General features: G+C 65.3%; 48 protein-coding genes. 32 read left to right on the top strand and 16 right to left on the bottom strand.

Going from position 1 to position 50,502, the window contains the following annotated elements; genetic code table 11:
- Positions 1-52 precede the first annotated feature (52 nt).
- Positions 53-1,117, bottom strand: coding sequence for a tRNA epoxyqueuosine(34) reductase QueG (queG, locus tag POF53_RS20210; protein ID WP_232857398.1), 1,065 nt, complete (start codon positions 1,115-1,117; stop codon positions 53-55).
- Positions 1,118-1,181: 64 nt separating this feature from the next.
- Between queG and POF53_RS20205 the strand changes: the two genes are divergently transcribed.
- The 12 genes from POF53_RS20205 (at position 1,182) to POF53_RS20150 (ending at position 15,702) form a co-directional block, all read left to right on the top strand.
- Positions 1,182-2,033: an NAD(P)H-hydrate dehydratase gene (locus POF53_RS20205; protein ID WP_232857396.1), complete on the top strand. Its 852-nt coding sequence runs from the start codon at positions 1,182-1,184 to the stop codon at positions 2,031-2,033.
- Positions 2,021-2,494 (top strand): tRNA (adenosine(37)-N6)-threonylcarbamoyltransferase complex ATPase subunit type 1 TsaE, encoded by a 474-nt coding sequence (gene tsaE, locus POF53_RS20200; protein ID WP_498969148.1) that lies wholly within the window; start codon positions 2,021-2,023, stop codon positions 2,492-2,494. Before POF53_RS20205 ends, tsaE begins: the two co-directional genes overlap by 13 nt.
- Positions 2,495-3,937: an N-acetylmuramoyl-L-alanine amidase gene (locus POF53_RS20195; protein WP_420713625.1), complete on the top strand. Its 1,443-nt coding sequence runs from the start codon at positions 2,495-2,497 to the stop codon at positions 3,935-3,937.
- The gene (gene mutL, locus POF53_RS20190; protein WP_203648185.1) at positions 3,934-5,835 is read left to right on the top strand and encodes a DNA mismatch repair endonuclease MutL; all 1,902 of its coding nucleotides are present in this window, start codon (positions 3,934-3,936) and stop codon (positions 5,833-5,835) included. Before POF53_RS20195 ends, mutL begins: the two co-directional genes overlap by 4 nt.
- 1 nt (position 5,836) lies before the next feature.
- Positions 5,837-6,808: a tRNA (adenosine(37)-N6)-dimethylallyltransferase MiaA gene (gene miaA / locus POF53_RS20185; protein ID WP_203648184.1), complete on the top strand. Its 972-nt coding sequence runs from the start codon at positions 5,837-5,839 to the stop codon at positions 6,806-6,808.
- 93 nt (positions 6,809-6,901) lie between these two features.
- Positions 6,902-7,162, top strand: a complete 261-nt coding sequence (gene hfq / locus POF53_RS20180; RefSeq protein ID WP_203648183.1) for an RNA chaperone Hfq — start codon at positions 6,902-6,904, stop codon at positions 7,160-7,162.
- Between the two features lie 18 nt (positions 7,163-7,180).
- Positions 7,181-8,482 carry a ribosome rescue GTPase HflX gene (gene hflX / locus POF53_RS20175; RefSeq protein WP_023629895.1) on the top strand — a complete coding sequence of 434 codons (1,302 nt, stop codon included), beginning with the start codon at positions 7,181-7,183 and terminating at the stop codon, positions 8,480-8,482.
- Between the two features lie 96 nt (positions 8,483-8,578).
- Complete coding sequence (gene hflK, locus POF53_RS20170) at positions 8,579-9,763, top strand: FtsH protease activity modulator HflK (protein ID WP_110734900.1); 1,185 nt, start codon at positions 8,579-8,581, stop codon at positions 9,761-9,763.
- The gene (hflC, locus tag POF53_RS20165) at positions 9,763-10,632 is read left to right on the top strand and encodes a protease modulator HflC (protein WP_203648182.1); all 870 of its coding nucleotides are present in this window, start codon (positions 9,763-9,765) and stop codon (positions 10,630-10,632) included. The genes hflK and hflC overlap by 1 nt, the downstream gene beginning before the upstream one ends.
- Before the next feature lie 292 nt (positions 10,633-10,924).
- Complete coding sequence (locus POF53_RS20160) at positions 10,925-12,112, top strand: ATP phosphoribosyltransferase regulatory subunit (protein ID WP_110734905.1); 1,188 nt, start codon at positions 10,925-10,927, stop codon at positions 12,110-12,112.
- A gap of 55 nt (positions 12,113-12,167) precedes the next feature.
- Positions 12,168-13,460 (top strand): adenylosuccinate synthase, encoded by a 1,293-nt coding sequence (locus tag POF53_RS20155; protein ID WP_028688256.1) that lies wholly within the window; start codon positions 12,168-12,170, stop codon positions 13,458-13,460.
- Positions 13,461-13,848: 388 nt separating this feature from the next.
- Positions 13,849-15,702 carry a methyl-accepting chemotaxis protein gene (locus POF53_RS20150; RefSeq protein ID WP_498969143.1) on the top strand — a complete coding sequence of 618 codons (1,854 nt, stop codon included), beginning with the start codon at positions 13,849-13,851 and terminating at the stop codon, positions 15,700-15,702.
- Positions 15,703-15,795: 93 nt separating this feature from the next.
- On the opposite strand, the gene ppa is transcribed toward POF53_RS20150, so the two are convergent.
- From ppa to exaC, 8 genes are all read right to left on the bottom strand, one after another.
- The gene (gene ppa, locus POF53_RS20145; protein ID WP_203648181.1) at positions 15,796-16,323 is read right to left on the bottom strand and encodes an inorganic diphosphatase; all 528 of its coding nucleotides are present in this window, start codon (positions 16,321-16,323) and stop codon (positions 15,796-15,798) included.
- A gap of 92 nt (positions 16,324-16,415) precedes the next feature.
- A complete protein-coding gene (locus tag POF53_RS20140; RefSeq protein WP_203648180.1) occupies positions 16,416-17,231 on the bottom strand; it encodes a M90 family metallopeptidase in 816 nt (271 codons plus the stop codon).
- 7 nt (positions 17,232-17,238) lie between these two features.
- Positions 17,239-17,886: a DedA family protein gene (locus POF53_RS20135; RefSeq protein WP_232857393.1), complete on the bottom strand. Its 648-nt coding sequence runs from the start codon at positions 17,884-17,886 to the stop codon at positions 17,239-17,241.
- Positions 17,887-18,254: 368 nt separating this feature from the next.
- Positions 18,255-18,713, bottom strand: a complete 459-nt coding sequence (locus tag POF53_RS20130) for a GNAT family N-acetyltransferase (RefSeq protein ID WP_110737966.1) — start codon at positions 18,711-18,713, stop codon at positions 18,255-18,257.
- A 107-nt stretch (positions 18,714-18,820) separates the two neighbouring features.
- The gene (eutC, locus tag POF53_RS20125) at positions 18,821-19,645 is read right to left on the bottom strand and encodes an ethanolamine ammonia-lyase subunit EutC (RefSeq protein ID WP_498969140.1); all 825 of its coding nucleotides are present in this window, start codon (positions 19,643-19,645) and stop codon (positions 18,821-18,823) included.
- 2 nt (positions 19,646-19,647) lie between these two features.
- Positions 19,648-21,042 (bottom strand): ethanolamine ammonia-lyase subunit EutB, encoded by a 1,395-nt coding sequence (locus POF53_RS20120; RefSeq protein WP_203648176.1) that lies wholly within the window; start codon positions 21,040-21,042, stop codon positions 19,648-19,650.
- 49 nt (positions 21,043-21,091) lie between these two features.
- Entirely contained in the window at positions 21,092-22,540 is a 1,449-nt protein-coding gene (gene eat, locus POF53_RS20115; protein ID WP_028690369.1) for an ethanolamine permease, read from the bottom strand.
- Positions 22,541-22,769: 229 nt separating this feature from the next.
- The gene (exaC, locus tag POF53_RS20110) at positions 22,770-24,290 is read right to left on the bottom strand and encodes an acetaldehyde dehydrogenase ExaC (protein ID WP_203648175.1); all 1,521 of its coding nucleotides are present in this window, start codon (positions 24,288-24,290) and stop codon (positions 22,770-22,772) included.
- A gap of 267 nt (positions 24,291-24,557) precedes the next feature.
- Here exaC and POF53_RS20105 point away from each other — a divergent pair, with 267 nt between their 5' ends.
- The 4 genes from POF53_RS20105 (at position 24,558) to POF53_RS20090 (ending at position 28,860) form a co-directional block, all read left to right on the top strand.
- Entirely contained in the window at positions 24,558-26,534 is a 1,977-nt protein-coding gene (locus POF53_RS20105) for a sigma-54-dependent Fis family transcriptional regulator (RefSeq protein WP_498969136.1), read from the top strand.
- Positions 26,535-26,600: 66 nt separating this feature from the next.
- The gene (gene mpl, locus POF53_RS20100; protein ID WP_232857390.1) at positions 26,601-27,950 is read left to right on the top strand and encodes a UDP-N-acetylmuramate:L-alanyl-gamma-D-glutamyl-meso-diaminopimelate ligase; all 1,350 of its coding nucleotides are present in this window, start codon (positions 26,601-26,603) and stop codon (positions 27,948-27,950) included.
- Positions 27,947-28,576 (top strand): flavin prenyltransferase UbiX, encoded by a 630-nt coding sequence (gene ubiX / locus POF53_RS20095; protein WP_198744903.1) that lies wholly within the window; start codon positions 27,947-27,949, stop codon positions 28,574-28,576. The genes mpl and ubiX overlap by 4 nt, the downstream gene beginning before the upstream one ends.
- 5 nt (positions 28,577-28,581) lie before the next feature.
- The gene (locus POF53_RS20090; protein ID WP_498969151.1) at positions 28,582-28,860 is read left to right on the top strand and encodes a YceK/YidQ family lipoprotein; all 279 of its coding nucleotides are present in this window, start codon (positions 28,582-28,584) and stop codon (positions 28,858-28,860) included.
- Positions 28,861-28,950: 90 nt separating this feature from the next.
- On the opposite strand, the gene POF53_RS20085 is transcribed toward POF53_RS20090, so the two are convergent.
- From POF53_RS20085 to POF53_RS20075, 3 genes are all read right to left on the bottom strand, one after another.
- Positions 28,951-29,595 carry an oxidoreductase gene (locus tag POF53_RS20085; RefSeq protein ID WP_498969134.1) on the bottom strand — a complete coding sequence of 215 codons (645 nt, stop codon included), beginning with the start codon at positions 29,593-29,595 and terminating at the stop codon, positions 28,951-28,953.
- Positions 29,596-29,622: 27 nt separating this feature from the next.
- Entirely contained in the window at positions 29,623-31,356 is a 1,734-nt protein-coding gene (locus POF53_RS20080) for a C13 family peptidase (protein WP_498969132.1), read from the bottom strand.
- Between the two features lie 88 nt (positions 31,357-31,444).
- Positions 31,445-31,900 carry a MaoC family dehydratase gene (locus tag POF53_RS20075; RefSeq protein WP_110737952.1) on the bottom strand — a complete coding sequence of 152 codons (456 nt, stop codon included), beginning with the start codon at positions 31,898-31,900 and terminating at the stop codon, positions 31,445-31,447.
- A 151-nt stretch (positions 31,901-32,051) separates the two neighbouring features.
- Between POF53_RS20075 and POF53_RS20070 the strand changes: the two genes are divergently transcribed.
- From POF53_RS20070 to POF53_RS20060, 3 genes are read left to right on the top strand one after another with little or no spacing between them, the layout of a single operon-like run.
- The gene (locus tag POF53_RS20070) at positions 32,052-32,414 is read left to right on the top strand and encodes a CidA/LrgA family protein (protein WP_203648172.1); all 363 of its coding nucleotides are present in this window, start codon (positions 32,052-32,054) and stop codon (positions 32,412-32,414) included.
- Positions 32,411-33,127 carry an LrgB family protein gene (locus POF53_RS20065; protein ID WP_203648171.1) on the top strand — a complete coding sequence of 239 codons (717 nt, stop codon included), beginning with the start codon at positions 32,411-32,413 and terminating at the stop codon, positions 33,125-33,127. Before POF53_RS20070 ends, POF53_RS20065 begins: the two co-directional genes overlap by 4 nt.
- Before the next feature lie 9 nt (positions 33,128-33,136).
- Positions 33,137-33,727, top strand: a complete 591-nt coding sequence (locus POF53_RS20060) for an LON peptidase substrate-binding domain-containing protein (RefSeq protein ID WP_203648170.1) — start codon at positions 33,137-33,139, stop codon at positions 33,725-33,727.
- 167 nt (positions 33,728-33,894) lie between these two features.
- On the opposite strand, the gene POF53_RS20055 is transcribed toward POF53_RS20060, so the two are convergent.
- Positions 33,895-35,211: a bifunctional DedA family/phosphatase PAP2 family protein gene (locus tag POF53_RS20055; protein WP_203648169.1), complete on the bottom strand. Its 1,317-nt coding sequence runs from the start codon at positions 35,209-35,211 to the stop codon at positions 33,895-33,897.
- 3 nt (positions 35,212-35,214) lie between these two features.
- Positions 35,215-35,907, bottom strand: a complete 693-nt coding sequence (locus POF53_RS20050; protein ID WP_254464909.1) for a DNA-3-methyladenine glycosylase — start codon at positions 35,905-35,907, stop codon at positions 35,215-35,217.
- Between the two features lie 305 nt (positions 35,908-36,212).
- Here POF53_RS20050 and POF53_RS20045 point away from each other — a divergent pair, with 305 nt between their 5' ends.
- The 13 genes from POF53_RS20045 to POF53_RS19985 all read left to right on the top strand — a co-directional run bounded on the left by POF53_RS20045 (position 36,213) and on the right by POF53_RS19985 (position 48,673).
- Positions 36,213-37,484, top strand: a complete 1,272-nt coding sequence (locus POF53_RS20045; protein WP_203648167.1) for a glutamate-5-semialdehyde dehydrogenase — start codon at positions 36,213-36,215, stop codon at positions 37,482-37,484.
- Between the two features lies 1 nt (position 37,485).
- Positions 37,486-38,145 carry a nicotinate-nucleotide adenylyltransferase gene (gene nadD / locus POF53_RS20040; RefSeq protein WP_203648166.1) on the top strand — a complete coding sequence of 220 codons (660 nt, stop codon included), beginning with the start codon at positions 37,486-37,488 and terminating at the stop codon, positions 38,143-38,145.
- Between the two features lie 44 nt (positions 38,146-38,189).
- Positions 38,190-38,621: a ribosome silencing factor gene (gene rsfS, locus POF53_RS20035; protein ID WP_203648165.1), complete on the top strand. Its 432-nt coding sequence runs from the start codon at positions 38,190-38,192 to the stop codon at positions 38,619-38,621.
- A 9-nt stretch (positions 38,622-38,630) separates the two neighbouring features.
- Complete coding sequence (gene rlmH / locus POF53_RS20030; protein WP_023631106.1) at positions 38,631-39,098, top strand: 23S rRNA (pseudouridine(1915)-N(3))-methyltransferase RlmH; 468 nt, start codon at positions 38,631-38,633, stop codon at positions 39,096-39,098.
- Between the two features lie 17 nt (positions 39,099-39,115).
- A complete protein-coding gene (gene mrdA, locus POF53_RS20025) occupies positions 39,116-41,014 on the top strand; it encodes a penicillin-binding protein 2 (protein WP_203648164.1) in 1,899 nt (632 codons plus the stop codon).
- Positions 41,011-42,156 carry an FtsW/RodA/SpoVE family cell cycle protein gene (gene rodA, locus POF53_RS20020; RefSeq protein WP_498969126.1) on the top strand — a complete coding sequence of 382 codons (1,146 nt, stop codon included), beginning with the start codon at positions 41,011-41,013 and terminating at the stop codon, positions 42,154-42,156. The genes mrdA and rodA overlap by 4 nt, the downstream gene beginning before the upstream one ends.
- Positions 42,157-42,173: 17 nt before the next feature.
- A complete protein-coding gene (mltB, locus tag POF53_RS20015; RefSeq protein ID WP_203648163.1) occupies positions 42,174-43,184 on the top strand; it encodes a lytic murein transglycosylase B in 1,011 nt (336 codons plus the stop codon).
- A complete protein-coding gene (locus POF53_RS20010; RefSeq protein ID WP_203648162.1) occupies positions 43,185-44,183 on the top strand; it encodes a septal ring lytic transglycosylase RlpA family protein in 999 nt (332 codons plus the stop codon).
- A 273-nt stretch (positions 44,184-44,456) separates the two neighbouring features.
- Positions 44,457-45,617 carry a D-alanyl-D-alanine carboxypeptidase family protein gene (locus POF53_RS20005; protein ID WP_203648161.1) on the top strand — a complete coding sequence of 387 codons (1,161 nt, stop codon included), beginning with the start codon at positions 44,457-44,459 and terminating at the stop codon, positions 45,615-45,617.
- Positions 45,618-45,690: 73 nt separating this feature from the next.
- Positions 45,691-45,966: a DUF493 domain-containing protein gene (locus POF53_RS20000; RefSeq protein ID WP_011535839.1), complete on the top strand. Its 276-nt coding sequence runs from the start codon at positions 45,691-45,693 to the stop codon at positions 45,964-45,966.
- On the top strand, positions 45,966-46,613 hold the full coding sequence (lipB, locus tag POF53_RS19995; protein WP_203648160.1) for a lipoyl(octanoyl) transferase LipB: 648 nt from the start codon (positions 45,966-45,968) through the stop codon (positions 46,611-46,613). Before POF53_RS20000 ends, lipB begins: the two co-directional genes overlap by 1 nt.
- Positions 46,614-46,615: 2 nt before the next feature.
- Positions 46,616-47,632, top strand: a complete 1,017-nt coding sequence (lipA, locus tag POF53_RS19990; RefSeq protein WP_028690392.1) for a lipoyl synthase — start codon at positions 46,616-46,618, stop codon at positions 47,630-47,632.
- A 102-nt stretch (positions 47,633-47,734) separates the two neighbouring features.
- Positions 47,735-48,673: a S66 peptidase family protein gene (locus tag POF53_RS19985; RefSeq protein ID WP_234562429.1), complete on the top strand. Its 939-nt coding sequence runs from the start codon at positions 47,735-47,737 to the stop codon at positions 48,671-48,673.
- Positions 48,674-48,788: 115 nt separating this feature from the next.
- Here POF53_RS19985 and POF53_RS19980 read toward each other — a convergent pair whose 3' ends face one another.
- Entirely contained in the window at positions 48,789-50,102 is a 1,314-nt protein-coding gene (locus POF53_RS19980; protein WP_203648159.1) for a lytic murein transglycosylase, read from the bottom strand.
- 61 nt (positions 50,103-50,163) lie between these two features.
- Positions 50,164-50,328 (bottom strand): alternative ribosome rescue factor ArfA, encoded by a 165-nt coding sequence (arfA, locus tag POF53_RS19975; RefSeq protein WP_028690395.1) that lies wholly within the window; start codon positions 50,326-50,328, stop codon positions 50,164-50,166.
- Between the last annotated feature and the right edge of the window lie 174 nt (positions 50,329-50,502).

Genomic DNA, 50,502 nt, shown 5'->3' with positions numbered 1-50,502 from the left:
CAAAAGCAAAAGCAAAAGCAAAAGCAAAAGCAAAAGCAAAAGGCAGCAAGCGTCAAAGGGCGTCGTGGCGAGCCAGGGCCCACTCCACGTGCTCGCGTACCAGCTCCGAAGGATCATCCCGCCGCGCGTTGAGCGCTTCCAAGACGGGAATGGTCGAAGGCGCATTCCCCAGGCCCACCGCCAGGTTACGCAAAAACCGCTCATACCCCGCCCGCCGCAGGGGCGAACCCTCGGTGCAGCCGAGAAAACGCTTTTCATCCCACAGGAACAGCTCGGCCAGCTCGATATTGTCCAGCCCCCGGCGGGGCATGAAGTCGTCTTCGGTAGTGGTCTTGGCGAAACGGTTCCAAGGACAGACGATCTGGCAATCGTCGCAACCGAACACCCGGTTACCAATCAATGGCCGCAGTTCCAGCGGAATGGCACCGCGCAATTCGATAGTCAGGTACGAAATGCAACGCCGCGCATCGAGCTGGTAAGGCCCAACAAAAGCCTGGGTCGGACAGATGTCCAGGCACGCCTGGCAGCGCCCGCAATGGTCGCTACCTTGCACGCCATCAATCGGCAGCGGCAGGTCGACGAACAGCTCGGCCAGGAAGAAATAGCTGCCGGCCTTGCGGTTGAGCAACAGGGTGTTCTTGCCGATCCAGCCCAGGCCGGCCTCCTGGGCCAGGGCCTTCTCCAGCACCGGGGCGCTGTCGACGAAGGCACGGTAGCCAAAGGGGCCGATGGCCTCCTGGATGCGATCGGCGAAGTGCTGCACGCGTTTGCGCACCAGCTTGTGGTAATCGCGGCCCAGGGCGTAGCGCGAGATGTAGGCCTTTTCCGGTTCCGCCAGGCGCTTGGCCATCTGCGTGTCGCCGGGCAGGTAGTCCATGCGCAGCGAAAGCACCCGCAGCGTGCCGGGGATCAGCTCGGCCGGGCGCGAGCGCTTGTGGCCATGGTCGCCCATGTACTCCATCTCGCCGTTGTAGCCGGCAGCCAGCCAGCGCTGCAGGTGCTGTTCGTGCTCGCCAAGGTCGACGCCGGCGATGCCGACATGGGCAAAACCGAGTTCGCGGCCCCAATCCTTGATCGATTGGGCCAGTGTGGCGATGTCTGGGAGATTGGCGGACATGGATGAACAAGCATTACGAGCGGAGGTGCGTATAATTCTGCCAGACATCGGAGCCTTTGACCCCATGCCTCAGACCAAACACCCCCCATTACTGCTGAGCAGCCTGACCTTGGCCGGGCTGCCGCCCCGCGCCGCCGATGCCCACAAGGGCGATTTCGGCCATGTGCTGGTGATTGGCGGCGACCTGGGCACCGGCGGCGCAGTGATGCTCAGCAGTGAGGCAGCGCTGCGTTGCGGCGCCGGCCTGGTCAGCGTGGCGACCCGTGCCGAGCACGTCGGCGCAGGGCTGGCCCGCCTGCCGGAGGTGATGTGGCAGGGCGTGAGCTCAGCCAACCAGCTGCTTGGCCCGCTCGCACGGGCCTCGGTGCTGGTGGTCGGTCCCGGCCTGGGCCAGGCGGCCTGGGGCCGCAGCCTGCTGTCGGCGGTGAGCCATGCGCACCTGCCGCAGGTGTGGGACGCCGATGCCCTCAATCTGCTGGCCGCTGCGCCACTGGCGTTGCCCAGCGGCAGCATCCTCACCCCGCACCCGGGCGAGGCGGCGCGGCTGCTGGGCATCTCCACCGAGGCGGTGCAGGCCGACCGGCCGGGCGCCGCGCGCAAGCTGGCGCGGCGCTACGCCAGCGTCTGCGTGCTCAAGGGCGCGGGCACGCTGGTGGCCGACCCGGCCGGGCAACTGGCGCAGTGCGGGCGAGGGCACCCGGCCATGGCTGGTGCCGGGTTGGGCGATGTGCTTACCGGTGTGCTGGCGGCGTTGCTGGCCCAGGGGTTGGACGCCTGGCAGGCCGCGTGCCTGGGGGTATGGTTGCATGCCTGCGCGGGCGAGCGCCTGGGTGTCAAAGGTAGAGGGCTGGCGGCCAGTGATCTGGTCCCGGTCATTAGAGCGTTATTGGAGGAGCATTCAGCGTGTCAGGTGTAACCCTGTTTCTGGCCGACGAGCCAGCCACCGTCGCCTTTGGCGCCAAGCTGGCCGAAGTGACCCAAGGTCATGGCGTGATCTTTCTCGAAGGCAACCTGGGCGCCGGCAAGACCACGCTGTCCCGTGGCCTGATCCGCGGCCTGGGCCACGACGGCCCGGTGAAAAGCCCGACTTTCACCGTGGTCGAACCCTACGAGATCGGCGACATCCGCGCCTTCCATTTCGACCTCTATCGTCTGGTCGATCCGGAGGAACTGGAGTACCTGGGCATTCGCGACTATTTCGAGGGCGATGCGCTGTGTCTGTTCGAATGGCCGGATAAAGGCGCGGGCGTTTTGCCAAAGCCCGACCTGACCATTACCATAAGCCCGCAAGCGGGCGGACGTTCGCTGAACCTGTCGCCGCAGGGGGCACGCGGCGAAGCCTGGTGTGCCGTTCTGGCCAAAGAATTCAAACAGTAAGTGGGGAAAGGTATGCGCATACGCGCACTGGTCGCCGTCGTTGGGCTGCTGCTGACCGCGGTGACCGTTGACGCTCTGGCCGTCACTCAAGTCAAGAGCATGCGCCTGTGGCGCGCTCCGGACAACACGCGGCTGGTCTTCGACCTGTCCGGGCCTGTGCAGCACAGCGTCTTTACCCTGACCGCACCCGATCGCCTGGTGATCGACATCAACGGCGCGACCCTGGGCGCGCCGCTGAACGTCTCCACCTCGAACACGCCGATCACCAGCGTGCGCTCGGCCCAACGCACGCCCACCGACCTGCGGGTGGTGGTCGACCTGAAAAAGGCCGTCTCGCCCAAAAGCTTCGTCCTGGCGCCGAATGCCCAGTACGGCAACCGCCTGGTGGTCGACCTGTACGACCAGGAAGCTGACGCTATCGCCGCCAGCAACCCGACCCCGCCACCGACGCCGCAGCCTCCGGCCACCACGCCGGCGGTGCCGGTCACCCCGGCGCAACCGGCGATCAAGCTGCCGCCGGCGCCGGCCGGCAAGCGTGACATCGTGGTTGCCATCGATGCCGGCCACGGTGGCGAAGACCCGGGCGCGTCCGGCTCGCGCGGCCAGCACGAGAAAGACATCGTGCTGGATATCGCCAAGGAGCTGCAGCGCCAGATCAACTCCGAGAAGGGCTACCGCGCCGAGCTGACCCGTACCGGCGATTACTTCATCCCGCTGCGCAAGCGCACCGAGATCGCCCGCAAGAAAGGCGCCGACCTGTTCGTCTCGATCCACGCCGACGCCGCGCCGTCCAAGGCCGCTTTCGGCGCCTCGGTGTTCGCCCTGTCCGACCGTGGCGCCACCTCCGAGACCGCCCGCTGGCTGGCCGACACGGAAAACCGCTCCGACCTGATCGGCGGTGCCGGCAATGTCAGCCTCGACGACAAGGACCGCATGCTGGCCGGTGTGCTGCTCGACCTGTCGATGACCGCCACCCTCAGCTCCAGTCTCAACGTCGGCCAGAAGGTGCTGGGCAACATGGGGCGGGTCACGCCGCTGCACAAGCAGCGCGTGGAACAGGCCGGATTCATGGTGCTGAAATCGCCGGACATTCCGTCGATCCTGGTCGAGACCGGCTTCATTTCCAACGCCAACGAGGCCGCCAAGCTGGCGACACGTAGCCACCAGCAGGCACTGGCGCGCTCGATCCACACCGGCGTGCGCCAGTTCTTCCAGCAGAACCCGCCACCGGGCACCTACATCGCCTGGCTGCGCGACAGCGGCAAGATCGCCCAGGGGCCGCGTGAGCACACCGTGCGTCCCGGCGAGACCCTGGCGATGATCGCGGTGCGCTACCAGGTCAGCGTTGCCAGCCTGCGCAGCAGCAACAGCCTGAAAACCGACGAGCTGAAGGTCGGCCAGCACCTGGATATCCCCACCACCGCCCTGGCGTCCCAGCAATGAGTGGCGGTTCGCGTATCCAGCTGCTCAGCCCGCGGCTGGCCAACCAGATCGCCGCCGGCGAGGTGGTCGAGCGCCCCGCGTCGGTGGCCAAGGAGCTGCTGGAAAACAGCCTCGACTCCGGTGCCCGGCGCATCGAGGTCGAGGTCGAGCAGGGTGGCGTGAAGTTGCTGCGGGTGCGCGACAACGGCAGCGGCATCGCCCCGGACGACCTGCCGCTGGCCCTGGCGCGCCACGCCACCAGCAAGATCCGCGAACTGGAGGACCTCGAAGGCGTGCTCAGCCTCGGTTTTCGCGGCGAGGCCCTGGCCTCGATCAGCTCGGTGGCGCGCCTGACCCTGACCTCGCGTACCGCCGACGCCAGCGAAGCCTGGCAGGTGGAAACCGAAGGGCGCGAGATGACGCCGCGGGTGCAGCCTGCCGCGCATCCGGTCGGCACCTCGGTCGAAGTGCGCGACCTGTTTTTCAACACCCCGGCCCGACGCAAGTTTCTCAAGGCCGAGAAGACCGAGTTCGATCACCTGCAGGAAGTGATCCGGCGCCTGGCGCTGGCGCGCTTTGATGTCGGCTTCCACCTGCGCCACAACGGCAAGACCATCTTCAGCCTGCACGAAGCAGCCGACGAGATGGCCCGCGCGCGGCGCGTGGGCACCATCTGTGGTCCGGGCTTCCTCGAACAAGCGCTGCCGATCGACGTCGAGCGCAACGGCCTGCGGCTGTGGGGCTGGGTCGGCCTGCCGACCTTCTCGCGCAGCCAGGCCGACCTGCAGTACTTCTTCGTCAATGGCCGCGCCGTGCGCGACAAGCTGGTCGCCCACGCGGTGCGCCAGGCCTATCGCGACGTGCTGTTCAATGGCCGGCACCCGACTTTCGTACTGTTCCTCGAGTGCGACCCGACCGGGGTGGACGTCAACGTACACCCGACCAAGCACGAGGTGCGCTTCCGCGAAGGGCGCACGGTCCACGACTTCCTTTATGGCACCCTGCACCGCGCCCTGGCCGACGTGCGTCCGGAGGACCAGCTCGCCGCGCCCGCCGCGACCAGCGAGATGCTTCGCCCTAGCGGTCTGCAGGCCGGCGAGTTCGGCCCGCAGGGCGAGATGCGCCTGGCCTCGCCAGTGCTCGAGCAGCCCCAGGGCGAGGCGCGGCCGGCCTTTTCCTCCGGCGGTTCTGGCGCCGGCTATCAGTACCAGTACACCCCGCGCCCCGCGCAGCCGGTCAACGTCGGCGAGGCCCAGGCGGTCTACCGCGAGTTCTACGCGCCGCTGGACAACGCTACCGCCACACCAAACGCGCTGCCGGAAAGCCAGGGCGACATCCCGCCGCTGGGCTACGCCCTGGCGCAGCTCAAGGGTATCTATATCCTCGCCGAGAACGCCGTCGGCCTGGTGCTGGTGGACATGCACGCCGCCCATGAGCGGATCATGTACGAGCGTCTGAAGGTGGCCATGGCCAGCGAGGGCCTGAGCGGCCAGCCGCTGCTGGTGCCCGAGTCGCTGGCGCTGAGCCAGCGCGAGGCCGATTGCGCCGAGGAGCACGCCCAGTGGTTCCAGCGCCTGGGCTTCGAGCTGCAGCGCCTGGGCCCGGAAACCCTGGCGATCCGCCAGATCCCGGCGCTGCTCAAGCAGGCCGAGGCTAACCGTCTGGTCCAGGACGTGCTTGCCGACCTGATGGAATACGGCACCAGCGACCGTATCCAGGCGCACCTGAACGAACTGCTCGGGACCATGGCCTGCCACGGCGCGGTGCGCGCCAATCGGCGCCTGGCCATCCCGGAGATGAACGCGCTGCTGCGCGACATGGAGAACACCGAGCGCAGCGGCCAGTGCAACCATGGCCGGCCGACCTGGACCCAGATGGGCCTGGACGACCTGGACAAGCTGTTCCTGCGGGGCCGATAAGATGAGCGCAAAACCCCCGGCGATATTCCTCATGGGACCGACTGCGGCCGGCAAGACCGACCTTGCCATCGAGCTGACCCAGGTGCTGCCCTGCGAGCTGATCAGCGTCGATTCGGCGTTGGTCTATCGCGGCATGGATATTGGCACTGCCAAACCTTCGAAAGAGATCCTGGCCGCTCATCCGCATCGGCTGATCGACATTCTTGACCCGGTCGAAAGCTATTCGGCCAAGCAGTTCTGCACCGACGCCCTTGAAGCCATGGCCGAGATCACCGCGCGCGGCAAGATCCCGCTGCTGGTGGGCGGCACCATGCTCTATTACAAGGCCCTGGTCGATGGTCTGGCTGACATGCCACCGGCCGACGCCGCCGTGCGCGCCGAGCTCGAGGCGCAGGCAAGTGCGCTGGGGCTGGCTGAATTGCATCGGCAACTGGCCGAAGTCGACCCGGAATCAGCCGCGCGCATCCATCCGAATGACCCGCAGCGTCTTATCCGCGCGCTCGAGGTATACCGGGTGAGCGGCGAGAGCATGACCGCCCACCGCCAGCGTCAATTCGCGGAAAGTCGCGACGCAGACGCAGGCGCGAACGGGCATTTGCCCTATACTGTCGCGAGTTTGGCGATTGCTCCTACAGATCGTCACATTTTGCATCAGCGAATTGCGCTACGATTTTCGCAGATGCTGGAACAGGGCTTCGTCGATGAGGTCCGATCGCTGCGTGCCAGAAGTGACTTGCACGCGGGGCTGCCGTCTATACGGGCAGTGGGCTATCGACAGGTCTGGGATTATCTCGACGGTCAGCTGACTGAGAATGAGATGCGTGAACGCGGTATCATTGCCACGCGCCAGCTGGCCAAGCGGCAGTTCACCTGGTTGCGCGGCTGGGAAGGCGTGCACTGGCTGGATAGCCTGGCCTGCGACAATCTGTCCCGCACCTTGAAATACCTTGGGGCCGTCTCCATATTGAGCTGAGTCCCTGCTTATAGCCGTCTATTCTTACGAAAAACGGCATGAATCATCGAATTTCCAGTTTTTCTACTATTGATCCTTACAGGAGTGCGGCATATGTCAAAAGGGCATTCGCTACAAGACCCTTACTTGAACACCTTGAGAAAAGAAAAAGTCCCGGTTTCGATCTATCTGGTCAACGGGATCAAGCTGCAGGGCCAGATCGAATCCTTCGACCAGTTCGTCGTGCTGCTGAAGAATACCGTCAGCCAGATGGTCTACAAGCACGCCATTTCGACCGTCGTCCCGGCACGTCCGGTTCGCCTGCCAAGCCCGACCGATGCCGAGCACGGTGACAGCGAGCCAGGCAACGCTTGAAAATAGTAGGAGCCTGCATTGTTCTTTGAGCGCCACGGTGGTGGTGAGCGAGCGCTGCTCGTTCACTTGGAAGGTCAGAACCCTGAGGCGCGCGAAGACCCGCAGGAGTTTCAGGAGCTGGCGCTGTCGGCCGGAGCCGATATCGTTTCGCTGGTAACAGTGGCGCGGCATCAGCCCACCGCCAAGTTTCTGATCGGCAGCGGCAAGGTCGAGGAGCTACGCGACCTGGTCCATTCGGCCGAAGCCGATCTGGTGATTTTCAATCACACCCTCACGCCCAGCCAGGAACGCAACCTCGAACGTGTCTTCGAGTGTCGCGTGCTGGACCGTACCGGGCTGATTCTCGATATCTTCGCCCAACGGGCGCGTACTCACGAAGGCAAGCTGCAGGTCGAACTGGCCCAGCTCGAGCACATGAGCACGCGGCTGGTGCGCGGCTGGACCCACCTTGAGCGACAGAAAGGTGGTATTGGCCTGCGCGGCCCGGGCGAGACCCAGCTGGAAACCGACCGCCGCCTGCTGCGGGTGCGTCTGCGCCAGATCAAGGCACGCCTTGAGAAGGTGCGCAGCCAGCGTGAGCAGGCCCGTCGCGGGCGCAAACGCGCGGACATTCCGTCGGTTTCGCTGGTGGGCTACACCAACGCCGGCAAGTCGACCTTGTTCAACGCCCTGACGCAATCCGACGTGTATGCCGCGGACCAGTTGTTCGCCACCCTCGACCCGACCTTGCGCCGGCTCGAACTGGCCGACCTGGGACCGATCGTGCTGGCCGACACCGTGGGCTTCATTCGCCACCTGCCGCACAAGCTGGTCGAGGCATTTCGGGCTACGCTCGAAGAGTCGAGCAACTCCGACCTGCTGCTGCACGTGATCGACGCCCATGAGCCCGAGCGCATGGAGCAGATCGAGCAGGTGCTGGCGGTATTGGGTGAGATCGGGGCCGAGAGCTTGCCGATCCTCGAGGTCTATAACAAACTCGACCTGCTCGAAGATGTCGAGCCGCAGATCCAGCGCGATGCCGATGGCAAGCCGCAGCGGGTCTGGGTATCGGCACGCGATGGTCGAGGCCTGGAGCTGGTTGGCCAGGCGATTGCCGAGTTGCTGGGGGACGACCTGTATGTCGGAACCCTGTGCCTGGAGCAACGGTTTGCCCGCCTGCGCGCGCAATTCTTTGCCCTGGGTGCCGTGCAGAGTGAAGAGCATGATGAAGAAGGGCGCAGCCTGCTGAGCGTGCGACTGCCCAGGGTCGAGTTGAATCGCCTGGTCAGCCGCGAAGGCATGGAGCCGCAAGTGTTTGTCGAGCAACACACTTTGCAATAAATGCCCGTCGAGGTCGTCGGGCAGCGGTGACAGGCATTCTGTAGCATTGGACGGCGCGCCGTGGGCGCGTCTTTGCTTTATCAGATGGAGAGCGCTATGGCTTGGAACGAGCCGGGTGGCAACTCGAACAATCAGGATCCCTGGGGCGGTCGCCGTAACGGCGGCGGCGGTGGTGGCGACAAGAAAGGTCCACCGGATCTCGACGAGGCCTTCCGCAAGCTGCAGGACAGCCTGAACGGCATGTTCGGCAGTGGCAAGAAACGCGGTGGCGGTGGCGACCGCAATATCGGCAAGGGCGGCAGCTATGGCTTGCTGGGTATCGGCCTGGCGGTGCTGGCGGCCATCTGGCTGTACAACGCCGTGTACGTGGTGGACGAGCAGGAGCAGGCCGTGGTGCTGCGCTTCGGCAAGTACTACGAGACCGTCGGTCCCGGCTTGAACATCTACTTCCCGCCGATCGACCGCAAGTACATGGAAAACGTGACTCGCGAGCGGGCTTACACCAAGCAGGGCCAGATGCTCACCGAAGACGAGAACATCGTCGAGGTGCCGCTGACCGTGCAGTACCGCATCAGCAACCTGCAGGACTTCGTGCTCAACGTCGACCAGCCGGAAGTCAGCCTGCAGCATGCGACCGACAGCGCCCTGCGCCACGTGGTGGGTTCCACCTCGATGGACCAGGTGCTGACCGAAGGCCGCGAGCAGATGGCCGTGGACATCCGCGAGCGTCTGCAGCGTTTCCTCGACACCTACCGCACCGGTATCACCGTCACCCAGGTCAACGTGCAGAGCGCGGCAGCTCCGCGTGAAGTACAGGAAGCCTTCGACGACGTGATCCGTGCCCGTGAAGACGAACAGCGTGCGCGCAACCAGGCCGAGTCCTACGCCAACGGCGTGGTGCCCGAGGCCCGCGGTCAGGCGCAGCGCATCATCGAGGACGCCAATGGCTACCGCGATGAGGTAATCGCCCGTGCCAAGGGTGAGGCCGATCGCTTCACCAAGCTGGTTGCCGAGTACCGCAAGGCGCCGGACGTGACCCGTCAGCGTCTGTACCTGGAAACCATGCAGGAGGTGTACAGCAACTCCAGCAAGGTCATGGTGGCGACCAAGGACGGGCAGAACAACCTGCTCTACCTGCCACTGGACAAGATGGTCGAAGGCAGCCGCAACAGCACGCCAGCGCCGGTCAGCGGAGTTTCGCCGTCGGTCAACGACGCCGCCGCACGTGCCGCGCAGGACCTGCAACAACAACCGCCGCTGCGTTCCAGGGAGAGCCGCTGATGAGCAATAAATCGCTGTTCGCCCTGATTGGCGCCGTGGTGCTGGCGATCGTCGCCTGGAACTGCTTCTACATCGTCTCGCAGACCGAGCGCGCGGTATTGCTGCAGTTCGGCCGCGTGGTCAAGGCTGATGTCCAGCCCGGCCTGCACGTGAAGGTGCCGTACGTGAACCAGGTGCGCAAGTTCGATGCCCGCCTGATGACCCTCGACGCCCCGACCCAGCGTTTCCTGACCCTGGAGAAGAAGGCGGTGATGGTCGATGCCTACGCCAAGTGGCGGGTCAAGGACGCCGAGCGCTTCTACACCGCGACCTCGGGCATGAAGCAGATCGCCGACGAGCGTCTGTCGCGTCGTCTGGAAAGCGGCCTGCGTGACCAGTTCGGTAAACGCACCCTGCACGAAGTGGTGTCCGGTGAGCGTGACGCGTTGATGGCTGACATCACCGCTTCGCTGAACCGCATGGCCAGCAAGGAGCTGGGTATCGAAGTGGTCGACGTTCGCGTCAAGGCCATCGACCTGCCGAAGGAAGTCAATCGTAGCGTGTTCGACCGCATGAGCACCGAGCGTGAGCGTGAGGCTCGCGAGCACCGCGCCAAGGGTAACGAGCTGGCCGAAGGTATTCGTGCCGACGCCGACCGTCAGCGCCGCGTGCTGCTGGCCGAGGCGTATCGTGAAGCGGAAGAGACCCGCGGTGATGGCGACGCCCAGGCGGCCTCCATCTACGCCAAGGCCTACAGCCAGGACGCTGATTTCTATGCGTTCCACCGTAGCCTGCAGGCCTACCGCGAGAGCTTCTCGAGCAAGAGCGACGTACTGGTCCTGGACCCGAAGAACGAGTTCTTCCGTTACCTGGACAAGAGCAAGCCCTGATGCTGCTCTCATGACGGGGCGCCCCGTCTGGCAGCTAAAATGCCAGGCGGGGTGCATCCTGAATGAAAAGGGGTGTATGATGCGGCAGCCGGGAAATTCCCGGCTTTTTTGCGTCTGCAAGGTTGATCGGCCCATGGCTTGTTGACGGTTTGGTCAGGACGCAAGGCAATTCGAGGGTGTTGGGTACGGTGGTTGCGCTGGGATCGGTGCTGCCCGCTATTGTGCGCCAACGCCTGCTTTACTCACGGCTCGCCTGCGGGCAGGCCGCCCGGACCAGAGGGGAAATGGCGTAATGGCAACGGTAGACCGCTGGCTGCTGCCAGATGGCATCGAGGAAGTACTGCCACCTGAGGCCGCGCGCATCGAGATCGCGCGGCGTCAGGTGTTGGACCTGTTCCAGAGTTGGGGTTACGAACTGGTCGTCACGCCGCATATCGAGTACCTGGAGTCGCTGCTCACCGGCGCCGGCCAGGACCTGGACCAGCGCACCTTCAAGGTCGTCGACCCACAGTCCGGCCGCCTGATGGGCTTCCGTGCCGACTTCACCCCGCAGGTGGCGCGTATCGACGCCCACACCTTGCGCCGTGAAGGCCCGAGCCGCCTGTGCTACGCCGGCAGCGTGCTGCACGCGCAACCGCGTGCCCTGTCCACCTCGCGCAGCCCGATCCAACTGGGCGCCGAGCTGTACGGCGACGCCAGCCCCACCAGTGATGTCGAGGTCATCAGCCTGATGCTCGCCACGCTGCAGCTGACCGATGTGCCGGATGTGCACATGGACCTTGGCCACGTCGGTATCTACCGCGGCCTGGCCCGCGCCGCCAACCTGTCTGGCGCGGTCGAGCAGCAGCTGTTCGACGCCCTGCAGCGCAAGGCGGTCGACGAAGTGCAGGCGCTCACCGCCGACCTGCCGAAGGACCTGGGCAACATGCTGCGCGCCCTGGTCGAGTTGTGCGGCGGCCGTGAAGTGCTGGCCGAGGCCCGTGTGCGCCTGGGCCGTGCCCCGGCCAGCGTGCTGGCGGCGCTGGACGACCTGCTGGCGATCGCTGATCGCCTGGCGTCGCGCTACCCGGACCTGCCGTTGTACTTCGACCTCGGCGAGCTGCGCGGCTACAACTATCACACCGGCGTGGTGTTCGCGGTGTTCGTGCCGGGCGAAGGTCAGTCGATCGCCCAGGGTGGTCGCTACGACGACATCGGCGCCGATTTCGGCCGGGCACGCCCGGCCACCGGATTCTCCACGGATTTGAAGACCCTGGTCACACTGGGGCGAGCGGAGGTCGTATTGCCTGCTGGCGGCATCTGGATGCCCGACAGCAGCGATGCGGCCCTCTGGCAGCAAGTCTGCCAGTTGCGCAACGAAGGCCAGCGTGTGGTCCAGGCCCTGCCTGGCCAGCCGTTGAGTGCTGCCTTCGAAGCGGATTGTGATCGGCAATTGATTCAGCAAGACGGGCGCTGGCAGGTTCTGCCGCTGACCCATTGAGATTCTTCGCCGGCAGTGGGCCGGCAACCAAGTTGCGTGAATGAGGACAAGTGTTATGGGTAAGAATGTCGTCGTCCTGGGCACCCAGTGGGGTGATGAGGGCAAAGGCAAGATCGTCGATCTGCTGACCGAACATGCTGCCGCCGTAGTGCGCTACCAAGGTGGCCACAACGCGGGCCACACCCTGGTGATCAACGGTGAGAAGACCGTTCTGCACCTGATTCCCTCTGGCATCCTGCGTGAAGGCGTGCAGTGCCTGATCGGCAACGGCGTGGTCGTTGCTCCTGACGCCCTGATGCGTGAAATCACCAAGCTGGAAGAGAAGGGCGTGCCAGTGCGCGAGCGCCTGCGCATCAGCCCGGCCGCCCCGCTGATCCTGTCGTACCATGTGGCCCTCGACCAGGCCCGTGAGAAGGCCCGTGGCGAAGCCAAGATCGGCACCACCGGTCGTGGCATCGGCCCGGCCTACGAAGACAAGGTGGCCCGTCGCGGCCTGCGCGTCGGCGACCTGTTCCACCGCGAGCGTTTCGCCGCCAAGCTCGGTGAGCTGCTGGACTACCACAACTTCCAGCTGGTGAACTACTACAAAGAGCCGGCCATCGACTTCCAGCAGACCCTGGACGAGTGCATGGCCTACGCCGAGCAGCTCAAGCCGATGATGCTCGACGTCACCGCCGAACTGCACAACCTGCGCCGCGCCGGCAAGGACATCATGTTCGAAGGCGCCCAGGGCTCGCTGCTGGACATCGACCACGGTACCTACCCGTACGTCACCAGCTCCAACACCACCGCCGGCGGCATCTCCACCGGTTCCGGCGTTGGCCCGATGTACCTGGACTACATCCTGGGCATCACCAAGGCGTACACCACTCGCGTCGGTTCCGGTCCGTTCCCGACCGAACTGTTCGACGAGACCGGCGCCACCCTGGCCAAGCGTGGTCACGAGTTCGGCTCGACTACCGGCCGCGCCCGTCGTTGCGGCTGGTTCGACGCCGTCATCCTGCGTCGCGCCATCGACGTCAACAGCATCTCGGGCATCTGCCTGACCAAGCTGGACGTACTGGACGGCCTGGAAACCATCAACATCTGCGTTGGCTACAAGAACGAGAACGGTGCCGTCATCGACGCGCCGTCCGATGCCGACAGCTACATCGGCCTGGAGCCGGTGTACGAAGAGATGCCGGGCTGGAGCGAGTCGACCCTGGGCGTGAAAACCCTGGAAGAGCTGCCGCAAGCCGCGCGCAACTACATCAAGCGTATCGAGGAGCTGGTCGGCGCGCCGATCGACATCATCTCGACCGGCCCGGACCGCAACGAGACCATCGTGCTGCGTCATCCGTTTGCCTGATCGGCCGCTTCGGTAGCTGATTGAACGCCGCGTTCCCGCAAGGGAACGCGGCGTTTTTGTTTCTGTATGGCAGTACTGTCGAGTCTCTGTGGGAGCGGGTTTACCCGCGAATGCGGCGGTGAATCCAGCATTGCATTCGCGGGTAAACCCGCTCCCACAGAGATGTTGCTTTGCTTTCAACTCTGTCACAGGTACAGATGCCGCCCGACCTGGCATTTTTACCTGCTGCCTTCGGCACAACCCTTGCTGTAAGAAGCTTCTGACGATGCCATCAAAGTAATGGCGCCAGAAACACGAGGGTTACAACGTGTCTGCCATCCTTTCACTGTTACGAAGCCGCCTCTTGCGGCCTGTGTTTGTTGCGCTTGGTATCGCTCTTCTGGTGCAGGTGCTGGTCGCCGTTGCACTGACACGGAGCACGGTCACCGCCCTGGAGGCCGATTTGGGGGCGCGCCTGGGCAACGACAGCCAGAAACTGGCCGCCGAACTCGAGCAGGCCGGGCAGGATGTCCGCGCCGGGCTCGACAGCCTGTCGGCCAGTACCCGCCAGCGCCTAAGCGCCGGCCTTTCCGAGCGGCTGCAGGCCGAGCAGCAGCAATTGCGCGCCACCTTGGAAAAGAACCTCAAGGATTCGGCCAACGACATGGCCGAGCTGCTGGCCTCGGTAGCGCCGCGGGCGATCTGGGACAACGACGTGCCGACGCTGTCGGACTTCGCCCGCCGTGCCCAGCGCAATCCCAACGTGCTGTTCGTCATCTATGACGACGCCCAGGGCCAGCACCTGACCCGCTACCTCAACCGGCAGAACCCGATCAACCAGGCGTTGATGGACAAGGGGCAGGGCGAGCGGGCGCTGGACAAGGTGCTGGATGCCGCACGCAAGGACCCGTCGGTGTACTACGTCGAGGCCTCGATCAACCCCAACGGTGCCGAGATCGGCAAGGTGCTGATGGGCGTCTCCACCGCGGGCGTCGACCAGGAGCTCAAGGCCCTCGACCAGCGCTTCGCCGCACTGATCGCCAGCGGCGAGCAACTGGTCGGCGACAGCCTGGTGGCTGCCGCCGCCGACAGCGGCAAGGCCCTGCGCGCGCGGTTGGAGACGGCCCAGAACAGCGCCACGGCGATGCAGGCCAATACCGCGCAGACCGTGCGCGATGCCGCCGCCGAGCTGCGCTGGCGCATCGGCCTGGGCCTGGTGCTGGTCGGGTTGGGCGTGCTGCTGGTGGTGGCGGTGGTGCTCGGGCGCCGGGTACTGAGCAAGCTCGGCCTGCTGATCGCCGCGCTGAACGACCTGGCCGCGGGCGAGGGCGACCTGACCAAGCGGGTCAAGCTCGACAGCCGTGACGAGATCGGTGACATGGCCTCGGCGGTCAACCGCTTCGTCGACAAGCTCCAGCCCATCGTTCGCGAGGCCGGTGAGGTGGCACAGCGCACTGGCGTGGAGATCGGCAGCATGGCCCAGCGCAACGCGGGGGCCGATGCTGCCGCTGCGCTGCAGCGCGACGAAGTGGCGGCCAGCCTGCGCGACCTGTCGAGCATGGCCGACGAGGCCCAGGCCGAGAGCCATGCCATGCAGGCGGCGTTGCAGCAGGTGGTGGACATTCGCCAGGCCACCGATGAGAACAGCCGCGCCTCTACCCAGCTGGCGCGGTTGATCGAGAACCTGGCCGGTGAGGTACAGACCGGCTCCCAGGTGATCGAGCGGCTGGCCAAGCAGAGCGAACAGATCGAGGTGGTGTTGACGGTGATCCATGGTATCGCCGAGCAGACCAATCTGTTGGCGCTGAACGCCGCCATCGAGGCGGCGCGGGCCGGGGAAACCGGGCGCGGCTTCGCCGTGGTGGCCGACGAGGTGCGGGCGCTGGCGAGCAAGACGCAGAGTTCGACCGGGGATATCCAGTCGCATATCGCCGCCTTGCAGCAGGGGGCCAAGGAGGCGGTGGCGACCATCAGCCAGGCTGGGCGCCAGGCCAGCGAGGGCCTGCTGGTGCTGCGCGACAACGAGCGGCGCCAGCAGTCGGTGCAGGCGGCAGTGGAACAGGTGCATGCGGCGATCGGCCTGGCCACCCGTGCGGCGGAGCAGCAGGCCAATGGCGCGCAGGCGGTACGTGGGCGGGTGGAGAACATCCATGCCCAGGCTGAGCGTTCGGCCGAGGTAGTGATGCAGACCACGGCCAGCAGCAAGGTGCTGGACGACCTGGCGGCGCAGTTGCGGGCCAGCCTGGGGCAGTTCAGGGCCTGATATTGCTCCTTTATAGCGCCTGCGTTGGGCAATGTCCGTTGCCGAACGCCCATGAAAAAGCCCTGCCGAAGCAGGGCTTTTCTTGTGTCAGGCTCAGCCCTTGTAGGCAGCGACCGACTTGGTGATCGCGGCACGGGCGGCGTCGGCGCCTTCCCAGCCTTCGATCTTGACCCATTTGCCCTTCTCGAGATCCTTGTAGTTCGCGAAGAAGTGCTCGATCTGCTGGATCAGCAGGGCTGGCAGGTCGGTGTATTCCTTCACGTCAACGTACAGCTGGCTCAGCTTGTCGTGCGGAACAGCGATGACCTTGGCGTCGCCGCCGCCGTCGTCGGTCATGTTCAGGATGCCGACCGGACGGGCGCGGATCACCGAGCCTGGGGCAACCGGGTACGGGGTAACGACCAGCACGTCCAGCGGATCACCGTCGTCGGCCAGGGTGTTGGGGATGTAGCCGTAGTTGGCCGGGTAGAACATCGGGGTGGCCATGAAACGGTCGACGAACAGGGCATCGCTGTCCTTGTCGATCTCGTACTTGATCGGCGCGTGGTTGGCCGGGATTTCGATGGCGACGTAGATGTCGTTCGGCAGGTCTTTGCCGGCTGGAATCTTGCTGTAGCTCATTGGGCAATGCCCCCGTGTTTGAACAAAAAAGTGGCGGCGATTATAGGCACATTCCCACGGTGGGTGCCACGTCCGGCCTGATGTGCGGGCGTTCAGGCGTGGCTTTCGCGGTAGTCCGGGTGTTCGGCCTGAAGGTGCATCAGACGCTCGAGCGGATCCTGGCGATAGAACAGCGACAGCTGCTGGTAGACCTGCGGGTAAGCCTGGTGCAGCAGATCGGGGGCGCTGAAGAAGTATTCACTGGTGACGGCAAAGAACTCGGCAGGGTTTTCCGCGGCGTAGGGATCGATGGCCGTTTCGGCGTCCGGGTCGGCATCGAGCTGGCGATTCATCGCGTCATAGGCCTGCTGCATGGCCTGGGCCCAGTCCTCGACGCGCATGCCGTGGTGCAGGGGCGGCAGGCCGTTGGCGTCGCCGTTGAGCATGTCCAGCTTGTGCGCCAGCTCGTGGATCACCAGGTTGTAGGCTTCCCAGCCGCCGCTGGCCAGAACCCCGGGCCAGGCCAGGATCACCGGGCCCTGCTGCCAGGCTTCGCCACTGTGCTCGGCATCCCACACGTGCTCGACGCCGCTGGCGTCGCGGTGGCGCTGAGGGCTCTTGAAGTCGTCGGGGTAGAGGATGATCTCGTGGAAGCCCTGGTACCAGTTCAGCTCGCCCAGGTGCAGCAGCGGCAATTGGGCCTGGGCGGCGAGGAACAGGCGCTGCTCGTCGTCCAGCTCGACGCCCGGCAGGGTAGTCAGGTGCTTGTCATGCAGGAACAGCACGCTGGCTTCACGCAGCCAGCGGTCTTCCTCGTCGCTGATACCATCCAGCAGCGGCAGGCGCTCGCGGACCACCTGCCACATGCGCGGGTCGACTGGATAACGGGCCAGGGTGCGCCGGCGGCGCCAGGCGCTGAACGACCACATGCGCTGGTCAGTGGGCCTTGGCCGTGCGGCTGAAGCGACCGCGCAGCAGGCCGAGGATCATCGGCACCAGCGACAGGATGATGATGGCGACCACCATCAGCGACAGGTGCTGCTTGATGAACGGCACGTTGCCGAAGAAGTAGCCCAGGGTCACCAGGCCGCCCACCCACAGCAGCGAACCGGCCACGCTGAAGGCCAGGAAGCGCGGGTAGTGCATGTGGGCGATGCCGGCGACGAACGGCGCGAAGGTGCGCAGGATCGGCAGGAAGCGCGCCAGGGTGACGGTCTTGCCGCCATGGCGTTCATAGAACTCGTGGGTGCGCTGCAGGTAGTCCTGGCGGAAGATCTTCGAGTTGGGGTTGCGGAACAGGCGTTCGCCCGCCGTGCGCCCGATCACGTAGTTGGTGCTGTCGCCGAGGATCGCCGCAGTCATCAGCAGGCCGGCCAGCAGCACCGGATCCATGCCGCCGCCAGCGGCCACGGCGCCGGCGATGAACAGCAGCGAGTCGCCCGGCAGGAACGGCATCACCACCAGGCCGGTCTCGCAGAAGATCACGGCGAAGAGGATGGCATAGATCCAGGGACCGTAGTTGTTGACCAGCAGATCGAGGTAGGCATCGAGATGCAGGATGAGGTCCAGCGGGTTGAAATCCATGTACAGCACCTGTGTTCTTGACCCGCTACTACGGGCGCGCGATGACGGACAGCGCCATGGTTGGGGAAGGTTTACCGGCTAGGCGGGTAACTTTTCGCACATGACAGGAAGGGGATTATACGGCGAAGTCCGGATTGTGCCCGGAGAGTTTGTAGCGAGGGGTTACGACTCTTTCAGACCAGGCGCATTCTCTGTAGGAGCGGCCTTGTGCCGCGAAAGGGCTGCGGAGCAGCCCCGACGATTGTTGGTGCATCCAAAATCCCGGGGCCGCTTCGCGCCCCTTTCCGGCCGGTCCGACGCCTCGGCAAGGCCGCTCCTACAGGCGTACGTGTACGGTCATCTTGTATGCCGGTGGCCCCGTGCATCGCTCAATCCTGACTGATCGGCAAGATATAGTTCTCGAACTCGGTGTCCTTGCGAAAACCCATGGACTCATAAGTCTTGCGCGCCACTTCGTTGTCGCTGCTGGTGGACACGCGCATGCGCACGGCGTTGGATTGCTTGGCCATCTTCTTGGCCTCGCGCATCAGGTTGTCCGCTACCAGCATGCGTCGTGAGTCCTCGGCCACGTAGATGTCATTGAGGATCCACACGCGCTTGAGTGACAGCGAGGAGAAGCTCGGGTACAGCTGGCAGAAGCCCAGCAGGCGATCATCGCCGTCATCCGGCAGGGCCAGGTAGATAATCGACTCTTTACGCTTGAGGCGCTTCTCGAGGAAGGATCGTGAGCTGTCCGGGTAAGGCAATTGCCCATAAAACTCGCGATATTTCACGAACAGCGGGGTGAGCAGGTCGAGGTGTTCCAAGGTTGCCTGGATGATGCGCATGGGCGGGCCTCTGAGTCCATTGGGGATACGGCGGATTGCCTGCAGCGTCCTCTGGCATGCTGCCTAAAGCAGGCCAGAAGCGCAATCCGCCTTCCGTGACATGTTGTTTACCCTTCACCGAGCAGGAAGTTTGAGCTTTTTCCGGCGGATTCTTCACTGTCGATACTATGGACCTCTGCTTCGTCCTTCAGATTCACCCCCGACAGCTGGCGTCGGCACGCTTCGCGCATCAGGTACAGCAGGCGGTGGGCGGCCATGCCGTAGCTCAGGCCCTCCAGGCGCACATTGGAGATGCAGTTGCGGTAGGCGTCGGTCAGGCCGACCTTGGGCGCGTAGGTGAAGTACAGCCCCAGGCTGTCGGGCGAACTCAAGCCCGGGCGCTCGCCGATCAACATGACTGTCATGCGTGCGCCAAGCAGCTCACCGACTTCGTCGGCCACCGCGACCCGGCCTTGCTCCACCAATATAACCGGGGCGCTGGTCCAGCCATCGGCGGCGGCCTGCTCCTCGAAGCGGCTCAGGAAGGGCAGGGTGTGGCGGTGCACGGCCAACGCCGACAGACCATCGGCGACGACGATCGCCAGGTCTACGTCGCCGGGGTTGGCCTGGGCATGCTCGCGCAGGCGCTGCGCCGAGTCCTCGTGCAGGCGCCGGCCAAGGTCCGGGCGTTGCAGGTACTGGTGGCGGTCGCTGGCGGCGCTGTGCAGTAGCAGGCTGTCGCGGCCGCGCTCGCCAAGCTGCTGGCGCAGGCCAATGTGGTCGAACGGCAGGTGCACGGCATCGCGGGCCTGGGCGTGGGCGAACTGGAAGTCCAGCTGGGCGCCGGTCGGCAGGCTGATGCCGGTGCGGCCGAGGGCGATGCGCGCCGGGGTGAGGTTGCGCAGGGCCAGCCAGGGATTGTCCGGGGTGGGGGCGTGTCGTTCCATGGTCACCTCTAGGCCAGCTGTGCCAGGGCCTGGCGGAAGGCCGGCGGCAGGTTGTCGCCGAAGCGGATGCGGCCGTCGGCCTGGGTGAAGATGCCGGTGCGCTCCAGCCACGCCTCGAATTCCGGCCCGGGCTTCAGGCCCAGGGTCTGGCGCGCGTAGAGCGCGTCGTGGAACGAGGTGGTCTGGTAGTTGAGCATGATGTCGTCGGAGCCGGGGATGCCCATGATGAAGTTGATCCCGGCCACGCCCAGCAGGGTCAGCAGGGTGTCCATGTCGTCCTGGTCGGCCTCGGCGTGGTTGGTGTAGCAGATGTCGCAGCCCATCGGCACGCCCAGCAGCTTGCCGCAGAAGTGGTCCTCGAGACCGGCGCGGATGATCTGCTTGCCGTTGTACAGGTATTCCGGGCCGATGAAGCCGACCACGGTGTTGACCAGGAACGGCTTGAAGTGGCGGGCCACGGCGTAGGCGCGGGTCTCGCAGGTCTGCTGGTCGACGCCGTGGTGGGCGTTGGCCGACAGCGCGCTGCCCTGGCCGGTCTCGAAGTACATCAGGTTCTGCCCGAGCGTGCCGCGCTTGAGCGACAGGCCCGCCTCGTAGCCTTCCTGGAGCACGTTGAGGTTGATGCCGAAGCCGGCGTTGGCCGCCTCGGTGCCGGCGATGGACTGGAACACCAGGTCCAGCGGCACGCCACGGTTGATCGCCTCGATCGAGGTGGTGACGTGGGTCAGCACACAGGACTGGGTGGGGATGTCGTAGCGCTGGATGATCGCGTCGAGCATCTCCAGCAGCGCGCAGATCGAGGCGATGCTGTCGGTGGCCGGGTTGATGCCGATCATGGCGTCGCCGTTGCCGTACAGCAGGCCGTCGAGGATGCTCGCGGCGATGCCGGCCGGTTCGTCGGTCGGGTGGTTGGGCTGCAGGCGCGTCGACAGCCGCCCGCGCAGCCCCATGGTGCCGCGAAAGGCGGTGACCACGCGGATTTTCTGCGCCACCAGCACCAGGTCCTGCACGCGCATGATCTTCGATACCGCCGCCGCCATTTCCGGCGTCAGGCCTGGCGCCAGGGCCCGCAGGCTGTGCTCGTCGGCCTGCTCGCCCAGCAGCCAGTCGCGCAGGCCGCCGACGGTCAGGTGGCTGACGGCGGCGAAGGCCTGCGCATCGTGGGTGTCGATGATCAGGCGGGTGACTTCGTCCTGTTCATAAGGAATCAGCGCCTCGCTGAGGAAGTGCTTGAGCGGGATGTTGGCCAGGGCCATCTGCGCCGCCACCCGCTCGCCGTCGTTGCTGGCGGCGACCCCCGCCAGGTAGTCGCCCGAACGCGCCGGGCTGGCCTTGGCCATCACCTCTTTGAGGCTGTCGAAGCGGTAGACCTGGTGGCCCACCGTATGCGTGAAACTTGCCATACAGAATCTCCAGGGCGCCGCAGGCCTGGCCTGCGGCGCAAGTCGGCGATCAGTGCAGGGCCTCTTCGGCCTTCTGGATCGCGGCGAATTCCTCTTCCGGGGTACCAGCCACCAGGTGGTGACGGCTGTAGAAAGCAAAGTAGGCAATTAATACTGCATAGATCACCGCAGCGCCAATCACCACCCGCGGATCGACCAGGAACCCGGCGACCACGGCGATACAGGCCAGCACCAGGGCCACGCCCGAGGTGAAGATGCCGCCGGGGGTGCGGTACGGGCGCTCCATTTTCGGGCGACGGATGCGCAGGGTGATGTGCGCGGCCATCATCAGCACGTAGGACAGCGTGGCGCCGAACACCGCCACCAGGATCAGCAGGTCGCCCTGGCCGGTCAGCGACAGGGCAAAGCCGATGATGCCGGGGATCACCAGGGCCAGTACCGGGGCCTTGCTCTTGTTGGTTTCCGACAGCTTGCGCGGCAGGTAGCCAGCACGGGAAAGCGCGAAGATCTGCCGCGAATAGGCATAGATGATCGAGAAGAAGCTGGCGATCAGGCCGGCCAGGCCCACCAGGTTGACGAAGCCGCCCATCCAGGTGGAGCCGCCGTAGGCCTTGGACAGCGCCTCGACCAGCGGGTTGCCCGAGGCCTTCAGCGCTTCGGAACCGGCGCCGCCGGGCCCGACCACCAGGATCAGCAGGGCGAAGGCCAGCAGCACCAGCATCGCGCCGATCAGGCCGCGGGGCAGGTCGCGTTTCGGGTTCTTGGTCTCTTCGGCGGCCAGCGGCACGCCCTCGACCGCGAGGAAGAACCAGATTGCGTAGGGAATCGCCGCCCACACGCCGACGTAGCCGAACGGCAGGAAGCTGCTGGCACCCACGGCGTCAGTCTTGGCGATGTCGAACAGGTTGGCTGCATCGAAATGGGGCACCATGCCGATCAGGAACACCGCCAGGGCGATGGCGGCGACGGCGGTGATGATGAACATCAGCTTCAGCGCCTCGCCAACCCCGAAGATGTGGATGCCGATGAACACGATGTAGAAGGCCAGGTAGATCATCCAGCCGCCGATACCGAACAGCGACTGGCAGTAGGCGCCGATGAACACGGCGATGGCTGCGGGGGCAATGGCGTACTCGATGAGGATCGCCGTGCCGGTGAGGAACCCGCCCCAGGGGCCGAAGGCGCTGCGGGCAAAGCCATAGCCGCCGCCGGCGGTGGGGATCATCGACGAAAGTTCGGCCAGGGAGAAGCACATGCACAGGTACATGGTGGCCATCAGCAGGGTGGCGAGGAACATGCCGCCCCAGCCACCCTGGGCCAGGCCGAAGTTCCAGCCGGCATAGTCGCCGGAGATCACGTAGGCCACGCCCAGGCCCACCAGCAGGACCCAGCCGGCGGCGCCTTTTTTCAGTTCACGTTGCTGGAAATAGTCCGATCCGACTTTTTCGAAGTCGACGGAGGAACTCGCCGGCGCGCTGCCGGAATGATCGCTTGGCATAGGGTTCACCTGTTGTTTTTCTTAGGTTGCCGGAGGGACTGCCGGCCACTGGTGATTCGTTTTGCAGGAAGCGGGCCAGAGCGGTTGATGCACGGGAACCGCCCTGGTTTCTGGTTTGTGCAGGTCTGGCCTCTTCGCGGGCAAGCCCGCTCCCACAGATTCGGCACTGATTTTGAATTTTATGCTGTATCTGTGGGAGCGGGTTTACCCGCGAAAAGGGCGACGCGGTTTAGAAGAAGCCCAGCGGGTTGATGTCGTAGCTCACCAGCAGGTTCTTGGTCTGCTGGTAGTGGTCGAGCATCATCTTGTGGGTTTCACGGCCGACGCCGGACTTCTTGTAGCCACCGAACGCGGCGTGCGCCGGGTACAGGTGGTAGCAGTTGGTCCACACGCGGCCGGCCTTGATACCGCGGCCCATGCGGTAGGCGCGGTTGATGTCACGGGTCCACACGCCGGCACCGAGGCCGAACTCGGTGTCGTTGGCGATGGCCAGGGCCTCGGCTTCGTCCTTGAAGGTGGTGACGCTGACCACCGGGCCGAAGATTTCTTCCTGGAACACGCGCATCTTGTTGTTGCCCTTGAGCAGGGTCGGCTGGATGTAGTACCCGCTGGCCAGCGCGCCTTCGAGCTGCTCCACCTTGCCGCCGGTGAGCAGCTCGGCGCCTTCTTCCTGGGCAATCTTCAGGTACGACTGGATCTTCTCGAACTGCTGCTGGGATGCCTGGGCGCCGACCATGGTGTCGGTGTCCAGCGGGTCGCCGCGCTTGATCTGCAGGACCTTCTTCATCACCACTTCCATGAACTGCGGGTAGATCGACTCCTGCACCAGGGCGCGCGACGGGCAGGTGCATACTTCACCCTGGTTGAAGAACGCCAGCACCATGCCTTCGGCGGCCTTGTCGATGAAGGCCGGCTCGGCCTGCATGATGTCCTCGAAGTAGACGTTGGGCGACTTGCCACCCAGCTCGACGGTGGACGGGATGATGTTCTCGGCGGCGCATTTCATGATATGCGCGCCGACCGGGGTGGAGCCGGTGAAGGCGATCTTGGCGATGCGCTTGCTGGTGGCCAGGGCTTCACCGGCCTCGCGGCCATAGCCTTGCACCACGTTGAGCACGCCTTTGGGCAGCAGGTCGCCGATCAGCTCCAGCAGCACGGTGATGCCCAGCGGCGTCTGCTCGGCAGGCTTGAGCACCACGCAGTTGCCGGCGGCCAGGGCCGGGGCCAGCTTCCAGGCGGCCATCAGCAGCGGGAAGTTCCACGGGATGATCTGCCCGACCACGCCCAGTGGCTCGTGGATGTGATAAGCCACGGTGGATTCGTTGATCTCGGCGGCGCCGCCTTCCTGGGCGCGGATGCAGCCGGCGAAGTAGCGGAAGTGATCGACCGCCAGCGGGATGTCGGCGTTGAGGGTTTCGCGGATCGGCTTGCCGTTGTCCCAGGTCTCGGTGATGGCCAGCAGTTCGAGGTTCTGCTCGATGCGATCGGCGATGCGCAGCAGGACGTTGGAGCGGTCCTGCACCGAGGTGCGGCCCCAGGCGTCGGCGGCGGCATGGGCGGCGTCGAGGGCCTTTTCGATGTCTTCGGCGCTGGAGCGGGGGAACTCGGCGATCGCCTGGCCGTTCACCGGCGAGGTGTTGGTGAAGTACTCACCCTTTACCGGAGGAACGAACTCACCACCGATGTAGTTGCCGTAGCGGCTCTTGAAGGAAACCTTCGCGCCCTCGGTACCGGGATGTGCGTAACGCATGGTGTGTCTCCTGGTCGTTGTGATTGTTGCGGAGTTTCCTAGCGTAGAGCAAAGGTCGGGCCAGCGCCTGGAGGTCCTTGTGTATCAATGACTTGGGTCAAGGGCGGTAAGCGGTTGGCCATGCTCTGTGCCAAGGCCGGTACGGCCTGGGTGACACTTTGTACCGTTTGCGACACGGGTCGTGACCGCAGGGTCAGTGCACCATTGCAAAGCGTTCCCGCCTGGAGGATGCTGGCGACACGCTCTATCTGCGGAGAACAACTACAAATGCAGAGCAACCCGTTCAGCCGCCATGCCCAGCAAGTGCTCACGGTCGCCCACGGCCAGGCCAGCGGGCCGGGCAGCGACCCGTCGATCGCCCGCTCCTGGCTGCGCTGCCTGGAGGACTACCACCTCGACCCGGCACGGGCCCAGGCCCCGGTGGTGCTCGAGCACGGCCGCCTGCTGGAGAGCCGCGAGCGCCTGCGCCAGGTGCTGCAGATCGCCGACAACGAGATGAACAGCCTGCACCAGCAGCTCTCCGGCAGCGGGCACGCGGTGTTGCTGACCGACGCCCGCGGGGTGATCCTCAACTGCGTCACCGCCCCCGGCGAGCGGCGCATCTTCGAGCGCGCCGGGCTGTGGCTGGGCGCCGACTGGAGCGAAGCCCGCGAGGGCACCAACGGCATCGGCACCTGCCTGGTCGAGCGCCAGGCCCTGACCATTCACCAGGACGAGCACTTTCGTGGCCGCCATACCGGCCTGACCTGCTCGGCCAGCCCGGTATTCGACCCCCACGGTGAACTGCTGGGGGTACTCGACGTGTCATCGGCACGGCCGGATGTTTCGCGCCAGAGCCAGTTCCACACCATGGCCCTGGTCAACCTGTCGGCGAAGATGATCGAAAGCTGTTATTTCCTGCGTCATTTCGAGCAGCAGTGGCTGCTGCGCTTCCACCTGCAGGCCGAGTCGGTCGGCCTGTTCAGCGAAGGGTTGCTTGCCGTCGATGGCGACGGGCGGATTTGCGCCGCCAACCAGAGCGCCTTGAACCTGCTGGGGACCATCCGAGGCGGCGTGCTGGGCAAGCCCCTGGACAGGTTCTTCGCCTGCAGCCACGACGAGCTGTTCAGTCGCGCCACGCCCCAGGGCAGCAGCGCCTGGCCGCTGCACACCCGCGATGGCCGCCAGGTGTTCGCCAGCTTGCGCGGCCAGGCCCGAACGCCGGTGTGGTCAGTGCCGGTGGCCTTGCCCCGGGCCAGCGACCCCGGCATCTGCCTGCTCGACCCGGCCCTGCGCGAGGACTTTCGCCGCGCCGTGCGGGTGTTCGAGCGTGATGTGCCGCTGCTGCTGCGCGGCGAGACCGGCTGCGGCAAGGAGGCCTTCGCCCAGGCCGTGCACCAGGCCAGCTCGCGCCGGCACAAGCCGTTCGTGGCGATCAACTGCGCGTCGATTCCCGAGAGCCTGATTGAGAGCGAGCTGTTCGGCTATCGCGGCGGCAGCTTCACCGGCGCGCGCAAGGAGGGCATGCGCGGCAAGCTGTTGCAGGCCGATGGCGGCACCTTGCTGCTGGACGAGATCGGCGATATGCCGCTGGCGCTACAGACCCGCCTGCTGCGGGTGCTCGAAGAACGCCAGGTGGTGCCCATCGGTGGCGAGCCGCAGGCGGTGGATGTGCGGATCGTCAGCGCCACCCACCGTGACCTGCTGGAACGGGTTGAACAGGGGGGCTTTCGCGAAGATCTCTATTACCGCCTCAATGGCCTCGAGGTTGCACTGCCGGCGCTGCGCGAGCGTAGCGACAAGGCGCAGTTGCTCGATTTCCTGCTGGCGCAGGAGGCCGAGGGCCAACCCGTCGGCCTCGACCCGGCCGCCCGCCAGGCGTTGCTGGACTTCACCTGGCCGGGTAACGTGCGGCAGATGAGGAATGTACTGCGTACCGTGGTGGCGTTGTGCGAAGGTGCGCACATCGAGTTTTCCGATCTCCCTGCAATTGTCCGCCATGGCGCGCCCTCTGTAGGAGCGGCCTTGTGCCGCGAAAGGGCCGCAGAGCGGCCCCAGGATCCTGACCATATCGCTGAAATCGCCGGGGCTGCTGCGCAGCCCTTTCGCGGCACAAGGCCGCTCCTACACGCCGAGCGCGATGCATTGCTCGCCGTACTGGAGGCAAACCGCTGGCACTTGACCCGCGTCGCCGAACACCTGGGCATCAGCCGCAATACCTTGTATCGAAAACTGCGCAAACATGGCATCGCCAGGGCTGGTTGAGCGAAACAGCGAGTGCGATTTCCCTCGCCCTGGGCTACCCTGCCTCGACGTTTTGCGAGGTCGATCATGCACATTCATATTCTCGGTATTTGCGGCACTTTCATGGGTTCGCTGGCGGTGCTGGCCAAGGAACTGGGCCACCGCGTCACCGGCTCCGATGCCAACGTCTATCCCCCGATGAGCACCCAGCTCGAGGCCCAGGGCATCGAGCTGACCCAGGGTTACGACCCGGCCCAGCTGGAGCCGGCACCTGACCTGGTGGTGATCGGCAACGCCATGTCGCGGGGCAACCCGGCGGTGGAGTACGTGCTGAACAAGGGCCTGCCCTATGTGTCCGGCCCGCAGTGGCTGGCCGACCATGTGCTGCAGGGCCGCTGGGTGCTGGCCGTGGCCGGTACCCATGGCAAGACCACCACCAGCAGCATGCTGGCCTGGGTCCTGGAGCATGCCGGCATGAGCCCGGGCTTCCTGATCGGCGGCGTGCCGCAGAACTTCTCGGTGTCGGCGCGCCTGGGCGGCACACCGTTCTTCGTGGTCGAGGCCGACGAATACGACAGCGCCTTCTTCGACAAGCGCTCGAAGTTCGTGCACTACCACCCGCGCACCGCGATCCTCAACAACCTCGAGTTCGATCACGCGGACATCTTCCCGGACCTGGCGTCCATCGAGCGGCAGTTCCACCACCTGGTGCGCACCATCCCGAGCGAAGGCCTGGTCATCCACCCGACCACCGAGCAGGCGCTGGAGCGAGTGATCGGCATGGGCTGCTGGACCCCGGTGCAGACCACCGGAGCTGGTGGCCAGTGGCAGGCGCGCCTGCTCAGCGCCGACGGTTCGCGCTTCGAGGTGCTGTTCGAGGACGAGGCGCAAGGCGTGGTGGACTGGGCCCTGACTGGCCAGCACAACGTTGCCAACGCCCTGGCCACCCTGGCGGCCGCCCGCCATGTGGGTGTGGCCCCGGCCATGGGCATCGAGGGCCTGAGCGCGTTCAAGAGCGTCAAACGGCGTATGGAGAAGGTCGCCGAAGTTCAAGGCGTGACCATCTACGATGACTTCGCCCACCACCCGACTGCCATTGCCACCACCCTCGATGGCCTGCGCAAGCGCGTTGGCGAGGCGCCGGTGATTGCGGTGATCGAGCCGCGCTCCAACTCCATGAAGCTTGGCGCCCACCGCGATGGCCTGCCGGAAAGCGTCAACGACGCCGACCAGGTGATCTGGTACGCGCCGCCCAACCTGGGCTGGGACCTGGCGGGCACCGCCGCGCAGTGCAAGGTGCCGAGCGTGGTGGCCGACAGCCTCGAAGCCATCATCGAGCGCATCAAGGGCCAGGCCCGCCCGGGCACCCATGTGGTGATCATGAGCAACGGCGGCTTCGGCGGCCTGCACGGCAAGCTGGCCGAGGCGCTGAAGTGAGCGGGCCGGAACGCATCACCCTGGCCATGACCGGCGCCTCCGGGGCGCAGTATGGCCTGCGTCTGCTCGATTGCCTGGTGCGCGAGGACCGCGAGGTGCACTTCCTCATCTCCAAGGCCGCGCAGTTGGTGATGGCCACCGAGACCGACGTGCTGCTGCCGGCCAAGCCCCAGGCCATGCAGGCGTTCCTCACCGAGTACACCGGCGCGGCCGACGGGCAGATCCGCGTGTACGGCAAGGAGGACTGGATGTCGCCGGTGGCCTCGGGCTCCGGCGCGCCGGCGGCGATGGTGGTGGTGCCCTGTTCCACCGGCACCCTGTCGGCGATCGCCACGGGTGCCTGCAACAACCTGATCGAGCGCGCCGCCGACGTGACCCTCAAGGAACGTCGGCAACTGATCCTGGTGCCGCGCGAGGCGCCGTTCTCCACCATCCACCTGGAGAACATGCTCAAGCTGTCGCAGATGGGCGCGGTGATCCTGCCGGCGGCACCGGGGTTCTATCACCAGCCGCAGAGCATCGACGACCTGGTCGATTTCGTCGTGGCGCGCATCCTCAACCTGCTGAACATCCCGCAGGACATGCTGCCGCGCTGGGGCGAGCATCATTACGGGGTCGATGATTGAAGCGGGTGTTGGCGGGGCTGGTGATACTGGCCCAGCTCGGCGGTTGCGCCACGGTGCGCACCCTCGATGCCAACAAGCCGGGGGCGCCTGTGGTGTATGCCGGGACGCGGCTTGACCTGTACGTGATCAATGGCGGTTGTTGTCCCGAAGATCGCTTCGGCGCCGAGGCGCCGGCTTATCCGGGGTTGGACCTGCCGGGGAGCGCGTTGCTGGATACCTTGTTGCTGCCGCTGTCGTTGTTGACTGCGGCGGGGGTGGGTTTCAACGCCACGGGCGGTCTGTAGCGGCCCTTTCGCGGGTAAACCCGCTCCCACAGGGCTTGTGCACAACCTGTGGGAGCGGGTTTACCCGCGAAAGGGCATAACAGGTCAACGCTATTTCTTGCCGAGTTTTCTCAACTCGTCCGACTCGACCACCCGGATCCCGTCTTCCTCTTCCAGCGCCAGGCGCCACAGCGCCCGGGCCAGGGTGCAGGCCTCGATGCCCCGGTACTTGCCCGGTATCAGGCGGGCGAAGGGCGCCGCCATCCGTTCACCCAGGCGCGGCTCGATCCGCTCGCCCAGCAGTAACGAAGGCCGCACGATGGTCAACTGCGGCCAGTCCTGCTGCTTGAGCGCCTCTTCCATCTCGCCCTTGACCCGGTTGTAGAAGACCGACGATTTCGTATCGGCGCCCAGGGCGCTGATCACCAGCAGGTGGCGCGCACCCATCTCGCGGGCACGCTTGCTGAAGGCCACGACCATGTCCAGGTCGACGGCGCGGAAGGCGTTTTCCGAGCCTGCCTGCTTGAGCGTGGTGCCCAGGCAGCAGAAGGCGATATCGACACGACCGGCCAGTTGCGGGAGAAACACGGCCGGATCGCCCACCGGGTTTTCCAGGTGCGGATGCTCGGCCAGGGGGCGGCGGGTCGGTGCCAGCACGCGGCTGATGGTGGGCTCGTTGAGCAGGCGATCCAGCAGGTGTTCACCCGTCAGACCCGTGGCACCGGCAAGCAGGACATGTTGAGGCGTCAGGTACATGGTGTCTCTCCCTCGTTACTACACAGCTTAGTGGGCGCCAGGTTTTTTTGCCTGTTCCCCCGAAGCTGGCTGGGCTTCATTGCGCAGGGCTTGCTCGGCCTGTTGGTGGCGCAGGCGCTGCCAGTGGCTGATCACTGGCGGCGGCGCCCAGAGCTGTGGCTCCGAGGCTTCGAAGCCCTCCCTTCGTTCTCTTTCGGCAACGCTTTGCCGCGCCAGTTCAAACGCCTGTTTCAGGTCGTCGGTCTGGTTCAGCGCCTGGGCGAACAGGGCGTCGCCGAAGTAGGTGAAGTCGGCCTCTTCCGAGCAGCCGAACGACACCCGGTCGGGGCGCGCGGCGGTCATGACCAGGGTGCGGTCGTCCTTGAGCGGGGCGATATAGCCACCGGAATAACAGGCGGAGATGACGATCACCTTGTCGCGGTCCTTCAGTGGTGCCAGGGCGCTGGCCAGTTCGTCGGCGGACAGGTCGGCCAGTTGCAGGCGCGGCTGGTCGAGCACCAGTTGGTGGTCATGGCTGCCGTGGCTGGTCAAGTAGATGAACACCAGGTCCTCCGGGCCGCTGCGCTCGGCCAGGGTACGGGCGGCACGGGTGATGTTCTCGCGTGTGGCCATGGGGCGGTCGGCCAGATGGTCGCGATGATTGACCAGGGTCACCTGGCCGTGGGCGCCGAAGCGCACCTTGAGCATGTTGCTGACATAGTCGGCCTCACGCAGGAACACGCTTTGCTGGCCGTCACCGGCCACCACCAGGCTGTACAGCTGCACAGGCGGTACCGACGCAGGCACCTTGGCCAGTGCATCGGCCAGTAGTTTGCCCTGGTTGAGCAGGGCCAGGTCCAGCGGGTCGGGCAGCAGCTTGCCCTGGGCATCGCGCACCCGCACGCCGTTGACCCAGGTGCCGCTCTCGACCCGTCCGTCCGGGTGGGTCAGCTTGCCGCGACCATGGTAGGCGTCGTCGGCAAAACCGCCGACATACTGGCTGCCGTCGGCCAGTTGCAAGGTGCCGCTGCCGGCGAAGCGCCAGTCGCGAAAACCACCCTTGTAGCGGCTGCCGTCGCTGCCCAGCAGTTCGCCCTGGCCGACCAGCGACCCATCCTTGAAGTCGCCGATCCAGACGTCGCCGTCGGCGCTCTCGTAGCGACCCCGGCCTTCGAGGCGGTTGTCCTTGAACTCGCCGATGTACTGCTCGCCGTCGGCGCTGTCGTAGGTGCCGGCGCCTTGCAGCTGGCCGTCGATGAAGTGGCCGCCGAACTGGTTGCCGCTGGCGTTGCTGCGCACCCCGGCGCCGTTGGGCTTGCCCTTGGCGAACAGGCCCTGGTAGCGGCTGCCGTCGGCCAGTTCGAGCTGGCCGGCACCTTCGTACTGGTCGTCCTTGAACTGGCCGCGGTAGGTCTGGTCGTTTTGTTTGAGCGTGCCCTCGCCATCGCGGCGGCCATGCTTGAAGGTGCCGGCATAATGGCTGCCGGGGGTGGTCAGGTCGCCCAGGCCCTGGAACAGGCCTTCGCTGAATTGGCCGCGATAGACCTCGCCGTTGCTGCCGTGCCATTCGCCCTGGCCATGCCACTGGCCGTCCTTGAAGGTGCCGGCGTACCAGCTGCCGTTGGGATAGTCGATGCGCCCCTCGCCTTGCAGCAGGCCGTCAACCACCTGGCCGCGGTAGCGGCCGCCGTCGGGCAGCCGGGCGTCCGGGGGCGACAGTGGTTCGCCTTCGCCGCAGGCGGCGAGCAGCAGGATCAGGGTCAGGGGGAGCAGGCGGCGCATGGCGGGTTCCGGGACAATCGATGCGCCGAGTATGCCGCAGAATGCGCAGGTGCGTGAATCGGGGCCGCGTGGCGACCCCTGGGGCGGCTCAGACGAAGCAGAGCGACAGCGGTTCGGCGATGTAGGCGGGTTTTTCTTCGCCTTCGATCTCGAGGGTGACGGTGGCCTTGAGCAGCCATTGCCCCGGTTTCTTCTCGGTGGCGTCGGTCAGGTCGACCTTCAGTCGTACCTGGCTGTCGACCTTCACCGGTTGGATGAAGCGCACGCTGTCCAGGCCGTAGTTGACCACCATCTTCAGCCCTTCGGGCAGCACGAGGATGTCTTCCATCAGTTTGGGAATCAACGACAGGGTGAGAAAACCATGGGCGATGGTGGTGCCGAACGGGGTCTTGGCCGCTTTGACCGGGTCGACATGGATGAACTGGAAATCGCCAGTGGCCTCGGCGAACAGGTTGATGCGTTGCTGATCGATCTTCAGCCAGGCGGAACGTCCCAGTTCCTTGCCAACGTACTGCGAAAGCTCTGTAACGGGTACATAGGGCATCGCGACATCTCCAGATTGTCATTTGGTACGAGTGTGCAAGATCAGCACGGCGAACCGTTTCAGTCAAGTTGCCCGCTTTTCGCCGAATATCGCCTTATAGGCAGTTGCTTAGCGTGCTTATAATGGTCGCCATGCTCTGAGGGAGGTCCATATGCTGTTGCGTGGTTTGACCTGGCTGGTGCTGTTCCAGTTGCTGGGAACGGCGATCAACCACCTGTTGCTGCCCATCCTGCCCGGGCCCATCATCGGCCTGTTGCTGCTGATGGCCTTCCTGATGATCCGTGGCGAGGTCGGCCAGCCACTCAACGAGGCCGCCGGCAGCCTGCTGCGCTACCTGCCGCTGCTGCTGGTGCCGCCGGCGGTGGGGGTGATGGTCTATGCCAGGGACATCGCCGCTGACTTCTGGGCCATTGTCGGAGCCCTGCTGATTTCCTGCCTGCTGACCCTGGTGTTCGTCGGCGTGCTGATGCAGAAGTTGATCCAGCGTCAGGGCAGGCGCGAGGAGCAGCCATGATCCTCGACTGGCACGGCGCGCTCGAGGCGGTCATCCACCATCCGTTGTTCGGCATCGGCATCACCCTGGCCGCCTACCAGCTGGTGCTGGCGGGCTATGAGAGGACCCGCTGGATCTTCCTGCAGCCGGTGCTGGTGTCGATGCTGGTGGTGATCGGCATCCTCCTGGCCTGCGGCATCGACTACGCCGAGTACCGCAAGAGCACCGAGATCATGAACATCCTCCTGGGGCCGGCTACCGTGGCCCTGGCGGTGCCGCTCTACCTCAACCTGCGGCGTATTCGGCAGCTGTTCTGGCCGACATTTACTACGCTGGTAGTCGGAGGCCTGTTCGCCACCGTGGCGTGCCTGGCGCTGGGGTGGTGGTTCGGTGCCGAACACATGATCCTGATGACCATGGCGCCGAAGTCGGTCACTTCGCCGATCGCCATGCTGGTGGCCGAGCAGATCGGCGGGGTGGCGGCCCTGGCCGCGGTGTTCGTGCTGATCACCGGGGTGATCGGCGCGATCTTCGGCCCGGCGCTGTTGACCCGCTGCGGCGTGCTCAGCCCGGAGGCGCGAGGCATGGCGCTGGGGGTGACCGCCCACGCGGTGGGTACCTCGGTGGCCTTGCAGGAAAGTGACGAATGCGGCGCCTTCGCCGCGCTGGCGATGAGCCTGATGGGGGTGGCCACGGCGGTGTTCCTGCCGTTGGCGGTCAGCCTGGTGGCTTGAGGAATCGAGATGACGTTACCGCTGTTTCCCCTCAATACCGTGCTGTTCCCCGGTTGCCTGCTCGACCTGCAGATCTTCGAGGCGCGCTACCTGGACATGATCGGCCGCTGCATGAAGCAGGGCGCCGGTTTCGGCGTGGTGTGCATCCTTGAAGGCGAACAGGTGGGCAAGGCGCCGCCAGTGGTGGCCTCGCTCGGCTGCGAGGCGTTGATCCGCGATTTCGTGCAGCAGGACAACGGCCTGCTGGGCATCCGTGTCGAGGGCGTGCGGCGGTTTCGCGTCGAGCGGACCGAGGTGCAGAAGGACCAGCTGATGCTCGCCGAGGTGCAATGGCTGCCGGACCTGGCGGACAGCCCGTTGCTGGAGCAGGACGACGACCTCCTGGCCCTGCTGCTGGCGTTGGGCGAGCACCCGATGGTCGAAGCGCTGGACATGCCGCGCGACGTGGACGGGCGCCAGTCGCTGGGCAACCAGCTGGCGTACCTGCTGCCGTTCATGGAAGAGGATAAGCTCGGCCTGCTGGCCATCGATTCGCCGCAGCTCAGGCTGGAGGCGATCCAGGCGTTGCTCGAGCGGATCCAGGGCGAGTTGTTCGCCTGATCAGGATTGCCCGCCCAGCGGCCCATGCGATCCCTGTAGGAGCGGCCTTGTGCCGCGAAAGGGGCGCAACGCGGCCCCGGCGATTTTTGCTTTAGCGCTGAAATCCCGGGGCCGCTTCGCCGCCCTTTCGCGGCACAAGGCCGCTCCTACAGGGACTTGCGACTGTATCAATACTGGTAGCGCAACAACGCCTTTGGCAGCGCGTGCAGGGCAAAGAACGCCAGCAACGCGACGCATGCCGGCAGCACCAGCCACCACACCCGTTGCGCCAGCGCCACCAGCGGCTGGCGATGCTGCACCAGGGTCAGGCTCGCCGCGCACACGCAGCACGCCAGCAACGCTCCGGCGAGGATATCGGTTGGCCAGTGCGCGCCCAGGTAAACCCGCGACAAGGCGATCGCCAGCGCCGGCAGGCAGCCCAGCATGACCCAGGTCAGGCGCATGCGCGGCGGCTGCCCGCGTCCGGCCAGCACCGCCAGCACCAGGAAGAAGGCGAATGACGCCGAGCTGTGGCCGCTGGGCATGCTGTAGCTGGTCAGCGGATCGACCAGCACCTCGGGGCGGGCGCGGGCGAACAGCCATTTCAGCGTACCGTTGGCCAAGGCCGTGCCGATCAGCGCGGTGCCGGCGAACAAGGCGTGACGCCATTGCCGGGCCAGCAGCAGCAAGCCGGTGAGCAGGCCGCCCAGGAAGAACTGGGTGCGGAAGTCGCCCAGGCGGGTGACCAGCACCACGGCGCCGTCGATGGCCTGGCTGCGGTGTTCCTGAACCAGGGTCATCACGCCCTGGTCGAACTCGCTCAGGTATGGCCAGCCGATGAACAGCGCGGCCACGGCCAGGCCGCTGAGGGCGGCGATCAGCCGGGTGCCGTGGCGCTGGTCGCGAATGCTGGTGCTCAAGCTCAGGCCGATGAGCACTGCCAGGGTGCCGACGACGATCCCGGCGTCCAGCCAGAACCCTTCCGGCAGTGGCAGGCGCATGGCCGCGCCGGTGGCCCAGCCGGGCAGCAGGTAGGCTACCGACCAGCCGGCGCCGGCCACCAGGCTCACGGCGATGAAGCGTGGCAGCGGCATGTCGAACATGCCGGCGACCATCGGCAGCATCGGTCGCAGCGGGCCGATGAAGCGGCCGACCAGCAGGCTGGCAATGCCGTAGCGCTGGAAGTACGCCTCGGCGCTGCCGATCCACTGCGGGTGGCTGCGCAGCAGCGGCAGGCGGCGGATGTTCTGGTGGAAGTACTTGCCGATGCCGTAGGAGATCGCATCGCCCAGCATCCCGCCGAGGAAGCCCAGCAACAGCGTCTCGCCGAGGCTGAAGGCGCCGCTGCCGGCCAGCACGGCGACGGCGAACAGCAGCACGGTGCCGGGCACGATGATGCCGGCGATCGCCAGGCATTCGACGCAGGCGACGATGAAGATCGCCAGGCCGAGCCACTGCGGATTGGCGCCAAGCCAGGTGGTCAGGCTGTCGAGCCATTGGCCCATGGTTCAGTTTCCTTGTTCGAGCATGAAGAAGTCTTTGCCTTCGACCTGGCCGCGGCGCAGCGGGTTTCGGCTGCAGAAGCGCGCGTAGTCGGCATCGACGAAGCGGTAGGGCAGGTGTTCGTCGCGGCCGTGGGGGATGCCCAGCCGGGTGGTCTGGATCACCCTTGGTACCTGTATGGCGCAGTCCTCGACATACAGGCGCTCGGGGTCGAAGCGCCGGGCGTCCCAGTTCGGCACCTTCAGGCCCAGGGCCCGGCACAGCAGGGTCTGGCCGTTGCACAGGCGCTCGGGTGGGCGCAGGTTGCCGCTGGCGTCGGGGTTGTTCAGCTGCATCCGGGCCAGGCTGTTGGCGTCTGAGATGGCGTCGGTCCAGGGGTAGGCGGACTTGATCAGCACCGCGTTGCCCGGGCCCTGGGCGCTGAAGTTCAGTGAATCGCCGCCACGGGCGTAATACATGTAGATGTGCCCGCCATCGAGGAACAGCGCCTTGCGCTTCTCGGTGAAGCCCAGGGAGGCGTGGCTGCCCTTGTCGGTGAGGTAGTAGGCCTCGGTCTCGATGATTCGCGCCGCCAGCCAGAGATCGCCGTGGCGATGACGGATGACCTTGCCCAGCAGCTCGCGGGCGAGGGTCTGGGCGTCGCGGTCGAAGAAGCTGTCGGGCAAGGCCCGGGCCGGGCAGGGGGCTGGGACGGACATACGCGCGGTTCGTGGCTATGGAGGCGGCGATGATAGCAATGAATGGCTTAATCGAGGCTGAATCGCCAAGTCGGTGATTGGCCCTTTCGCGGGTAAACCCGCTCCCACAGGTTATGCGCAGAGCCTGTGGGAGCGGGTTTACCCGCGAAAGGGCCGGATCAGGCGCAGGAAATGCTGATACGGGTCGTTACATCTTTCCAACACATTCCCCCCACCATTTTCGACCATCCGCCACCCGCCGCTGGGCGTACCCGAGCGCTCCAGTTATAATCAGCCGATTTCCCCTTTGCCAAGACACCGAACCCATGACCGAGTCCGTTCTTGACTACATGACCCGCCTGGGTCGCGCCGCCCGCGAGGCCTCGCGGGTGATCGGCCGTGCCAGCACCGCGCAGAAGAACCGCGCCCTGCAGGCCGCCGCCGACGCCCTCGACGCGGCTCGCGACGCGCTCACCGCAGCCAACGAACAGGACCTGGCCAACGGTCGCAAGAACGGCCTGGAGCCGGCGCTGCTCGACCGCCTGGCACTCACCCCGGCGCGCATCGACGGCATGATCACCGGCCTGCGCCAGGTGGCCAGCCTGGCGGATCCGGTCGGTGCCATCCGCGACATGAGCTACCGCCCGTCGGGCATCCAGGTCGGCAAGATGCGCGTGCCGCTGGGTGTCATCGGCATCATCTACGAGTCGCGCCCCAACGTGACCATCGACGCCGCCAGCCTGTGTCTGAAGTCGGGCAACGCCACCATCCTGCGCGGCGGCTCCGAGGCCATCCACTCCAACCGCGCCATCGCCGCCTGCATCCAGCGCGGCCTGGCCGAGGCCGGCCTGCCGCCGGCGGTGGTGCAAGTGGTCGAGACCACCGACCGCGAGGCCGTGGGCGCGCTGATCAGCATGCCGGAATTCGTCGATGTGATTGTCCCGCGTGGCGGCCGTGGCCTGATCGAGCGCATCAGTCGCGACGCCCGGGTACCGGTAATCAAGCATCTGGACGGCATCTGCCATGTCTTCGTCGATGCCCATGCCGACCTGGACAAGGCATGGCGCGTGGCCTTCAACGCCAAGACCTACCGCTACGGCATCTGTGGCGCCATGGAAACCCTGTTGGTGGACCAGGCCGTGGCCGAGCGCTTCCTGCCGGAAATGGCCCGCCGATTCCACGACAAGGGCGTCGAGCTGCGCGGCTGCGAGCGCACCCGGGCGATCATCGACGCCAAGCCGGCCAGTGAAGACGACTGGCACACCGAATACCTTGACGCGATCCTGTCGATCCGCGTCGTCGACGGCCTGGAGCAGGCCATCGAACACATCAACCACTACGGCTCGCACCACACCGACTCGATCATTACCGAGCACCAGGGCCAGTCCCGGCGTTTCATCGCCGAGGTAGACTCGGCGTCGGTCATGCTCAACACCCCGACCTGCTTCGCCGATGGCTTCGAGTACGGCCTGGGCGCGGAAATCGGCATCTCCACCGACAAGCTGCACGCCCGCGGCCCGGTCGGCCTGGAAGGCCTGACCTGCGAGAAGTACGTGGTGATCGGCGACGGCCAGCTGCGCGGCCAGGAGTCGTGCTGAGTTGAGCAACGCTGTGGCAGTCCGGCGCATCGGCATTCTCGGCGGTACCTTCGACCCGGTGCATATCGGTCACCTGCGCAGCGCGCTGGAAGTGGCCGAGTTCATGCGCCTGGACGAGCTGCGCCTGCTGCCTAACGCCCGCCCGCCGCACCGCGACACGCCGCTGGTGTCGGCCCAGGATCGGTTGGCCATGGTGCGCGGCGCGGTGGCCGGGGTTGATTGCCTGAGTGTCGATGCCCGTGAACTGGCCCGCGACAAACCGTCGTACACCATCGACACGCTCGAATCGATCCGCTCTGAATTGAACGTGCACGACCAGCTGTTCCTGGTGCTGGGCTGGGACGCGTTCTGCGGCCTGCCCAGCTGGCATCGCTGGGAAGAGCTGCTGCAACACTGTCACATCCTGGTGCTGCAGCGCCCGGATGCCGATGTCGAACCCCCTGACGAGTTGCGCAACCTGTTGGCGGCGCGCTCGGAGAGCGATCCCACCGCCATGTCCGGCCCGGCGGGGCACATTTCGTTCGTCTGGCAGACCCCGCTCGCGGTGTCCGCCACGCAAATCCGGCAGCTGCTGGCCAGCGGCAAGTCGGTGCGGTTCCTGGTGCCGGACGCAGTACTGGCCTATATCGAGGCACACGACCTGTATCGTGTGTCCAACTGACGGCGCCCGCTGGCGCCTCAATCAATGAGTTGAACGAGTTTTATATGACCAAGCAGAAAATCAATGGCATCAGTGGCGAAGAGCTGGTCAAACTGACCATCAGCGCCCTGGAAGACGTCAAGGCCCAGGACATCCAGGTCATCGACGTGCGCGAAAAGCACAGCCTGACCGACTACATGATCATTGCCACCGGTACCTCCAATCGCCAGATCAACGCGATGCTGGAAAAGGTCCGTGAAGCGGTGAAGAAAGAGGGTGCGCAACCCCTGGGTGAAGAAGGCAAGGGCGACAGCGACTGGGTCCTGCTGGACCTGAACGACGTCATCGTGCACATGATGACCGCCGCTGCCCGCCAGTTCTACGACCTGGAGCGCCTGTGGCTGGGTGCCGAGCAGAGCCGTGCCGCCGATGCCAAGCACCACAGCCCGGAAAACGCCAGCGATTACTTCACCGACAAGCTCAAAGACCGGGAATAAGGAAGCGCCGTGCGTCTGCGTCTGATCGCGGTCGGCTCGCGCATGCCCAAGTGGGTCGAGGAAGGCTGGCATGAGTATGCCAAGCGCCTGCCCCCGGAGCTTGCGCTGGAGCTGGTGGAAATCCCGCTTAACACCCGCGGCAAGAACGCCGATGTCGCCCGCCTGATCCGTCAGGAGGGCGAGGCGATGCTGAGCAAGGTGCAGCCTGGGGAACGCATCGTCACCCTCGAGGTCCATGGCAAGCCCTGGAGCACCGAGCAATTGGCGGGCGAGTTGGACCGTTGGCGCCTGGACGCGCGTACGGTCAACCTGATGGTGGGCGGCCCGGAAGGGCTGGCGCCGGAAGTCTGCGCGCGCAGCGAACAGCGCTGGTCGCTGTCGCCGCTGACGTTGCCGCACCCGTTGGTAAGGATACTCATCGGCGAGCAGATCTACCGCGCCTGGACCGTGCTGTCCGGGCATCCCTACCACAAATGAACCTGTAAGCCTCTCCGATGCCGCAGCAGATTCGCCTCAAGGACCACGAAAAAGACGCCCGCCTGGTGCGCAACCGCGTCGTCGTGGGCGCCGTGGCGGTGGTGCTGCTCGTCTGCGTGCTGATCGCCCGGCTGTATTACCTGCAGGTCATCCAGTACGACTATCACTCGACGCTGTCGGAGAACAACCGGGTGCATGTGCAGCCGATCCCGCCGACCCGTGGGCTGATCTTCGACCGCAACGGCGTGGTGGTGGCGGACAACCGCCCCAGCTTCAGCCTGGTGATGACCCGCGAACGCGCCGGCAATGCCGGCAAGTGGCAGGACGTGCTGGATGTGATCGTCGAGGTGCTCGAGCTCACTCCCGACGACCGTGCCCTGTTCGAGAAGCGCATGAAGCAGGGGCGCCGGCCATTCGAGCCGGTGCCGATCCTGTTCGAGCTCAACGAAGAGCAGATTGCCCGCATCGCGGTCAACCAGTTCCGCCTGCCCGGCGTGGAAGTAGCGGCGCAGCTGGTTCGCCACTACCCCCAGGGCGCGCATTTCGCCCATTCGGTGGGCTACGTCGGGCGGATCAACGAGAAGGAACTCAAGAGCCTCGACCCGGTGAATTACAGCGGCACCCACCACATCGGCAAGACTGGCATCGAGCGCTTCTACGAAGACGAGCTGCATGGCCAGGTGGGGTACGAGGAAGTCGAGACCAACGCCCGTGGCCGCGTGCTGCGAGTGCTCAAGCGCACCGACCCGAAGCCGGGCAAGGACATCGTGCTGAGCTTGGATATCAAGCTGCAGGAAGCCGCCGAGCAGGCGCTGGGCGGGCGCCGTGGCGCCATCGTCGCCCTCGATCCGCGCACCGGCGAGGTGCTGGCGATGGTCAGCCAGCCGAGCTTCGATCCCAACCTGTTCGTCACCGGCATCGGCTTCAAGGCCTACGCCGAACTGCGCGACTCGATCGACCGGCCGCTGTTCAACCGTGTGCTGCGCGGTCTTTATCCGCCTGGCTCGACCATCAAGCCGGCAGTGGCGATTGCCGGGCTCGACAGTGGCGTGGTGACGGCAGGCAGCCGGGTGTTCGACCCGGGTTACTACCAACTGCCCAACTACGATCACAAATACCGCAACTGGAACCGCACCGGCGATGGCTGGGTTGATCTGGATGTGGCGATCATGCGGTCAAACGATACGTACTTCTACGATCTTGCGCACAAGATGGGAATCGATCGGCTGTCCAGCTACATGAACAAGTTCGGTATCGGGCAGAAGGTCGCCCTGGACATGTTCGAAGAGTCGCCCGGATTGATGCCGTCCCGTGAGTGGAAGCGCGCCACCCGCCGTCAGGCCTGGTTCCCCGGCGAAACCCTGATCCTCGGTATCGGCCAGGGCTATATGCAGACCACGCCGCTGCAGTTGGCCCAGGCCACCGCGCTGATTGCCAACAAAGGCGTGTGGAACCGTCCACACCTGGCCAAGACCATCGAAGGCCAGCCTCCGGTGGACGAGAACCCCATGGAAAACATCGTCCTGCGCGACAAGTCTGACTGGGCCAGGGTCACTCATGGCATGGAGCAGGTGATGCACGGCGCCCGCGGCACCGCCCGCAAGGCCGCCATCGGCTCGCAGTACCGCATCGCAGGCAAGAGCGGCACGGCCCAGGTGGTGGCGATCAAGCAGGGTGAGAAGTACGACCGCAACAAACTCCAGGAACGCCACCGCGACCACGCCTTGTTCGTCGCCTTCGCCCCGGCCGACGATCCGAGGATCGTGGTTTCGGTGATGGTCGAGAACGGTGAGTCCGGTTCCGGCGTCGCCGCCCCCGTGGTGCGCCAGGTCATGGATGCCTGGCTGCTTGACGAGAACGGCCGGCTCAAGCCCGAGTTCGCCCCCGCCACAGTCGCCCAGGAATCGGCCCCGTGAAGAACAACTTCGACCGCATGCTCTCCAGCGAGGACGTGATGCGCAGGCGCGCCAGCTTCCTGCAGCGCATCCACATCGACGGCCCCTTGCTGCTCATCCTGCTGACGCTCGCCGCCGGCAGCCTGTTCGTGCTCTATTCGGCCAGCGGCAAGAACTGGGACCTGCTGATGAAGCAGGCCAGTTCCTTCGGCATCGGCCTGGTGTCGATGTTCATCATCGCCCAGCTCGAGCCGCGCTTCATGGCGCGCTGGGTGCCGCTGGCCTACCTGGCCGGGGTGTTCCTGCTGATCGTGGTGGACGTCATGGGCCACAACGCCATGGGCGCGACGCGCTGGATCAACATTCCCGGGGTGATCCGTTTCCAGCCCTCGGAATTCATGAAGATCATCATGCCGGCGACCATCGCCTGGTACCTGGCCAAGCGCACGTTGCCGCCGCAGCTCAAGCATGTGGCGATCAGCCTGGTCCTGATCGGCGTGCCGTTCATCCTCATCGTGCGCCAGCCTGACCTGGGCACGGCCTTGCTGATCCTCGCCTCGGGTGCCTTCGTGCTGTTCATGGGCGGGCTGCGCTGGCGCTGGATCGTCAGCGTGATTGCCGCGGCGGTGCCGGTGGCGGTGGCGATGTGGTTCTTCGTCATGCACGACTACCAGAAGCAGCGCGTACTGACCTTCCTCGACCCGGAAAGCGACCCGCTGGGCACCGGCTGGAACATCATCCAGTCCAAGGCGGCGATCGGTTCGGGCGGGGTGTTCGGCAAGGGCTGGCTGCTGGGCACCCAGTCGCACCTGGACTTCCTGCCGGAAAGCCACACCGACTTCATCATCGCCGTGCTCGGCGAGGAGTTCGGCCTGGTCGGCATCTGCCTGCTGCTGCTGATCTACATCCTGCTGATCGGCCGCGGGCTGATGATCACCGCCCAGGCCCAGACCCTGTTCGGCAAGCTGCTCGCGGGCAGCCTGACTATGACCTTCTTTGTTTATGTGTTCGTCAATATCGGTATGGTCAGCGGCCTTCTGCCCGTGGTGGGCGTGCCGCTGCCCTTCATCAGCTATGGCGGAACTTCGTTGGTGACGCTGCTGTCAGCGTTTGGCGTTCTGATGTCGATCCATACGCACCGTAAATGGATTGCACAGGTTTGAAAAAGGTGAAGAATTTCATGCAAGCAGTGCGTGGCTGGGCTGCCCGCCTGGCGCCGTTTTTCGGCGCAGTGGGGCTGCTCGGCGCAATCCAGCAGGCCAATGCCGGTGACTACGACGGCTCGCCCCAGGTTGCCGAGTTCGTTGGCGAGATGACTCGCGACTACGGCTTCGCCGGCGAGCAACTGATGGGCGTGTTCCGCGAGGTGCAGCGCAAGCAGGCGATCCTCGATGCGATATCGCGGCCGGCCGAGCGGGTCAAGCCGTGGAAGGAATACCGCCCGATGTTCATCACCGACGCGCGCATCGCCCGCGGTGTGGACTTCTGGCGCCAGCACGAGGCCGTGCTGGCCCGCGCCGAACAGGAATACGGCGTGCCGGCGCAGTACATCGTCGCGATCATCGGCGTGGAAACCTTCTTCGGTCGCAACACCGGCAACTACCGGGTCATCGATGCCCTGTCCACGCTCGGTTTCGACTACCCGCCACGGGCCGAATTCTTCCGCAAGGAGCTGCGCGAGTTCCTTCTGCTGGCCCGCGAGGAGCAGCTCGATCCACTCACGCTCAAGGGCTCCTATGCCGGCGCCATGGGCCTGCCGCAGTTCATGCCGAGCAGCTTCCGCGCTTATGCCGTGGACTTCGACGGCGACGGCCACATCAATATCTGGAACAACCCGGACGATGCTATCGGCAGCGTCGCCAGCTACTTCAAGCGTCATGGCTGGGTACCCGGGGAACCTGTGGTCAGCCGCGCCAGCGTGGCTGGCGCACGGGTCGACGAAGGCCTGACCACCGGCATCGAGCCGACCAGGACGGTCGCGCAGTTGCGGGCGCTGGGCTGGTCGGGTCATGATGCGCTGCGCGATGATCTGCCGGTCACCGCCTTCCGCCTGGAAGGCGCCGATGGCCCCGAGTACTGGATGGGCCTGAAAAACTTCTATGCGATCACTCGCTACAACCGCAGCGTGATGTATGCCATGGCGGTGCATCAGCTTTCCGAACAGCTGGTTCTGGCACGGGGCGTCAAGTAAATGCGCGAATTCTTCACCGTCAATACCGCAAAACTGCTCACCTGCGTCGCTGTCGGCCTGGTGCTGGCCAGTTGTTCGTCGAGCCGGCCCTCCACCCCGCAGAGCGGCAACACCGTGCGCGCGCAGCCGGGCCTGGACATCAACCGTGCGCACAAGGACGGCGCGCCCTGGTGGGACGTGGACGTCAACAAGATCCCCGACGCCACGCCGACCGTGCACACTGGCAACTACAAGGCCAACCCCTACACGGTGCTGGGCAAGACCTACTACCCGATGCAGGACTCGCGCAACTACCGCGCCGAAGGCACCGCGTCGTGGTATGGCACCAAGTTCCACGGCCAGAACACCGCCAACGGCGAACTGTACGACCTGTACGGCATGAGCGCGGCGCACAAGACCCTGCCGCTGCCGGCCTATGTGCGAGTGACCAACCTGGCCAACGGCCGCAGTGTGATCCTGCGGGTCAATGACCGTGGCCCGTTCTATTCCGACCGTATCATCGACCTGTCCTACGCCGCGGCGAAGAAGCTCGGCTATGCCGAGACCGGCACCGCGCACGTGCGCGTCGAAGGGATCGACCCGCAGCAATGGTGGGCCCAGCGTGGCCAGCAGCCGCCGATGGTGCTCAAGGAACCGCAGGTGGCCCAGGCCCAGCCGATTGCCGCGAGCACCGGCCGGGTCGAGCAGTGGACCCCGCCACCGCAGCAGCACGCGGCGCCGGTGGTGCCGGTGCAGGTGGGCGGCAACAATGTGCCGAACGCAAGTGGCGGCAGCATCCTGCAGGTGGGCGCATTCGCCAACCCGGATGCCGCCGAGCTGCTGCGCTCGAAGCTGAGCACCATGGTCAGCGCGCCGGTGTTCATCAGCTCCGTGGTGCGTAACCAGCAGACCCTGCACCGGGTGCGCCTGGGGCCGATCAACAGCCAGGGCGAGATCCAGCAGGCGCAGGACAGCATTCGCCTGGCGAACCTCGGTCAGGCGAAGGTCGTGACCGACTGACGTACGCGTCGGACCTTTCGCGGGTAAACCCGCTCCCACAGGGTTTTGCACAGATCCTGTGGGAGCGGGTTCACCCGCGAAGCAGAGCACACCGATCTGTCGGTTTGTTCATGAATTGCCGGGCAATGACATGTACAATGCCCGCTTTTGCCCGCAGCGGCATTACGTCGCACTGTCGGGCCAGGCCACCGGCCATAAAACTAGACTGACGGGGCGCTGGGCAAACGAACTTGCCCACGGAACATCAGACCATTAGCGATTTACGAGAGACGGATGAACATCACCAACCTTGCCAAACGACTTTGCCTGCCCGTTCTGCTGATGATCATGCCTGCTGCCTTCGCAGCGGAGCAGATGATGCCGGCACCACCGCAACTGGCCGCCAAGTCCTACGTACTCATGGACGCGTCCAGCGGCAACGTGCTGGTCGAGAACAACGGTGACGAGCGCCTGCCGCCGGCCAGCCTGACCAAGCTGATGACCGCCTACATCGCCACCTTGGACATCCGTCGCGGCCAGATCGGCGAGAACGACCCGGTCACCGTCAGCGAGAACGCCTGGCGCACCGGTGGTTCGCGCATGTTCATCAAGGTCGGCAGCCAGGTCACCGTCAGCGACCTGCTGCACGGCATCATCATCCAGTCTGGCAACGACGCCTCGGTCGCCCTGTCCGAGCACATCGCCGGCAGCGAAGACGCTTTCGCCGACATGATGAACAAGACCGCCACCGACCTGGGCATGGCCAACAGCCACTTCATGAACCCGACCGGCCTGCCGAACCCCGAGCACTACTCCTCGGCCCACGACATGGCCCTGCTGGCACGCGCGATCATCAACGAAGATCCGGCGCACTACGCCATCTACTCGCAGAAAGAGTTCTTCTGGAACAACATCAAGCAGCCGAACCGTAACCTGCTGCTGTGGCGCGACAAGACCGTCGATGGCCTGAAGACCGGCCACACCGACGAAGCCGGCTACTGCATGGTCGCCTCGGCCGTGCGTGACGGCCAGCGCCTGATCGCCGTGGTGTTCGGCACCAACAGCGAGCAGTCCCGCGCCGCCGAGACCCAGAAGCTGCTGACCTACGGTTTCCGCTTCTTCGAAACCCAGACCTTCTACCAGAAAGGCACCGAGCTGACCCAGGCCCAGGTATGGAAAGGCGCGACCAACCAGGTGAAAGCCGGCCTGGCCAACGACCTGACCATGACCATGCCTAAAGGCCAATTGAAGCGCCTCCAGGCTTCGATGACCATGAACCCGCAACTGACCGCTCCGATCGCCAAAGGTGACGTGATCGGCAAAGTGGAAGTCAAACTGGACGAGAAAGTGGTTCACAGCGCCGACCTCATCGCCCTTGACGGCGTGGAGGAAGCTGGTTTCTTCGGCCGTATGTGGGATAGCATCCGCCTGTTCTTCTACGGTTTGTTCAACTGATACGTGACCAGCGCGCCCCCGTGAACCAGGCGGGGGCGATGTTGCTGCCACGGCTTACGAGGCCGTTTCCGCCATGAGCGAAGAAGACGTCAAGTCGCACAAGATCGAATTCCCCTGCGAGGACTACCCGATCAAGGTGATCGGTGACACCGTTGTCGGTTTCCGCGACACCGTGATCGAGATCCTCAGCAAGCACGCCAAGGTCGACCTGTCGACCCTGGCCGAGCGCCAGAGCAAGGAAGGCAAGTACACCACGGTGCAACTGCATATCGTTGCCGAGAGCGAAAACCAGCTGCACGACATCAACAGTGCCCTGCGTGCCACCGGCATCGTGAAAATGGTGCTGTGATGTCCGGCGTGCTCGGTATTCGCGATCTTGGCCTGCAGCCCTATGAACCGGTGCTGCAGGCCATGCGCCGCTTTACCGAGCACCGCGGCCCGGACAGCCAGGACGAAGTCTGGCTGGTCGAGCACCCGCCGGTCTTCACCCAGGGCCAGGCCGGCAAGGCCGAGCACCTGCTGATCCCGGGGGAGATCCCGGTGGTACAGACCGATCGCGGTGGCCAGGTCACTTATCACGGCCCCGGCCAACTGGTGGCCTACCTGCTGCTGGATGTGCGGCGCCTGAGCATCGGCGTGCGCGAGCTGGTCAGTCGCATCGAGCAGACGCTCATCGACCTGCTCGCCAGCTACGGCGTGCAGGCGGTGGCCAAGCCCGATGCCCCGGGCGTCTACGTCGATGGCGCGAAGATCGCGTCCCTTGGCCTTCGAATCCGCAACGGTCGTTCCTTCCACGGCCTTGCCCTGAACGTGGACATGGACCTTGCGCCATTCCGCCGAATCAACCCCTGTGGGTATGCGGGGCTGGCCATGACCCAGCTGCGCGACCTGGCAGGCCCGATCGAACTTGACGAGGTCAGGACAAGGCTGCGCGGACAGCTGGTCAGGCACCTCGACTATGCTGAGCAGACGACCCTGACGGGCGGAATCGACTGATTATGACAACTGTGCAAGAAGCCGTGCCGAACCTGATCCCCACGCAAGACGTGACCCCGCGCCCTGCGCCGAAGAAAGTCGAGGCCGGCGTGAAGCTGCGCGGCGCCGAGAAGGTGGCGCGCATCCCGGTGAAGATCATCCCCACCGAAGAACTGCCGAAAAAGCCTGACTGGATTCGCGTGCGCATCCCGGTTTCGCCGGAGGTCGACCGCATCAAGCAACTGCTGCGCAAGCACAAACTGCACAGCGTGTGCGAAGAGGCCTCCTGCCCGAACCTGGGCGAGTGCTTCTCCGGCGGCACCGCGACCTTCATGATCATGGGCGACATCTGCACCCGTCGCTGCCCGTTCTGCGACGTCGGCCACGGTCGTCCGAAGCCATTGGACCTGGACGAGCCGAAGAACCTGGCCATCGCCATCGCCGACCTGCGTCTTAAGTACGTGGTGATCACCTCGGTGGACCGCGATGACCTGCGTGACGGCGGTGCCCAGCACTTCGCCGATTGCATCCGCGAAATCCGCGCGCTGTCGCCGGGCGTCCAGCTGGAGACCCTGGTGCCGGACTACCGTGGGCGCATGGACGTGGCGCTGGAAATCACCGCGCAGACCCCGCCCGACGTGTTCAACCACAACCTCGAGACCGTACCGCGCCTGTACAAGGCCGCGCGTCCGGGCTCGGACTACGACTGGTCGCTGGACCTGCTGCAGAAGTTCAAGCAGATGGTCCCGCATGTGCCGACCAAGTCCGGCCTGATGCTGGGCCTGGGCGAGACCGACGACGAGGTGATCGAGGTCATGCACCGCATGCGCGAGCATGACATCGACATGCTGACCCTCGGCCAGTACCTGCAGCCGTCGCGCAACCACCTGCCGGTACAGCGCTTCGTGCACCCGGACACCTTCGCCTGGTTCGCCGAGGAAGGTTACAAGATGGGCTTCAAGAACGTCGCCTCCGGCCCGCTGGTGCGCTCGTCGTACCACGCCGACCAGCAGGCCCACGAAGCCAAGATCAAGCTCTGAACCGGGCTTGAGCGGGACATGCCGATGCGCGCCGGAAGGCGGCATCGGCATTTTTGTTTTTGAGCGATCTGTTTCAAGCGACAAGCTGCAAGGAGTGGCGCGATGAATTGCCTGGAAACTGCTGAATACCTGTTGCCCAAGGCCTTGCCTGACAACGCCCGTTTCGCCATCGTCGCCCCGGCCGGGCCGGCGCGGCTGGACACCGACAAGGCCCGTCAGTGGTTCGAAAGCCGTGGCCAGCAGTGCCGCATCTACCCTGGGGTGCTGCAGGCGGACGGTTACCTTGCCGGCAGCGACGAGCAACGCCTGCGTGACCTGCACGATGCATTCAGCGCCCCGGACATCGACGCCATCCTGTGCATGCGCGGCGGTTACGGCAGCATGCGCCTGCTGGACCGCATCGACTTCGAACTGATCCGACGCCATCCCAAGCCGCTGGTGGGTTACAGCGACATCACCGCCCTGCATTCGGCGCTCAACCGACATGCCGGGATGCTGGCCTTCCATGGCGCAATGCTCAATGCCGACCTGCTGGGGGGCAAGCTCGAGCCCACCGTCAGCTCACTGTTCGGACAGCTACGGGGGCGGCTGGGGGCGGGTGATGTGATTGACCACCCTGTCGAGTTCCCGCTCACCAGCGTGGTGCCCGGGATTGCCAGCGGGCGTCTGGTTGGCGGCAACCTGTCGCTGCTCGGCTCCACGCTGGGGACGCTGGCGGAAGTCGACACCCGTGACAGCATCCTGTTCATCGAGGACGTCAACGAGCCGCTCTACCGTGTCGACCGACTGCTGACCCAACTGCGCCTAGCCGGCAAGCTGGAAGAGGTGCGAGGGGTGCTGGTGGGAGACTTTGCCGGGATCACGGTGGCGGCGATGACGCCGCTGCTGCTGGACGTCTTCGGCCCGCTCGGGGTGCCGGTGCTGGCCGGGTGGCGCAGTGGGCACTGTGATCCGAATGTGTGCTTGCCGATGGGGGCAAGTGTGCGACTGGATGCTGAAGAGCAGAGTCTGGTGCTGTTGCAGGATCTGTTCAGGGGTTGAGATCGCCGGGGCTGCTTTGCAGCCCTTTCGCGGCACGAGGCCGCTCCTACAGGGGATTGCAATCGCCTGTAGGAGCAGTGCCGCGAAAGGGGCGCAAAGCGCCCCCCTGCGCTCTCTAGCGGCGCAGGCTATCAAGCAGCTTGTGGGTCGGATAACCATCCGCCGGCCAACCCTGGGCCTGCTGCGCATTGCGGATTGCCTTGCGGGTATTGGCGCCGATGATCCCATCCGGATTGCCTGCTTCATGCCCGTTGGCATTGAGCAAGGTCTGCAACTCGATTCGCTCGCTGCGGCTCAGCGGCAGGTCCTCTTTCGGCCAGCTGCCGGCAATGAACCCCCATCCGGAGAAACGATCCCCCAGCAGGCTCACCGCCAGCGCGTAGGACGACGAATTGTTGTACTTGAGGATGGCGCGGAAGTTGTCCAGTACCAGGAATGCTGGCCCCTTGGCACCTGCGGGCAGCAACAGGGCGGCGGGCAGCTGGTCGCTGCCGGTTGGCAGGGTGGTGCCGGCCGGCAGTTTCACGCCCAGCTGCAGCCACTCGTTGACGCTCTTGCGCTGGCTGCCATCGGCCAGCCAGTAGTCGAAGCCGGCGGGCACCTGCACCTCGAAGCCCCAGGGTTGGCCACGTTTCCAGCCGGACGCCTGCAGGTAGTGCGCGGTGGAGGCCAGGGCGTCGGCGGTGCTGTTCCAGATGTCGCGACGGCCGTCACCGTCGAAGTCCACGGCGTGGGTCAGGTAGGTGGTCGGGATGAACTGGGTCTGGCCCATGGCGCCAGCCCAGGAGCCACGCATCGCATCGGGCTGGATATCGCCGTTCTGCAGGATCTGCAGGGCGGCGATCAGCTGGTCCTGGGCGAACTGCGGACGCCGGCCCTCATAGGCCAGGGTGGCCAGTGAGCGGATCACCGACTTGCTGCCCTGGAACTGGCCGAAGTTGCTTTCCATGCCCCATACCGAGACCAGAACCTGGCGATCGACACCGTAGCGTTGTTCGATGCGGGTCAGCAGATCGGCGTTCTGCTCGAGCAGTTTCTTGCCGTTGCGCACGCGTAGCGGCGACAGGGCGCCGTCCAGGTACTCCCACACCGGGCGGGTGAACTCGGGTTGGCTACGGTCGGCCTTGATCACGTCCATGTCCGGGGTGACGCCGAGGAAGGCGCGGTCGAACAGGCTGGCACTGATACCGGCTTGCAGGGCTTGTTGGCGGAAGCCGGCCTGCCATTGGGCGAAGGTCTGCAGGGGCTGGATTTCACCGTTGGCCTCGGGCGCGGTGCCGGGCAGGGTGGCGACGGGGGCGGGCTGGGCGGGCGCCAGCGGCAGGGCGTCGGCGGCGGTGGGTTTCTCGGCGCAGGCGACGAGCAGGATGAAGCTTGTGGCCGCGATCAGCTGGCGGGGTTGCCAGCGGAGAGTGAGACGAGAGGGCATGCACAGATCCAGAATTGCAGGTCAGGTGCCGACCATACCATGCCTGCGCATTTCATGCCTTTCATGCCGCCATAAAGCAGGAAGCCTCCCAATCTCTCGATTGGAAGGCTTCGCGGCGGTAGCTGCCTTTGCCTTTTTCCGGTCGTTCCTGGCGGCAGCGGAACAGCGGTTGGGCGACGATGGACTTGGCCTTGTTGGGGCCGTGCTTTTTCGGCTTTTTGCTCATGGTGGGTTCCCGGTGTGGGTGGATGGCGGGCGCACTTTAGGCCTGTAGCGCTACCGGAGCCAATTGATTGTGTTTATGGCGGCGGGCCTCATCGCGGGTCAAGCCCGCTCCCACGACATCTTTGTGGGAGCGGGCTTGAACTGGTCAAGTAATTTTGGACACCGGTTAAGGTTT

Source organism: Mitsuaria sp. RG (assembly GCF_028369275.1).
Classification (GTDB): domain Bacteria; phylum Pseudomonadota; class Gammaproteobacteria; order Pseudomonadales; family Pseudomonadaceae; genus Aquipseudomonas; species Aquipseudomonas peradeniyensis.
This window is presented reverse-complemented; position numbering and strand designations above follow the sequence as displayed.

Excerpts from the sequence above, each read along its gene's own strand:
- mrdA (WP_203648164.1), top strand. The coding sequence starts at position 39,116 with ATGCCGCAGCAGATTCGCCTCAAGGACCACGAAAAAGACGCCCGCCTG.
- POF53_RS20140 (WP_203648180.1), bottom strand. The coding sequence starts at position 17,231 with ATGTGGTCGTTCAGCGCCTGGCGCCGCCGGCGCACCCTGGCCCGTTAT.
- mltB (WP_203648163.1), top strand. The coding sequence starts at position 42,174 with ATGCAAGCAGTGCGTGGCTGGGCTGCCCGCCTGGCGCCGTTTTTCGGC.
- POF53_RS20065 (WP_203648171.1), top strand. The coding sequence starts at position 32,411 with ATGATCCTCGACTGGCACGGCGCGCTCGAGGCGGTCATCCACCATCCG.
- POF53_RS20010 (WP_203648162.1), top strand. The coding sequence starts at position 43,185 with ATGCGCGAATTCTTCACCGTCAATACCGCAAAACTGCTCACCTGCGTC.
- POF53_RS20005 (WP_203648161.1), top strand. The coding sequence starts at position 44,457 with ATGAACATCACCAACCTTGCCAAACGACTTTGCCTGCCCGTTCTGCTG.
- POF53_RS20205 (WP_232857396.1), top strand. The coding sequence starts at position 1,182 with ATGCCTCAGACCAAACACCCCCCATTACTGCTGAGCAGCCTGACCTTG.
- hflK (WP_110734900.1), top strand. The coding sequence starts at position 8,579 with ATGGCTTGGAACGAGCCGGGTGGCAACTCGAACAATCAGGATCCCTGG.
- POF53_RS20155 (WP_028688256.1), top strand. The coding sequence starts at position 12,168 with ATGGGTAAGAATGTCGTCGTCCTGGGCACCCAGTGGGGTGATGAGGGC.
- queG (WP_232857398.1), bottom strand. The coding sequence starts at position 1,117 with ATGTCCGCCAATCTCCCAGACATCGCCACACTGGCCCAATCGATCAAG.
- mpl (WP_232857390.1), top strand. The coding sequence starts at position 26,601 with ATGCACATTCATATTCTCGGTATTTGCGGCACTTTCATGGGTTCGCTG.
- ppa (WP_203648181.1), bottom strand. The coding sequence starts at position 16,323 with ATGAGCTACAGCAAGATTCCAGCCGGCAAAGACCTGCCGAACGACATC.
- POF53_RS20105 (WP_498969136.1), top strand. The coding sequence starts at position 24,558 with ATGCAGAGCAACCCGTTCAGCCGCCATGCCCAGCAAGTGCTCACGGTC.
- POF53_RS20080 (WP_498969132.1), bottom strand. The coding sequence starts at position 31,356 with ATGCGCCGCCTGCTCCCCCTGACCCTGATCCTGCTGCTCGCCGCCTGC.
- mutL (WP_203648185.1), top strand. The coding sequence starts at position 3,934 with ATGAGTGGCGGTTCGCGTATCCAGCTGCTCAGCCCGCGGCTGGCCAAC.
- POF53_RS20075 (WP_110737952.1), bottom strand. The coding sequence starts at position 31,900 with ATGCCCTATGTACCCGTTACAGAGCTTTCGCAGTACGTTGGCAAGGAA.
- POF53_RS20130 (WP_110737966.1), bottom strand. The coding sequence starts at position 18,713 with ATGCGCATCATCCAGGCAACCTTGGAACACCTCGACCTGCTCACCCCG.
- lipA (WP_028690392.1), top strand. The coding sequence starts at position 46,616 with ATGACAACTGTGCAAGAAGCCGTGCCGAACCTGATCCCCACGCAAGAC.
- POF53_RS20000 (WP_011535839.1), top strand. The coding sequence starts at position 45,691 with ATGAGCGAAGAAGACGTCAAGTCGCACAAGATCGAATTCCCCTGCGAG.
- eat (WP_028690369.1), bottom strand. The coding sequence starts at position 22,540 with ATGCCAAGCGATCATTCCGGCAGCGCGCCGGCGAGTTCCTCCGTCGAC.
- hflC (WP_203648182.1), top strand. The coding sequence starts at position 9,763 with ATGAGCAATAAATCGCTGTTCGCCCTGATTGGCGCCGTGGTGCTGGCG.
- POF53_RS20045 (WP_203648167.1), top strand. The coding sequence starts at position 36,213 with ATGACCGAGTCCGTTCTTGACTACATGACCCGCCTGGGTCGCGCCGCC.
- POF53_RS20050 (WP_254464909.1), bottom strand. The coding sequence starts at position 35,907 with ATGTCCGTCCCAGCCCCCTGCCCGGCCCGGGCCTTGCCCGACAGCTTC.
- POF53_RS20120 (WP_203648176.1), bottom strand. The coding sequence starts at position 21,042 with ATGGCAAGTTTCACGCATACGGTGGGCCACCAGGTCTACCGCTTCGAC.
- exaC (WP_203648175.1), bottom strand. The coding sequence starts at position 24,290 with ATGCGTTACGCACATCCCGGTACCGAGGGCGCGAAGGTTTCCTTCAAG.
- arfA (WP_028690395.1), bottom strand. The coding sequence starts at position 50,328 with ATGAGCAAAAAGCCGAAAAAGCACGGCCCCAACAAGGCCAAGTCCATC.
- rsfS (WP_203648165.1), top strand. The coding sequence starts at position 38,190 with ATGACCAAGCAGAAAATCAATGGCATCAGTGGCGAAGAGCTGGTCAAA.
- lipB (WP_203648160.1), top strand. The coding sequence starts at position 45,966 with ATGTCCGGCGTGCTCGGTATTCGCGATCTTGGCCTGCAGCCCTATGAA.
- hfq (WP_203648183.1), top strand. The coding sequence starts at position 6,902 with ATGTCAAAAGGGCATTCGCTACAAGACCCTTACTTGAACACCTTGAGA.
- POF53_RS20160 (WP_110734905.1), top strand. The coding sequence starts at position 10,925 with ATGGCAACGGTAGACCGCTGGCTGCTGCCAGATGGCATCGAGGAAGTA.
- POF53_RS20055 (WP_203648169.1), bottom strand. The coding sequence starts at position 35,211 with ATGGGCCAATGGCTCGACAGCCTGACCACCTGGCTTGGCGCCAATCCG.
- POF53_RS19980 (WP_203648159.1), bottom strand. The coding sequence starts at position 50,102 with ATGCCCTCTCGTCTCACTCTCCGCTGGCAACCCCGCCAGCTGATCGCG.
- POF53_RS20060 (WP_203648170.1), top strand. The coding sequence starts at position 33,137 with ATGACGTTACCGCTGTTTCCCCTCAATACCGTGCTGTTCCCCGGTTGC.
- POF53_RS20085 (WP_498969134.1), bottom strand. The coding sequence starts at position 29,595 with ATGTACCTGACGCCTCAACATGTCCTGCTTGCCGGTGCCACGGGTCTG.
- POF53_RS20070 (WP_203648172.1), top strand. The coding sequence starts at position 32,052 with ATGCTGTTGCGTGGTTTGACCTGGCTGGTGCTGTTCCAGTTGCTGGGA.
- POF53_RS20135 (WP_232857393.1), bottom strand. The coding sequence starts at position 17,886 with ATGGATTTCAACCCGCTGGACCTCATCCTGCATCTCGATGCCTACCTC.
- miaA (WP_203648184.1), top strand. The coding sequence starts at position 5,837 with ATGAGCGCAAAACCCCCGGCGATATTCCTCATGGGACCGACTGCGGCC.
- POF53_RS19985 (WP_234562429.1), top strand. The coding sequence starts at position 47,735 with ATGAATTGCCTGGAAACTGCTGAATACCTGTTGCCCAAGGCCTTGCCT.